The organism is Telluria sp. ZB4P34 (genome assembly GCF_059686055.1).
Map to the genome: position 1 here is coordinate 1 of NZ_JCASIF010000021.1, position 57,158 is coordinate 57,158.

Annotated in this window: 46 protein-coding genes and 3 pseudogenes (1 of these 49 running past the window's edge); 17 read left to right on the forward strand and 32 right to left on the reverse strand. The window is 62.1% G+C overall.

Features of this window, described 5'->3' with window-relative positions; translation table 11 throughout:
* Positions 1-175: 175 nt before the first annotated feature.
* Together AC56KL_RS21380 and AC56KL_RS21385 are read right to left on the reverse strand one after the other, a co-directional pair.
* Positions 176-1,789: a catalase gene (locus tag AC56KL_RS21380; protein WP_497182195.1), complete on the reverse strand. Its 1,614-nt coding sequence runs from the start codon at positions 1,787-1,789 to the stop codon at positions 176-178.
* 83 nt (positions 1,790-1,872) lie between these two features.
* On the reverse strand, positions 1,873-2,358 hold the full coding sequence (locus AC56KL_RS21385; protein WP_497182196.1) for an asparaginase domain-containing protein: 486 nt from the start codon (positions 2,356-2,358) through the stop codon (positions 1,873-1,875).
* Positions 2,359-2,503: 145 nt separating this feature from the next.
* Between AC56KL_RS21385 and AC56KL_RS21390 the strand changes: the two genes are divergently transcribed.
* The gene (locus tag AC56KL_RS21390; RefSeq protein ID WP_497182197.1) at positions 2,504-3,262 is read left to right on the forward strand and encodes an L-asparaginase; all 759 of its coding nucleotides are present in this window, start codon (positions 2,504-2,506) and stop codon (positions 3,260-3,262) included.
* Positions 3,263-3,443: 181 nt separating this feature from the next.
* Here AC56KL_RS21390 and AC56KL_RS21395 read toward each other — a convergent pair whose 3' ends face one another.
* Positions 3,444-4,436: a D-2-hydroxyacid dehydrogenase family protein gene (locus AC56KL_RS21395; RefSeq protein ID WP_497182248.1), complete on the reverse strand. Its 993-nt coding sequence runs from the start codon at positions 4,434-4,436 to the stop codon at positions 3,444-3,446.
* Positions 4,437-4,780: 344 nt separating this feature from the next.
* Here AC56KL_RS21395 and AC56KL_RS21400 point away from each other — a divergent pair, with 344 nt between their 5' ends.
* Entirely contained in the window at positions 4,781-6,643 is a 1,863-nt protein-coding gene (locus tag AC56KL_RS21400) for a phosphoenolpyruvate carboxykinase (GTP) (protein WP_497182198.1), read from the forward strand.
* A 196-nt stretch (positions 6,644-6,839) separates the two neighbouring features.
* Here the strand turns inward: AC56KL_RS21400 and AC56KL_RS21405 are convergent, their stop codons facing one another.
* The gene (locus AC56KL_RS21405; protein ID WP_497182199.1) at positions 6,840-7,991 is read right to left on the reverse strand and encodes a sensor domain-containing diguanylate cyclase; all 1,152 of its coding nucleotides are present in this window, start codon (positions 7,989-7,991) and stop codon (positions 6,840-6,842) included.
* A gap of 282 nt (positions 7,992-8,273) precedes the next feature.
* Between AC56KL_RS21405 and AC56KL_RS21410 the strand changes: the two genes are divergently transcribed.
* The gene (locus AC56KL_RS21410) at positions 8,274-8,930 is read left to right on the forward strand and encodes a PEP-CTERM sorting domain-containing protein (RefSeq protein WP_497182200.1); all 657 of its coding nucleotides are present in this window, start codon (positions 8,274-8,276) and stop codon (positions 8,928-8,930) included.
* Between the two features lie 83 nt (positions 8,931-9,013).
* On the opposite strand, the pseudogene AC56KL_RS21415 reads toward AC56KL_RS21410, so the two are convergent.
* Positions 9,014-10,011, reverse strand: a pseudogene (locus tag AC56KL_RS21415) (UvrA family protein); the annotation flags it as partial.
* 170 nt (positions 10,012-10,181) lie between these two features.
* Here AC56KL_RS21415 and AC56KL_RS21420 point away from each other — a divergent pair.
* Entirely contained in the window at positions 10,182-10,784 is a 603-nt protein-coding gene (locus AC56KL_RS21420) for a hypothetical protein (RefSeq protein ID WP_497182201.1), read from the forward strand.
* Between the two features lie 5 nt (positions 10,785-10,789).
* Here the strand turns inward: AC56KL_RS21420 and AC56KL_RS21425 are convergent, their stop codons facing one another.
* Both AC56KL_RS21425 and uvrA read right to left on the reverse strand, forming a co-directional pair.
* Positions 10,790-11,914: a DNA-methyltransferase gene (locus AC56KL_RS21425; protein ID WP_497182202.1), complete on the reverse strand. Its 1,125-nt coding sequence runs from the start codon at positions 11,912-11,914 to the stop codon at positions 10,790-10,792.
* A gap of 166 nt (positions 11,915-12,080) precedes the next feature.
* Positions 12,081-14,927, reverse strand: coding sequence for an excinuclease ABC subunit UvrA (uvrA, locus tag AC56KL_RS21430; protein WP_497182203.1), 2,847 nt, complete (start codon positions 14,925-14,927; stop codon positions 12,081-12,083).
* Between the two features lie 448 nt (positions 14,928-15,375).
* On the opposite strand from uvrA, the gene ssb reads away from it, so the two are divergent.
* On the forward strand, positions 15,376-15,879 hold the full coding sequence (gene ssb / locus AC56KL_RS21435) for a single-stranded DNA-binding protein (RefSeq protein ID WP_159699944.1): 504 nt from the start codon (positions 15,376-15,378) through the stop codon (positions 15,877-15,879).
* 75 nt (positions 15,880-15,954) lie between these two features.
* On the opposite strand, the gene AC56KL_RS21440 is transcribed toward ssb, so the two are convergent.
* The 9 genes from AC56KL_RS21440 to AC56KL_RS21480 form a co-directional block, all read right to left on the reverse strand.
* A complete protein-coding gene (locus tag AC56KL_RS21440; protein WP_497182204.1) occupies positions 15,955-16,392 on the reverse strand; it encodes a universal stress protein in 438 nt (145 codons plus the stop codon).
* Positions 16,393-16,513: 121 nt separating this feature from the next.
* On the reverse strand, positions 16,514-16,837 hold the full coding sequence (locus tag AC56KL_RS21445; protein ID WP_497182205.1) for a hypothetical protein: 324 nt from the start codon (positions 16,835-16,837) through the stop codon (positions 16,514-16,516).
* A 164-nt stretch (positions 16,838-17,001) separates the two neighbouring features.
* The gene (mnhG, locus tag AC56KL_RS21450) at positions 17,002-17,400 is read right to left on the reverse strand and encodes a monovalent cation/H(+) antiporter subunit G (RefSeq protein WP_497182206.1); all 399 of its coding nucleotides are present in this window, start codon (positions 17,398-17,400) and stop codon (positions 17,002-17,004) included.
* Positions 17,397-17,675 (reverse strand): K+/H+ antiporter subunit F, encoded by a 279-nt coding sequence (locus tag AC56KL_RS21455; protein WP_497182207.1) that lies wholly within the window; start codon positions 17,673-17,675, stop codon positions 17,397-17,399. The genes mnhG and AC56KL_RS21455 overlap by 4 nt, the downstream gene beginning before the upstream one ends.
* A complete protein-coding gene (locus AC56KL_RS21460) occupies positions 17,659-18,177 on the reverse strand; it encodes a Na+/H+ antiporter subunit E (RefSeq protein ID WP_497182208.1) in 519 nt (172 codons plus the stop codon). Before AC56KL_RS21460 ends, AC56KL_RS21455 begins: the two co-directional genes overlap by 17 nt.
* Positions 18,174-19,823, reverse strand: coding sequence for a monovalent cation/H+ antiporter subunit D (locus AC56KL_RS21465; RefSeq protein ID WP_497182209.1), 1,650 nt, complete (start codon positions 19,821-19,823; stop codon positions 18,174-18,176). The genes AC56KL_RS21460 and AC56KL_RS21465 overlap by 4 nt, the downstream gene beginning before the upstream one ends.
* Positions 19,820-20,164 carry a Na+/H+ antiporter subunit C gene (locus AC56KL_RS21470; RefSeq protein ID WP_497182210.1) on the reverse strand — a complete coding sequence of 115 codons (345 nt, stop codon included), beginning with the start codon at positions 20,162-20,164 and terminating at the stop codon, positions 19,820-19,822. The genes AC56KL_RS21465 and AC56KL_RS21470 overlap by 4 nt, the downstream gene beginning before the upstream one ends.
* Positions 20,164-23,085 carry a monovalent cation/H+ antiporter subunit A gene (locus AC56KL_RS21475; protein WP_497182211.1) on the reverse strand — a complete coding sequence of 974 codons (2,922 nt, stop codon included), beginning with the start codon at positions 23,083-23,085 and terminating at the stop codon, positions 20,164-20,166. Before AC56KL_RS21475 ends, AC56KL_RS21470 begins: the two co-directional genes overlap by 1 nt.
* A 48-nt stretch (positions 23,086-23,133) precedes the next feature.
* On the reverse strand, positions 23,134-24,015 hold the full coding sequence (locus tag AC56KL_RS21480; protein ID WP_497182212.1) for a universal stress protein: 882 nt from the start codon (positions 24,013-24,015) through the stop codon (positions 23,134-23,136).
* 157 nt (positions 24,016-24,172) lie between these two features.
* Between AC56KL_RS21480 and AC56KL_RS21485 the strand changes: the two genes are divergently transcribed.
* Positions 24,173-25,948 (forward strand): ABC transporter ATP-binding protein, encoded by a 1,776-nt coding sequence (locus AC56KL_RS21485; protein WP_497182213.1) that lies wholly within the window; start codon positions 24,173-24,175, stop codon positions 25,946-25,948.
* On the opposite strand, the gene AC56KL_RS21490 is transcribed toward AC56KL_RS21485, so the two are convergent.
* The 6 genes from AC56KL_RS21490 to AC56KL_RS21515 form a co-directional block, all read right to left on the reverse strand.
* Entirely contained in the window at positions 25,930-26,928 is a 999-nt protein-coding gene (locus AC56KL_RS21490; protein ID WP_497182214.1) for a Gfo/Idh/MocA family protein, read from the reverse strand. The genes AC56KL_RS21485 and AC56KL_RS21490 overlap by 19 nt on opposite strands.
* Positions 26,928-29,129, reverse strand: coding sequence for a heme-degrading domain-containing protein (locus AC56KL_RS21495; RefSeq protein ID WP_497182215.1), 2,202 nt, complete (start codon positions 29,127-29,129; stop codon positions 26,928-26,930). Before AC56KL_RS21495 ends, AC56KL_RS21490 begins: the two co-directional genes overlap by 1 nt.
* Complete coding sequence (locus AC56KL_RS21500; protein WP_497182216.1) at positions 29,126-30,463, reverse strand: MFS transporter; 1,338 nt, start codon at positions 30,461-30,463, stop codon at positions 29,126-29,128. Before AC56KL_RS21500 ends, AC56KL_RS21495 begins: the two co-directional genes overlap by 4 nt.
* Entirely contained in the window at positions 30,450-31,514 is a 1,065-nt protein-coding gene (locus AC56KL_RS21505) for a glucokinase (RefSeq protein WP_497182217.1), read from the reverse strand. The genes AC56KL_RS21500 and AC56KL_RS21505 overlap by 14 nt, the downstream gene beginning before the upstream one ends.
* Before the next feature lie 44 nt (positions 31,515-31,558).
* Positions 31,559-32,905 (reverse strand): GH1 family beta-glucosidase, encoded by a 1,347-nt coding sequence (locus AC56KL_RS21510; protein WP_497182218.1) that lies wholly within the window; start codon positions 32,903-32,905, stop codon positions 31,559-31,561.
* A 67-nt stretch (positions 32,906-32,972) separates the two neighbouring features.
* Positions 32,973-35,435, reverse strand: a complete 2,463-nt coding sequence (locus AC56KL_RS21515; protein WP_497182219.1) for a TonB-dependent receptor — start codon at positions 35,433-35,435, stop codon at positions 32,973-32,975.
* A gap of 281 nt (positions 35,436-35,716) precedes the next feature.
* Here AC56KL_RS21515 and AC56KL_RS21520 point away from each other — a divergent pair, with 281 nt between their 5' ends.
* From AC56KL_RS21520 to AC56KL_RS21530, 3 genes are all read left to right on the forward strand, one after another.
* On the forward strand, positions 35,717-36,727 hold the full coding sequence (locus tag AC56KL_RS21520; RefSeq protein ID WP_497182220.1) for a LacI family DNA-binding transcriptional regulator: 1,011 nt from the start codon (positions 35,717-35,719) through the stop codon (positions 36,725-36,727).
* Positions 36,728-36,970: 243 nt separating this feature from the next.
* Positions 36,971-37,396: an organic hydroperoxide resistance protein gene (locus AC56KL_RS21525; protein WP_497182221.1), complete on the forward strand. Its 426-nt coding sequence runs from the start codon at positions 36,971-36,973 to the stop codon at positions 37,394-37,396.
* Between the two features lie 568 nt (positions 37,397-37,964).
* Positions 37,965-39,122: an MFS transporter gene (locus AC56KL_RS21530; protein WP_497182222.1), complete on the forward strand. Its 1,158-nt coding sequence runs from the start codon at positions 37,965-37,967 to the stop codon at positions 39,120-39,122.
* A gap of 160 nt (positions 39,123-39,282) precedes the next feature.
* Here AC56KL_RS21530 and AC56KL_RS21535 read toward each other — a convergent pair whose 3' ends face one another.
* Both AC56KL_RS21535 and AC56KL_RS21540 read right to left on the reverse strand, forming a co-directional pair.
* On the reverse strand, positions 39,283-40,365 hold the full coding sequence (locus tag AC56KL_RS21535; RefSeq protein WP_497182223.1) for a glycosyltransferase family 9 protein: 1,083 nt from the start codon (positions 40,363-40,365) through the stop codon (positions 39,283-39,285).
* Entirely contained in the window at positions 40,362-40,661 is a 300-nt protein-coding gene (locus AC56KL_RS21540) for a hypothetical protein (protein ID WP_497182224.1), read from the reverse strand. The genes AC56KL_RS21535 and AC56KL_RS21540 overlap by 4 nt, the downstream gene beginning before the upstream one ends.
* A gap of 183 nt (positions 40,662-40,844) precedes the next feature.
* Here AC56KL_RS21540 and nudC point away from each other — a divergent pair, with 183 nt between their 5' ends.
* A complete protein-coding gene (gene nudC, locus AC56KL_RS21545) occupies positions 40,845-41,666 on the forward strand; it encodes an NAD(+) diphosphatase (RefSeq protein WP_497182225.1) in 822 nt (273 codons plus the stop codon).
* Positions 41,667-41,688: 22 nt separating this feature from the next.
* On the opposite strand, the gene AC56KL_RS21550 is transcribed toward nudC, so the two are convergent.
* Positions 41,689-42,570 carry a hypothetical protein gene (locus AC56KL_RS21550; protein ID WP_497182226.1) on the reverse strand — a complete coding sequence of 294 codons (882 nt, stop codon included), beginning with the start codon at positions 42,568-42,570 and terminating at the stop codon, positions 41,689-41,691.
* Between the two features lie 119 nt (positions 42,571-42,689).
* Between AC56KL_RS21550 and folE the strand changes: the two genes are divergently transcribed.
* The 3 genes and pseudogenes from folE (at position 42,690) to AC56KL_RS21565 (ending at position 44,432) form a co-directional block, all read left to right on the forward strand.
* A complete protein-coding gene (folE, locus tag AC56KL_RS21555; protein ID WP_027867092.1) occupies positions 42,690-43,256 on the forward strand; it encodes a GTP cyclohydrolase I FolE in 567 nt (188 codons plus the stop codon).
* Between the two features lie 116 nt (positions 43,257-43,372).
* Positions 43,373-43,648, forward strand: a pseudogene (locus AC56KL_RS21560) (transposase); the annotation flags it as partial.
* Between the two features lie 175 nt (positions 43,649-43,823).
* Positions 43,824-44,432, forward strand: coding sequence for an undecaprenyl-diphosphatase (locus AC56KL_RS21565; RefSeq protein ID WP_497182227.1), 609 nt, complete (start codon positions 43,824-43,826; stop codon positions 44,430-44,432).
* Positions 44,433-44,602: 170 nt separating this feature from the next.
* Here AC56KL_RS21565 and AC56KL_RS21570 read toward each other — a convergent pair whose 3' ends face one another.
* Complete coding sequence (locus AC56KL_RS21570) at positions 44,603-45,022, reverse strand: hypothetical protein (RefSeq protein WP_497182228.1); 420 nt, start codon at positions 45,020-45,022, stop codon at positions 44,603-44,605.
* A 138-nt stretch (positions 45,023-45,160) separates the two neighbouring features.
* Between AC56KL_RS21570 and AC56KL_RS21575 the strand changes: the two are divergent.
* Positions 45,161-45,691, forward strand: a pseudogene (locus tag AC56KL_RS21575) (RtcB family protein); the annotation flags it as partial.
* A gap of 2,713 nt (positions 45,692-48,404) precedes the next feature.
* Positions 48,405-48,821, forward strand: a complete 417-nt coding sequence (locus tag AC56KL_RS21580; RefSeq protein WP_497182229.1) for a PAS domain-containing protein — start codon at positions 48,405-48,407, stop codon at positions 48,819-48,821.
* Positions 48,822-48,988: 167 nt separating this feature from the next.
* On the opposite strand, the gene AC56KL_RS21585 is transcribed toward AC56KL_RS21580, so the two are convergent.
* Positions 48,989-49,363, reverse strand: coding sequence for a lamin tail domain-containing protein (locus AC56KL_RS21585; RefSeq protein WP_497182230.1), 375 nt, complete (start codon positions 49,361-49,363; stop codon positions 48,989-48,991).
* Positions 49,364-49,920: 557 nt separating this feature from the next.
* Positions 49,921-50,370, reverse strand: coding sequence for a hypothetical protein (locus AC56KL_RS21590; RefSeq protein WP_497182231.1), 450 nt, complete (start codon positions 50,368-50,370; stop codon positions 49,921-49,923).
* A 509-nt stretch (positions 50,371-50,879) separates the two neighbouring features.
* On the opposite strand from AC56KL_RS21590, the gene AC56KL_RS21595 reads away from it, so the two are divergent.
* Positions 50,880-51,683 carry a hypothetical protein gene (locus AC56KL_RS21595; RefSeq protein WP_497182232.1) on the forward strand — a complete coding sequence of 268 codons (804 nt, stop codon included), beginning with the start codon at positions 50,880-50,882 and terminating at the stop codon, positions 51,681-51,683.
* Positions 51,684-52,423: 740 nt separating this feature from the next.
* On the opposite strand, the gene AC56KL_RS21600 is transcribed toward AC56KL_RS21595, so the two are convergent.
* From AC56KL_RS21600 to AC56KL_RS21615, 4 genes are all read right to left on the reverse strand, one after another.
* A complete protein-coding gene (locus AC56KL_RS21600; protein ID WP_497182233.1) occupies positions 52,424-52,765 on the reverse strand; it encodes a YegP family protein in 342 nt (113 codons plus the stop codon).
* Between the two features lie 285 nt (positions 52,766-53,050).
* Positions 53,051-53,746 (reverse strand): adenylate/guanylate cyclase domain-containing protein, encoded by a 696-nt coding sequence (locus tag AC56KL_RS21605; RefSeq protein WP_497182234.1) that lies wholly within the window; start codon positions 53,744-53,746, stop codon positions 53,051-53,053.
* A gap of 12 nt (positions 53,747-53,758) precedes the next feature.
* Entirely contained in the window at positions 53,759-54,667 is a 909-nt protein-coding gene (locus tag AC56KL_RS21610; protein ID WP_497182235.1) for a TIR domain-containing protein, read from the reverse strand.
* Positions 54,668-54,711: 44 nt separating this feature from the next.
* Positions 54,712-55,587: an adenylate/guanylate cyclase domain-containing protein gene (locus AC56KL_RS21615; protein WP_497182236.1), complete on the reverse strand. Its 876-nt coding sequence runs from the start codon at positions 55,585-55,587 to the stop codon at positions 54,712-54,714.
* A 419-nt stretch (positions 55,588-56,006) separates the two neighbouring features.
* On the opposite strand from AC56KL_RS21615, the gene AC56KL_RS21620 reads away from it, so the two are divergent.
* Positions 56,007-57,158, forward strand: partial view of a hypothetical protein gene (locus tag AC56KL_RS21620; protein ID WP_497182237.1) — the 5' portion only. It continues 528 nt past the right edge of the window; 1,152 of the gene's 1,680 nt are visible here — the first part of the coding sequence; it begins with the start codon at positions 56,007-56,009; its stop codon lies beyond the right edge, outside the window.

Below are 57,158 nucleotides of genomic sequence, written 5' to 3' on the forward strand. Positions count from 1 at the left end.
CTTGCTCACACTGGACTCCAAACGATTCGGAGTCGACAGCATGAGCTATCTAGCAAAAGCGGACATTTCAACTTTGCTAGATCCGGACATTACAACTTTGCTCTAACACACCCTACGTAGGGTGGGCGGGTCTCCCGCCCACGCGTTCAGCCGGTGCTCCCACTGACGTGCCGCCTCACTTCGCCCCCGCCATCTCCTCGCTGGTCGACGGCTCATCCCCCTGCTCCTGCTTGCCGCTCGAGTACGTCGGCCCGGACCGGTCCTGGTGCGGCGCCGGCTTGCCCGGCAGCGGCGGCAAGGCCTTGGCGCGCTCCAGGTCGATTCCCGCCACTTCCGCCACGCGGCGGCCGTAATCCTCGTCGCAGTGCCACAGGTGCCACACCATGCGCAGCTGGATCGGTTCCGGGCATTTCTTCAGGTCGCCGCCCACGTTGCCGACCAGGTCGTCGCGCTCCCAGTCCTCGAAGGTCCGGTAGCGCGCGCCGGCCTGTGCGTAGTCGTCCATCGTGCGCGTGGTCTGGTAGCGGCCCAGGTGGCCTTCCACGACCTGGTGGTATTCCTTCTCGGGCTTCGGCGCCTCGCTGTAGCCGCCCATCAGGCTCGGCTCGTAGTTGATGTGCTTGTCTTCGCCGCGGCCGTCCACGTAATACGTCATCTGGCCGTCGCGCTGGTTGGTGCGCGCCGCCGCGCCTTCCTGCGGCTGGTTGATCGGCAGCTGCAGGTAGTTGGGCCCCACGCGGTAGCGCTGGGTGTCGGAATACGACAGGGTGCGCCCCTGCAGCATCTTGTCGTCCGAGAAGTCGATGCCGTCCACCAGCACCCCGGTGCCGAAGGCCGACTGCTCGGTTTCGGCGAACACATTGTCTGGGTTCTTGTTCAGCATGATGCGGCCGACCGGCAGCAGCGGGAACTGGTCTTCGGGCCAGCGCTTGGTGTCGTCCAGCGGATCGAAGTCGAGTTCCGGATGATCGCCGTCGCTCATCAGCTGCACGCAGAACTCCCATTCGGGGAACTCGCCGCGCTCGATCGCCTCGTACAGGTCGCGCGTGGCGTGGCTGGTGTCCTGCGCCTGGATCTCGGCAGCCTGTTGCGCCGTCAGATTGCGCACGCCCTGCTTCGGCTGGAAGTGGAACTTCACCAGGTGGGCCACGCCCTGGTCGTTGACCAGTTTATAGGTGTTCACGCCCGAGCCTTCCATTTCGCGGTAGCTGGCCGGGATGCCCCACGGGCTCTTGACCCAGGTGACCATGTGCAGCGCTTCCGGGTGGCTGCAGATGAAATCGTAGAAGCGCCACGGCTCCTGCTGGTTGGTGACCGGGTCCGGCTTGAAGGCGTGGATCATGTCGGGAAACTTGATCGCGTCGCGGATGAAGAACACCTTCAGGTTATTGCCGACCAGGTCCCAGTTGCCGTCGACGGTCTTGAACTTGATGGCGAAGCCGCGCGGGTCGCGCGCCGTCTCGGGCGACTCCCTGGCGCCGATCACGGTCGAGAAGCGCACGAAGATCGGGGTCTGCACGCCGAGCTCGTTGAGGACGCGGGCGCGCGTATATTTGCTGGCCGGCTCGCCGCCAATGGTGCCGTAGGGCTCGAAGACACCGTGGGCGCCGGTGCCGCGCGCGTGCACGACGCGCTCCGGGATGCGCTCCCGGTCGAAGTGGGTGATCTTTTCGATGAACTGGTAATTCTCGAGCGTGGCCGGACCACGCTCACCCACCGAGCGCAGCGACTGGTTGTCGCGGACCGGGTGGCCCTGGCGCGTGGTCAGGAAGGGACGCTGCTCGTTCATTGCTTTCTCCTCGTGCGGATTCGATCGGAGAAGGCAGTATAGGAAGGCATGCGCTCATGCAGCGCGCGCCTGCCTATGCGACATCAAAGCTGTTGGAAGACACCCGCAGCGCGGTTCTTTGTGACGTTATCCCATGGGAACACCTGGCCGTTCATGGCCACGTACACGCCGGCCGGGAGGGTCTGGGCGACGCCGCAGGCGAAGCCCAGGTTGAACAGGGCGTCCGAATTGGCGATCTCGTAGGGGATCATGGCGCCGGTCAGCACGATGGTCTGGCCGAGGCTGGCCGCGCCCAGTACGGCCGCGGTCTCGGGCATGGTGTCGGTGCCGTGGATGATGACGATCGCCTTCTCTTTCGCTGCCTGGCAGGAGGCCAGCACGCGCTGGCGGTCGGGGTCCTGCATGTCGAGCGAGTCGAGCAGCGGCAGCACCTCCAACTCGCTTGGCACCGTCATGCGCGAGCGGGCGATCACCGCCGGCAGGTGGCTGTCGGCAAAGCCGAGCACGCCGTTCAGTTCGTTGTAGTGTTTATCGAAAGTGCCGCCGGTGGCGATGATTCGCAAAGTCATGTTGGTTTGTCCACGTGCAGAAAAAAGGTGGCTAATGATAGCCGCAAATTGGTATGTATCCGGATGTGACTGCGCTAGAATCGTCCGGATCGGATGAGTAATATAGACCTCACCGACCTCATCTATTTCTATTTCCCTTACTCCCATGAAAACCGTCGCACCGGGCACCGTCATTTTCCACCGCCATCGAGGCTATGGCGTGATCACCCACGTCAACCTGCTGACCGGCTGGATCTCGGCGCGTTTCGGCAGCGAGCAGCGCACGCTCGACCTGAACCTGTCGAGCGACGAGGTGCAGCATGCCGATGGCGAACCGATCCTGTTCCGCCGCGCGCCGCCGGACCGCATGCCGCACGCGCGCCTGATGGCGCTGGTGCGCGAGCTGCACAAGGCGGGTTACCAGAAGCTGTACCTGTATTCGTGGCCGAAGCCGTCCGGCCTGCACTGGCGCTGGCATTTGTTTACCGGTCCGCGCAACTGGATGCAGCGCACCTGGCGCGAAGGCTGGTATGGCTCGGGCGCCGACTACAACAACAATCCGGTGATGGGCTGGGGCGACACGCCGGGCGCGGACACGGACGAGCTGATCCATGCGCTGGCGAAGTTCGACCCGCAGGGACTGGCGCAGGCGCTGGGGCGTGACGAGGACCACACGGCGTGGTTCGCGCAGGTGTGCGAGCTGCTGCTGCCCGGCTACATGTACAGCCTGAACATGGAGCGCCCGGCGGGCGGGGGGCTGGTCGACGCGCCGCCGGTGCCGGTGGTGCCGGTGCGTGCGGGGCTGCAGCCGTATGCGGGGCCGGCGATCGGCTGGCCGCCGGGGTGGGCCGGCTTGTGGACGGGCACGCATGTGATGCCGGCGCGGAAGGTGAATCTGATGACGGGTGAGCCGGAGTTGCGCTGAATCGTGCGGCTCGCTGCGCTCGGTATGTTCTCACTGTGCTGCTGAATTGGATCCCGGCCTTCGCCGGGACGACGCGCTATTGCTAACGCTGAGAAGTCGCACCTCTGACATTCACCATTTGCCCTAAGACCGTTGCTCCGGCGCAGGCCGGAGCCACATTTTCCCTCCGAAGCCGCACACGTCACCGCTTCCCCAAGGCCTCCGGGTTCAGGATATTATCCGGCGCCCCTGCAGCAAACCGCACGACGTTCTCGAACGCCGTCTGGAAATAAATCTCGTAACTCTCCTGCTCCACATACCCCAGGTGCGGCGTCGCCAGCACCGTCGGAATGCGCAGCAAGGGCGCGTCCGGCCGTAAAGGTTCATTCGTGAACACGTCCAGCGCCGCGGACCCCGGTCGTCCGGCGCGCAAGGCCTGTTCCAGGGCGCCTTCTTCCACCAGTTCGGCACGGCTCGTGTTCACGAACAGCGCATCCGGCTTCATCCGTGCAAAATCGTCCGCACGCACGATGCTGCGTGTCGCGTCGCTCAGGCGCAGGTGCAGCGTAAGTACGTCCGCCTGCGCGAACAGCGCCTCGCGCGACAGCGCCGCCTCGAAGCCGTCGGCGAGGGCCGCCTGCCTGCTGTCCTCGCTTCCCCACACCAGTACGCGCATCCCGAAGGCCCGCGCATACCCGGCCACCAGGCGTCCGATCTTGCCGTAGCCCCAGATTGCCAGCGTGCGCCCGCGCAGCGAGCGTCCCAGGCCGTTGAGTACCGGATTGGTGGAGGCCGTCTGCCATAGGCCATCCTTCAGGTTGTTCGCATAGGGCACGATCTTGCGGCTGGCCGCCATGATCAGGGCCCAGGTCAGTTCGGACGGCGCCACCGGCGAGCCGATGCCCTCGGCAATGGCAATGCCATGTGCCGTCGCCGCCGCTACGTCGATATGGCCGCTGACCTTGCCCGTCTGCGAGATCAGCTTCAGGTTCGGCAGCCTGGCCAGCAGCGCGGCGGGGAAGGCCGTGCGTTCGCGGATGAGCACCAGTGCGTCGAAAGGCGCCAGGCGCGCGGCCAGCTGGCCGCTCCCGCGTGCGGAATGCGTGAATACCTTGACCTCGTGCCCGTCCAGCAAACGGAAGCATTGCAGGCCGCGCACCGCGTCCTGGTAGTCGTCCAACACAGCTATTCGCATCACAGTTGCTTTCTATTAACGTTAGTCGCGTAGCGAAATAACAGGTTCCAAAAAGACCCGGAATAGCCTACTACATTACTCGGGCATTTCTGCTACTTTTTTGTAGTAGCTGAGCACGAATCGGGGTTTTCCGGGTGTACAATCGGCCAATTCTTGAGGGTCTGACACGTTTGTAAGGGACCCTGCAGCACCGTTCCCGGCCTCGCCAGAGGCCGTCGACACGACCGCCCGCCGAGTAACACCGCCGCGCTCCGATGGAGCGGATCGCCATTCTAAGGCACGGCCAGACGGAGCCCCGAGCGTGCCGGAACAGACAGCATTCTTAATTGGCATTGGAGGTATCTATGAACCAGCCCGTGATGGGCGGCGTCGCCGCACTCAACGTTCCAGCTCACGTCAAGCACCAGCAGCTCATCAATTGGGTGGCGGACATCGCCGCCCTGACGAAGCCTGACAGCATCTATTGGTGCGACGGCTCCGAAGAAGAGTACGACCGCCTGTGCGCACAGATGGTCGAGGCAGGCACGATGAAGAAGCTGAACCCGGCAAAGCGTCCGAACTCCTATCTGGCCTGGTCCGACCCGTCGGACGTCGCCCGCGTCGAAGACCGCACCTATATCTGCTCGGCCACCAAGGAACAGGCCGGTCCGACCAACAACTGGATGGACCCGGCCGAGATGCGCCGCACCCTGAACGGCCTGTTCGACGGCTGCATGGCCGGCCGCACCCTGTACGTGGTGCCCTTCTCGATGGGCCCGCTGGGTTCGCCGATCGCCCACATCGGCGTCGAACTGTCCGACTCGCCCTACGTCGCCGTCAACATGCGCATCATGACGCGCATGGGCAAGGCCGTGTACGACGTACTGGGTACCGACGGTGAATTCGTCCCATGCGTGCACACCGTCGGCATGCCGCTGGCCGCCGGCCAGCAGGACGTGCCGTGGCCGTGCAATAGCACCAAGTACATCGTCCACTATCCGGAAACCCGCGAGATCTGGTCCTTCGGTTCGGGCTACGGCGGCAACGCACTGCTGGGCAAGAAGTGCTTCGCGCTGCGCATCGCCTCCAACATGGGCTACCAGGAAGCGCAGGCGGGCGGCACCGGCTGGCTGGCCGAGCACATGCTGATCCTGGGCGTCGAATCGCCGCAAGGCGACAAGAAATACGTGGCGGCCGCCTTCCCGTCGGCCTGCGGCAAGACCAACTTCGCGATGCTGATCCCGCCGAAAGCCTTCGACGGCTGGAAGGTCACCACCATCGGCGACGACATCGCCTGGATCAAGCCGGGCCAGGACGGCAAGCTGTACGCCATCAACCCGGAAGCCGGCTACTTCGGCGTGGCCCCGGGCACCAACGACAAGACCAACCCGAACTGCATGGCCTCGCTGCGCGAGAACGTCATCTTCACCAACGTGGCGCTGACCGACGACGGCGACGTGTGGTGGGAAGGCATGACCAAGCAGGCGCCCGATCACCTGATCGACTGGCAGGGCAAGGACTGGACCCCGGCCTCCGGCAGCAAGGCCGCCCACCCGAATGCGCGCTTCACCGTCGCCGCCACCCAGAACCCCGTCATCGACGCGGCCTGGGACGACCCGGCCGGCGTGCCGATCTCGGCCTTCATCTTCGGCGGCCGCCGCTCGACCACCGTGCCGCTGGTGACCGAAGCCAACAACTGGGTCGAAGGCGTCTACATGGCCGCCACCATGGGCTCGGAAACCACCGCCGCCGCCGCCGGCCAGATGGGCATCGTGCGCCGCGACCCGTTCGCGATGCTGCCTTTCATCGGCTACAACATGAGCGACTACTTCCAGCACTGGCTGAACCTCGGTAAGAAAGTGGAAGCCACCGGCAGCGCGCCGAAGATCTTCTGCGTCAACTGGTTCCGCACCGACGAGAACGGCGGTTTCGTGTGGCCGGGCTACGGCGACAACATGCGCGTCCTGAAGTGGATCCTGGAACGTGCCGAAGGCGGCGCCCAAGGCGGCCAGCAGCACCTGTTCGGCACCTCGCCGAACTACGGCGACCTGAACTGGGAAGGCGTGGACTTCACCGAGCAGCAGTTCACCCAGATCACCTCGATCGACAAGGATGCCTGGAACGAGGAACTGAAGCTGCACAGCGAGCTGTTCGAGAAGCTGGCCTACCGCCTGCCGCAGGAACTGGTGGAGACCAAGACCAGGCTCGAGAAGCAACTGGGGGCGTAAGCCTCGACACGGGCAGGCTTGAATGAACAGGGGTGGGGCCGGCAGGCGCCACCCCTGTTTTCTTTAACACGGGCGCATCCTTTGTTGCACGACGGGGCGCGCAAGCAAGAACGGGGGCAGTGCCAGCAGGCGCTGCCCCCGTGTTTTCGTCGAGCCTGCAACGGGGCGCCGCATTCAGGCCGCATTCAGGCCGCATTCAGGCGTACCTCAGGCAGTTTCCTCCGGCTTGCTTCGCAACCAGCAGCGCATGGTCTCCCGCGGTGATCAATGCGCCGGCGTCCGCAGGCGACAGATCGAGCGTCGCCAGTCCGATGCTGAGCGCGAACCGCAGCGTCACGCCGTGCCAGTCCATGGTCAGTCCACGCACCTCGTCCAGCAGGCGCTGGCCCAGGTGTTCCGCTTCTTCTCCGTTTGTTTCGGGGCACAGGATCGCGAATTCGTCGCCTCCCAGCCTGCCGACGACGTCGGTTGACCTGCAAATGCGCCTGAACACGCCGCCGATCACGCCCAGCACTTCGTCGCCGCAATCGTGCCCGTGCCGGTCGTTGATCGCCTTGAAGCGGTCAAGATCGAGATACAGCAGCGCCAACGCATGTCCGTGGCGGTGCGCCCGTTCGAATTCCAGGGCCGCCACCCGGCGAAACTCGCGGCCATTGACGGCGCCGGTCAGGTCATCGGTCGTGGCCTCGATGCGCAGGCGGGCGAAGGCGACGTGCAAGGTATCGTGCACGGCACGCCAGTATTGCGCATTGGCCGTGTGCGTGCGTTCGAGGTGGCGCAGGTTCCATTCCGCCCTGGATAGTGGCGGACCCTCGTGCCAGGCCAGCGTCTGCAGATTGTCGGGAGTGACGAACCTGACATGGAAGCGGCGCGTCGCTGGATGGAATTCGACGTGGTAGTACAGCAGATCGCCCGTCAGGCCGAGACCGCCCAGCAGGATGCCGAGTTCCATCTCCTTGGGAAAAGGCGTTGTGCTGATCAGTTCGGCAATCCCGCCGGAGTGATCCAGATGGGCGAGGTCGAAATAACCGATCTGCGCGGCCGGCCCCCGCACCACGCTGCGATAGCCGGCAGATCCGGTCTGGAAATGCAGGAAGCCGAGGCCGCTGTCGATCAGCCCACGGCCCGGGCCCTGGGAATACCAGAGGCTCATCATCTCGGCGCCCAGGCGGCGCAACACATCCTCGGGTGAGGTGTAGTACTGCACCGCCTCCGACAGCCGGTTGAGCTCGCTGATCGGATACCAGCCAGCGGGATCGTAATGCTTGCGTGCCCCAGGAAGCACGAGTTCGAGGCTCAGGCCGGCGCTGACCAGGCCTGCAAGCAGAGAGCCGTGCACTTCAACCATTGGATTGTCCGATGCCGCACAGGGATTTCGTTGATGAAGCGCGGATTTGACCACGCACCATGCTGCAATTTCAGCACCCTCGGTGGGGGGATTGCGTGGACCGATAGAGGCAAGCGCCGCTCCTGATGTCGATCCCGGGCGGGTGGCGATGCGGACAGTGCTGCAGGGGCGCATGCTGTCCGGCTGCTGCCGGGTCGCACGCGCGCAACAGCCTCGTGTAGCGCGCGACAGCGCTCTCGCCGGTGCCTATACTGGAACGACAACCCAATCCCGGAGGACGCGATGGCACACCCGATCAGCGCTTGCGGCAAACTGTTGCCGGGCCTGTTGTTGGCTGTTCCGCTCGCCGTCCTGGCCGATCCGCTCACCGTCGTCACGCGCTCGAGCGGCACGGCCTGGGTGAACCCGACGGTCCTCTATTATCTTGGGCTGGACAATACGATCGAGGCGAGTGAACTGCCCTACGAATTGACCGTGCGTTCGAGCTTCGATCCGGTTGGGGGCTTGCCCGGCCGGGGTGAGACGGCATGGGAGCGGAACAGCCAGGTCGCCGTCGAGTTCACGATCGGGGGCATGACCTACCGCTACACCGGCAGCGGCATGACATCGGCGATGGTCTATACGCCCTTCGATACCGGCGACGCCTATTACCATCAGGTCGAGCTGGAATTTCTGCACTTCCGGCAGGCCGGCTATGCACCGACAGGCATGCTTGGCCCCGGCGGTGCGCTGGCCATGCGCGACCTGGGCGGCATGACGAGCGGCCGTGTCGATATTGGTGGCGTCCCTCCCAACCCCGATGCGCCCGGTTCTTTCTCGATGGGCGGCACGGTCGACAGTTTTTCCGTCCGGGTCATCAGCGCCGTGCCGGAACCGGCGTCGACTGCCTTGCTGGCCGCTGGGCTGTTCGTGCTCGGCTGGCGACGGGCACGGGCGTAATACGGGCGCAATACGGGCGTAATTCGGGCGTAAAAAAGGGCGCACAGGGCGCCCTTCTTGCCGGTGCCTGATACCCGCCGAGCTTATTGCTTCAGCAGCGGCTTCAGGTACTTCCCGGTCACGCTCGCCTTGTTCTTCGCCACGTCCTCCGGCGTACCGCTTGCCACGATCTGACCGCCGCCCGCGCCGCCTTCCGGACCCAGGTCGACGACCCAGTCTGCCGTCTTGATCACGTCGAGATTGTGCTCGATGATCGCCAACGTATTGCCCTGGTCGCGCAGGCGGTGGATCACCTTCAGCAGCAGGTCGATGTCGGCGAAGTGCAGGCCGCTGGTCGGCTCGTCGAGGATGTACAGGGTACGTCCCGTATCGCGCTTGGACAGTTCCAGCGACAGCTTGACGCGCTGCGCCTCGCCGCCCGACAGCGTGGTCGCGCTCTGGCCCAGCTTGATGTAGCCGAGGCCCACGTCCAGCAGGGTCTGCAGCTTGCGCGCGATGACCGGCACCGGCCTGAAGAACTCGTGCGCATCTTCGACCGTCATATCCAGCACTTCGGTGATGCTCTTGCCCTTGTAGTGCACCTCGAGCGTCTCGCGGTTGTAGCGCTTGCCGTGGCAGACGTCGCAGGGCACGTACACGTCCGGCAGGAAGTGCATCTCGACCTTGATCACGCCGTCGCCCTGGCAGGCTTCGCAGCGGCCGCCCTTCACGTTGAAGGAGAAGCGGCCCGCCGAGTAGCCGCGCTCCTTCGCGGTCGGCACGGTGGCGAACAGGTCGCGGATCGGCGTGAACAGGCCGGTGTAGGTTGCCGGGTTCGAACGCGGGGTGCGGCCGATCGGCGCCTGGTCCACCGAGATCACCTTGTCGAAGTGCTCCAGGCCGTGGATCGCATCGTGTTCCGCCGGTTCGGTCTGCGAACCGTACAGGTGGCGCGACAGGGCAAGGTACGGAGCGTTGATCAGCGGCGATTTATCGGAACCGAGACACCTTTCAAGCACATCATTAAACCGATCGAAAGTGTGAGCGACACATCCTTCAGTTTGTTGCGCCTGGCGCCCGTGTTCACGAGCTGGCGTGTAGGCCTTTCCCGACGTCAATTACTTGATTCGCCCGGTGCGGAGCCGGGTGCAGGACGGTGTAGCAGGAAAGTAGCTCTTCGGGCCGACTTCCACACTGGTCATAATCTCCGGGCTACCAGTAAGCAGCTTGACACGGTTTATTGTTATACTTAGGCAATAAACCGGAGTAAACATGACTGTCAAAGCGAAAATCGATAGGACGAAGTTTAACGATGAAGCGGAACTTCCATACGAGCTCAGGATGGGTGATTTTGAACAAGCGATGCAAGATATATATGATTTCTTCTACGATGTCAACAAGCTTTTGACCGAAAAAGGTTTGCATCGACTCGACGACATGATGCGGCCTGCCGCCATGTCTGGCCTAATTTCAGATATGGTCACTGCATCCTTGGCAAAATTTTCACGCGGTCTGGTTGAAAATGGTCACTTTAATGGGCATCCGGATCTTGTTCTTCGAGGTAAATATTCAAATAACAGTGTTAGTTCCGGGACTGAAGGTATAGAAATCAAAAGTACTCGCAAAGCGGGTGGAGCCGTTGATACTCATGGTGCTCGTGAACAATGGATGTGTGTATTCGTTTATGAAGTCGATAATGTTACAGAGCCAGCCGTTGATCGAGCACCAATGCGATTTACTGAAGTTTATCTGGGTTACGTTGAAATAAGTGATTTTAGGAATAATAATCGGGGTGCATTAGGAACTCGTACTTCTACCCTTCATAAAGAAGGGGTAGCAAAATTAAGGAAAAATTGGATTTACCAAGATTTATAATTGGCTTAAAAAAGCTCTTCGTTCTCTTTAGAAGCTATCGTTGCAAGCTTTGGAATTGCCTTTTGTGCAAGTTCGAAGTATTGCTGGTCAAGTTCGATTCCACGGCTATCGTAGCCAACAGCATTTGCAGCTGCAAGAGTTGAGCCTCCACCCATAAACGGATCTAGAATTATACCTTTCCCCAAGGGAAGAACTGCCCGTACGATCTGGCGCATAAACCCCTGTGGTTTTAACGAAGGATGCGGCGCGATCTTCTTCTCAGATGCAGGCGTCGGATGTGATTTGATTACATCACCAAAAGGACGTTCCATTGATGGGCGACGAAACCCGCCGGTGCCCCAGCGCCTTAAGTTATCTTGGACTCGTCCATCCAATGGTTTTCTTAAAACAACCCATGGTTCCCATTGCGACCGAGGCATTACAGAAACACCTCCGAATTCTTCATGAGCATTTTTAGGCCGATCACCACCTCGCATAGTCATCACTTGGCGAGAAATATAGCCACGCATTTCAAGTCCCGATTGAATCATAGCGTCCGCAACTATATGCGCCAGTAAAGGGTTAGACGCAATCACAATATTTGCTCCGGGTACAGTAACGCGCGCAGTTGCTTTTCCAAATCGTAAAAAAAATGCGTGTAAAGCCTGCTTATCGTCATTATTTAATGTCGTAAAACGTGGAAGTGGTGCACGTTGATGTCCATCAAATGCAGGCGGAATACGCCATACTCCTCCTTTTCCAGTGCGGAGTTTTGCCTTCTCTAATTCAGTATATTCTACAAGTCCATATGGTGGATCGGTAACGATCGCATGGATGGAATTTTCGCTTTGTGCACTTAGCCATTCAAAACAATCAGAGTTGTAGAGTCGAGCCTTTCCAATTTCGATAAAAGGTTTGACTGAGAGCGCGGTAGCGATTTCTTCGCCCGAGGCTAAGCGATAGCGGCCGCGTGAAGTTCTCTCAAACAACTTTGGAGTGTTGAGGCTGAGATACGAACGAATGGAAGAACTTGGCACGCTTCCCAAACGATGTTCGACAGCGTTTGCGATCTCATCTGTCGATGCATCGCTTCCAACTTTCCCTAGATACTCAACAATTGAGTCACGAATAATGCCGGGTGCGAGAGTCATAGCGAATTCACTAAAGAAACAAGAAGTTTACAAGGTTGACGTCTAGACGTCAAAGTTAAAAGAACAACGGGTTCATACTGTATAAATATACAGTATTGAACCCGTTGTTAGATTAAGAGTTTATGCTGTAGTAAGGCTTGGATCAAACCGATAGTTGCTACTGCCTTTACTTCAGCAGCGGCTTCAGGTACTTCCCGGTCACGCTCGCCTTGTTCTTCGCCACGTCCTCCGGCGTACCGCTTGCCACGATCTGGCCGCCGCCCGCGCCGCCTTCCGGACCCAGGTCGACGACCCAGTCCGCCGTCTTGATCACGTCGAGATTGTGCTCGATGATCGCCAGCGTATTGCCCTGGTCGCGCAGGCGGTGGATCACCTTCAGCAGCAGGTCGATGTCGGCGAAGTGCAGGCCGGTGGTCGGCTCGTCGAGGATGTACAGGGTACGTCCGGTGTCGCGCTTGGACAGTTCCAGCGACAGCTTGACGCGCTGCGCCTCGCCGCCCGACAGCGTGGTCGCGCTCTGGCCCAGCTTGATGTAGCCGAGGCCCACGTCCAGCAGGGTCTGCAGCTTGCGCGCGATGACCGGCACCGGCCTGAAGAACTCGTGCGCATCTTCGACCGTCATATCCAGCACTTCGGTGATGCTCTTGCCCTTGTAGTGCACCTCGAGCGTCTCGCGGTTGTAGCGCTTGCCGTGGCAGACGTCGCAGGGCACGTACACGTCCGGCAGGAAGTGCATCTCGACCTTGATCACGCCGTCGCCCTGGCAGGCTTCGCAGCGGCCGCCCTTCACGTTGAAGGAGAAGCGGCCCGCCGAGTAGCCGCGCTCCTTCGCGGTCGGCACGGTGGCGAACAGGTCGCGGATCGGCGTGAACAGGCCGGTGTAGGTTGCCGGGTTCGAACGCGGGGTGCGGCCGATCGGCGCCTGGTCCACCGAGATCACCTTGTCGAAGTGCTCCAGGCCGTGGATCGCATCGTGTTCCGCCGGTTCGGTCTGCGAACCGTACAGGTGGCGCGACAGGGCCGGGTACAGGGTGTCGTTGATCAGCGTCGATTTACCGGAGCCCGAGACGCCGGCGATGCAGGTCATCAGGCCGACCGGCAGCGTGAGCGTCACGTTCTTGAGGTTGTTGCCCCTGGCGCCGGTGATCACCAGCTGGCGCGCCGGGTCGGCCTTGGTGCGCTTCTTCGGCACGGCGATCTTGCGGCGGCCATCGAGGTACTGCGCGGTGACCGAGTGCTCGTTCTTCATGATCTGCTCGAGCGTGCCCTCGGCAATGATCTGGCCGCCATGCACGCCGGCGCCAGGCCCCATGTCGACGATGTAGTCGGCGGTGCGGATCGCATCCTCGTCGTGCTCCACCACGAGCACGCTGTTGCCGATGTCGCGCAGGTGCTTCAAGGTCGCGATCAGGCGGTCGTTGTCGCGCTGGTGCAGGCCGATCGAGGGTTCGTCCAGCACGTACATCACGCCGGTCAGGCCGGAACCGATCTGCGAGGCCAGGCGGATGCGCTGGGCTTCGCCGCCGGACAGGGTATCGGCGCTGCGGTCGAGCGACAGGTAGTCGAGGCCGACGTTGTTCAGGAATTTCAGGCGCGCCGTGATTTCCTTGATGACGCGCTCGGCGATGTCGCGCTTGGCGCCGGTCAGCTCCAGCGTCTCGAAGAAGGCGAGGGTGTCGCGCAAGGGTTTATCGGACACTTCATAGATGGCGCGTTGCTGGGCGCCCTGGCCGATCTTCACGTAGCGCGCTTCGGTACGCAGGCGCGCGCCTTCGCAGGACGGGCATTTCTTTTCATTGATGAACTTGGCCAGCTCTTCCTTGACGGCCATCGAGTCGGTTTCGCGGTAGCGGCGCTGCAGGTTGTTGACCACGCCCTCGAAGCTGTGCTCGCGGATCACGGTGCGGCCGCGCTCGTTGACATAGCTGAACGGGATCGCCGTCTTGCCCGAGCCGTGCAGCACGGCGTCCTGCGCCTGCTGGGGCAGGGTCTCGAAAGGCTTGTCGATGTCGAAGTCGTAGTAGGCCGCCAGGCTTTGCAGCATCTGGTAGTAGAACTGGTTGCGGCGGTCCCAGCCCTTCACGGCGCCGGACGCCAGCGACAGGTGCGGGAAGGCGACGATGCGCTTCGGATCGAAGAATTCGATGTGGCCGAGGCCGTCGCATTCCTGGCAGGCGCCCATCGGGTTGTTGAACGAGAACAGGCGCGGCTCCAGCTCCTGCAGCGAGTAGCCGCAGACGTTACAGGCGAACTTGTTCGAGAACACCGTTTCCTTTTCGGTGTCCATTTCATACGCCACGGCGCGGCCATCCGCCAGGCGCAGCGCGGTCTCGAAGCTTTCCGCCAGGCGCTGCTTGATCTCCGGGTTCACCTTGACGCGGTCGATGACGACGTCGATCGTATGCTTCTCGGTCTTCTTCAGCTTGGGCAGCTCGTCGATCTCATGGATCTTCGCCGCATTCACGCCGCTGGCCACGCGGAAGCGCACGAAGCCCTGGGCCTGCATGGCCTGGAACAGGTCGGTGTGCTCGCCCTTGCGGTTCGCCACCACGGGCGCCAGGATCATCAGCTTGGTCCCTTCCGGCATGGCGAGGACGGCGTCGACCATCTGCGATACGGTCTGGGCCGCCAGCGGCTCGTGCGGGTGCTGCGGGCAATACGGTGTGCCGACGCGCGCATACAGCAGGCGCAGGTAGTCGTGGATCTCGGTGACGGTGCCGACCGTCGAGCGGGGATTGTGCGAGGTGGCCTTCTGCTCGATCGAGATCGCCGGCGACAGGCCTTCGATCAGGTCGACGTCCGGCTTTTCCATCAACTGCAGGAACTGGCGCGCATAGGCCGAGAGCGACTCGACGTAGCGGCGCTGGCCCTCCGCGTACAGGGTATCGAAGGCGAGCGAAGACTTGCCCGAACCCGACAGGCCGGTGATGACGATCAGCTTGTTGCGCGGAAGGTCGAGGTTGATGTTCTTCAGATTGTGCGTGCGTGCACCGCGGATCCGAATTTCTTCCATTAAGTTTTTTTAAGGCTTTCTGTAAGTTTGCGGGGCCGGCGCACGAAGTGCTCTTGCGGTGAGCGGGCCTGCCAGGGAGAACCCAGTAGTGTAACGGCTTTTTCGAAAGGCTGTACATGCATCCAGCACTTTTGTGCCCCCAGGATACGTTTCCATATCAATGTGGAATCGATGGCAAGCCCCAAAAAAGCATGGCTCGTCGTATGTGGGCCGGATTCCGTCCTCTTCAATGACAAAGCATTCAGAAAGCGAAAATTTACCGCAGGTAACGGGTCAAATCCGCTGCAAGAGTGATCAATCCGGCTCAATCGTGCGCTGGCGAGAGTAGTAAAAAATCTCTTTTTTTCGCAGCTCATCGGCCCCATAATAGTTGGCTGCAGCACTACGTTCCCCGATGTTGAGCATCTACGCAGAGTCGGGGCTCTACAAAATTTACTGGAGTAACACCATGGCATCAGTCAACAAGGTCATCATCGTCGGCAACCTGGGCCGCGACCCGGAAATCCGCTACATGCCGAGCGGCGACGCGATCGCGAACATCGCAGTGGCCACCTCGTACAAATCGAAGGACCGCCAGACCGGCGAACAGAAGGAACTGACGGAATGGCACCGCATCTCGTTCTTCGGCCGCCTGGCCGAGATCGTGGGCCAGTACCTCAAGAAGGGTTCCTCGGTCTACGTCGAAGGGCGCCTGCAGACCCGCAAGTACACCGACAAGGACGGCATCGAGCGCTACGCAACCGACATCATCGCCGAGAACATGCAGATGCTGGGCGGCCGTCAGGGCATGGGCGGCGATGCCGGCATGGGTGGCGGCATGGATGACGGCGGCGGCTACGAGCCACAGCAGCGTCCGGCCCCGCGCCAGGCGCCGCCGGCGCCGGCAGCCCGTCCGCAGCCGCAGCGTCCGGCGCCGAACTTCTCGGACATGGACGACGACATTCCGTTCTAATCGCGCCTGAATACACTATTGTTGTCAAAGGACCCCTTCTCTCCATGAGAAGGGGTCTTTTTTTACCTACATCAATTAAGTAAACACCAGGACAGGTACTTGCGAACTGGCGATCACTTCTTGCGTACAACTTGGATTGAGCACGGTATCAATTACGCCAAATTTACCGCGCGTTGCCATGACGATCAGGTCGCAGTGGAGCTGCACGGCAGTTTTGACGATCTCGGCGCTGGGCAGCGGTGAGACCGTCACCAGCTCGTCGCACACCAGGCCTGCCTCACGGACCGCGTAGAGGAGCTTCTCGACCTCACGCTCGGCCGCTTGTAGATGCTCGGCTTCGACTACAGCGCCGTCATACCGGGCTCTTGCATCGGAGCCTCGAAACAAGCGTGGCTCAGCAACAGATAAAATGACAAGCTTGGCATGCGACAGGCTGGCCAGCTCGATGACTCTTTGAAGGGGAGCGTACGAAAGCGGGGACCCGTCAACGGGCCATAAAATGGAAGTGAACATGAGTATCTCCAGTTTCTGTCGGCATGGCAGGAGCCATGCCAAGAGATTTGCGCTGCATACGGCAGTGCAAAACACACAGGACGGAATGCGATTCCCGTCACGCTGCTAGAAAACCGAAGGTTCATGCGCGGGGAGGTGGTTTATCTCTTTGCAGGTCGGCTGGTAGAGGAAGGATTCCCGATGGAGAGATCCGCGATGCACGCAGACTGCCAGCCGGAACAAGCAGCCCAATCGGCATGCAATCAGACAATTCTTCGATAGCGGTCGCCGAGAGCTGTGGCTCATCGTCCGCCGTATCAAGCTGCTCGTCCAATGGCAACAATTGATCTGCCATTGCAACATCATGCCCAGTTTGGCCGTTCATCTCCAATTGCTCTCCTACCGCTACAGCAGTAGCTTGTAGAGTGAAAACAAAAAGAAGAACAAGGACAAACAGATTTCTCATGGTTACTCGGACCTAACTAATGCGGAGCTAGCCGGATAGTACGGTATAGGCATTCAGGCCGTATCAATTCAATTCTACTGGATTAGACCAATGCACGGTGCAAGAGGCGAGCCGCCCTAAGCCGGCGCCTGAGCATCCTGTTTCGCCCTCGAATCCAGCGCCCATTACCGGTGGCCAGGAATTCCCTTGTCCTCTTCCTCGGGGATCACGTACACCGCGCCCGCCGTCGCTCCCGCGTCATGCTTGCGCGCCCGCAGGTCGCGGTATACGGCGGCCCGCATGATCGTCATCGACACGACTGGGGCCGTCATCAGGATAAAGACTGAGATGATGAGCTCGTGGATGACGGGCCGCGACTGTGTCACCGTGAAGTACAGCATCGAAGCAAGCAGCAGGCAGCTGGCGCCGAGCGTGACTACGAGGGCGGGACCATGGATGCGCTGGTAGAAGGTTGACAGGCGCAGCAGGCCTAGCGCGCCGATGAGGGCGATGGTGGCGCCCAGCACCAGCAGCAGGGCTACCGTCAGGGCGGCCCAGCCCGGCAATTGTTCGATTCCGCTCATTCGATGATCTCCCCGCGCATCAGGAACTTCGCCAGCGCCACGGTCGACACGAAGCCCAGCAGCGCGATCAGGATCGCCACCTCGAAATACACCTGGGTGCCGAAGCGGATGCCCAGCACAATTGCCAGCAGCATACCGCCCATCCAGAGCGTATCCAGCGCCAGCACTCGGTCGTGCGCGGACGGGCCGAGCAGTAGCCGCAGCGCACAGAGGGCCAGCGCCACCAGCACGCAGACCAGCGCGTAGCCGATCGCCAGTTCAAGAAGGGTTTGCATTGTCCGTCTCCGATTCAAAGATCTCGATCAAGGGTTGTTCGTAGCGGCGCTTGATGGTGTCGATCCACCACTGCTGGTCATGCAGGTCGAACACGTGCAGCGACAGCTCATAACGCTCCGGCAGGATCTCCACCCACACCGTCCCCGGTGTCATGTTGATCAGGCAGGAGAGCATCGCCAGGCCATAGGGGTCCCGGATGCTCAAGGGCACGCGGATGAACTGCGTGTTCACGGTCTGGTAATCGCTGAACAGGATGACGCGGGACACGTTGAAGCAGGAGCGCACGATTTCGACAAGGGCGATGCCTGCCAGGCGCAGGAAGGTCAGCGGTGCGCGCAGGCGCGGATAGCCAAAGGGCTGCAGCCGGCGCGTGAGCAGCGGCACCACAATGCCGAGCAGGGCGCCGAACAGCAGGTGGGCAGGGTCAAGCGTCTGGTTAAGCAGCAGCCACAGCGCGCACAGCGACAGTGAGACAATGGGAAAGGGCAGCCAGGGTGTCATGGCGTCTCCGCGGCGCGGGTCTGGCCGGGCACCGGCGGCGTGCCCAGGACCCGCTCGATGTACAGGCCTGGCCGGTGCAGGTCGCCGCTGGCGCGCGCCAGGTACCCGTACACTGTCTGCGCCTGTACAGTCAGCAGCACCGAAAGCGCCAGCAGGGCGGCCACCGGCACCGCTTCGGCCACGTGCAGGCGCGGCGGGCCGAGCGTGTCGGCCGCCCAGAAAGTACGCACGCCGAAGCGCATCAGCGACACGATGGCGACCAGTCCGGAAACGATCACCAGTGCCATCAGGGTCCAGCCGGCGCCGCCAATCGGAGGCTGGCCGGGCCCGGGATTGACCAAGGCATGGAACAGGCCGAACTTGGCGACGAATCCCGACAGCGGCGGCAGGCCGGCGATCATCAGGGCGCAGGCGGCGAAGGCAAGCGACAGGAAGGCCATCACCGCCGGCACGCCCCGGCCCTTCGGCTCGTCCGGCGTGTCCTCGACGGCATACACTTCCATGGTCAGCGCCAGCACCGCAGCGCCCGGCGTGCGGATGCGGTCCACCAGCTCGATCAGCAGCACAAAGGCGGCGACGGCGACGGTGGAAGCGATGAAATAATACAGCCCGGCGGTGACGAGCGACTGTTGGCCGTAGCCGATCACAGCCAGCAATGTGCCGGAGGAGATGATTGCCGCATAGCCGGCCATGCGCCCGGCGGCATCGCTCGCCAGCATACCCGCGGCGCCGAACACGATGGTTGCCATCCCGCCCCACAGCAGGGCATCGTAGCCGAAGCGTGAAGCCTCACCGGCGCCTTCGGGGAAGACCAGCAGCCAGATGCGCAGGATGACGTAGGCGCCGACCTTGGTCATCAGGACCAGCATGACGGCCACCGGCGGCGAGGCCGCCGCATAGGTGGTGGGCAACCAGAAACCCAGCGGCCACATGGCGCCCTTGACCAGGAAGGCCAGCGCCATCACCGCCACGCCGGCCTGGAGCAAGCCCAGCGCCTGCGGCGGCAGGGTGGCGACCCGTGCAGCCAGGTCGGTCATGTTGAGGGTGCCGGTGGTGGCATAGGTCAGCGCGATCCCGACCAGGAACAGCAGGGCGGCAACCAGGTTGACTGCGATGTACTGCATGCTGGCGCGCAGGCGCGCCACGTTGTAGCCGTGCAGGACCAGGCCGTAGGACGCGGCCAGCATCACCTCGAAGAATACGAACAGGTTGAACAGGTCGTGGGTGAGAAAGGCGCCGTTGATCCCCATGAGCAGGAACTGAAACAGCGAATGGAAGTGCACCCCGATGCGCCCCCAGCGCGGCTGTGCGTAGTGCAGGGCAGCCAGGGCCAGCACCGCGGTGAGCACCAGCATCACGGCGGACAGGCGGTCGGCCACCAGCGTGATGCCGAATGGCGCCGCCCAGTTGGCGGCGAAATACGCCCCGACATTGCCAAACCCGCCGCCTGGCCAGCGCCCGTCGGTGAGCAGCACCAGCGCCAGCGCATTGGCCAGCAGGCCGAGCACCGCCGCATAGCTGGCGGCGAACTTCAGGCGGTGGCGGCCCTCCGTCAGCGGCACCAGAAGCGCCCCGCACAGCAGCGGCAGGAGCACGGGGATGACGACGAGGTGGCGGGTCCAGTCCAGGCCCGTGAGGAAATTCATGGTTCGGGCTCCTCGCCGTCGACATGGTCGGTGCCGGTCAGGCCGCGCGCGCCGATCATCACCACCAGAAACAGTGCGGTGGTGGCGAAACCGATCACGATGGCGGTGAGCACCAGCGCCTGGGGCACCGGGTCGGCCAGCACGGCCGGATCGGGCACGGTGCCGGCCGGCGTCAGCGGCGGCTGATCCACGGTCAGGCGGCCCATGGCGAAGATGAACAGGTTGACGGCGTAGGACATGAGCATCAGTCCCGCAAGCACCTGGAAGCTGCGCGGACGCAGCACCAGCCAGATGCCGGCGCCGAACACGACGCCGATGGCCAGCGAGAGCACGGTTTCCATTACTGGATCTCCTTGGGCGGGGGCATGGCGGCCAGTGCGGCGGTGCGGGTCGCAGCGGGCGGCGTGCGCCGGCTGCGCAGCGACTGGTGGGCCAGCGCCACCAGGATCAGCATAGTGGTCCCGACCACCACGAAGAACACGCCGAGGTCGAATACGAAGGCCGAAGGCAGGTGCAGTTCGCCCAGCAGCGGCAGCGTCACGTGGGCCGTGTGGCTTGTCAGGAAGGGATAACCGAACAGCCAGGCGCCGAGGCCGGTGGCGCAGGCGGTCGCCAGGCCCCAGCCGATCCAGCGGTGCGGCCGCAGGCGCAGGTGCGATTCGACCCAGTCGGTGCCGGCCACCATGTACTGCACGATGAGGGCGGTGGCGAAGATCAGGCCCGCCACGAAGCCGCCGCCCGGCAGGTTGTGCCCGCGCATGAAGAAGTACACGGCGATGACGCCCATCACCGGGAGCAGGAAGCGCAGGTATACGGCCTGCACCATCAGGTATCCTTCGCGTGCCTGCACTGCCGGCTTCTCTCCTACCGCCGGGTCGACGTCATTGGCCTGCTGGACCGGTATCGCGACGCTCTCCGGCGCCGGACGGAAGCGGCGCAGCAGTGCGTAGACCGTCAAGGCCACCGCCGACAATACGGTGATCTCGCCCATCGTGTCGAAGCCGCGGAAGTCCACCAGCAGCACGTTGACGACATTGGCGCCGCCCCCTTCGGGCAGGGCACGCGTGACGAAGAAATCGCGCAGGCGGGCGCTGGCGCCTTCCTGCGGCGCCGTCAGGACCGCGTAGCTGGCGGCCGCCAGCCCCAGTCCGCCGGCCAGCGCCACAAGTGCGTCGCGCGCGCGGCGCAGATTGCTGGCGAGCGGGACGCGTCCTGTGAGGTGGGCCGGCTGCAAGCGTGGCGGCAGCCAGCGCAGACCCAGCAGGATCAGGACCGTGGTTACGGTCTCGACCATCAGCTGGGTCAGGGCCAGGTCCGGCGCCGACAGCCACAGGAAGGTCATGCTGGTAGCCAACCCGGTGCCGCCGACCAGGGCCAGTGCCGCCAGCCGGTGGTACTTCGCCTTCCATGCAGCAGCCACGGCGCATCCGGCGCCGATCAGCCATAGCAGCGTGAACAGCGGATCGGCATTGGCCAGGTCCGGGGTGACGAAATCGCGCGCCGGCTGCGCCAGCAGGATCGGCACTGCCACCATTGCCGCCATCAGCACCAGCAGCTGCGGCTGCAGGCGCTGGGTACCGGCCAGGCGCAGCAGCCAGGCCGCAGCTTGCGACAGGCCGAGCATCACGTTCTCGTACAGCTGGGCGCCCTTCAGACGGTGCAGCACAGGTACCCGGTCGCGCTGCGCCAGCGCGAACCAGTTGCGCAGGACCAGGTAGCCAAGCAGGCCTCCGGCCAGGGCGGCGACGCTCATCATGAGCGGCAGGTTGACGCCATGCCAGATCGCCAGGCTGTACTTGGGCATGGTGGGACCCAGCACCGCATGCGCGGCCACGGCCAGCACGTCGCCTACCACCCGCTCCGGCATCACGCCCACCGCGATGCACAGCAGCACCAGGCATTCGATCGGCACCCGCATCCAGCGCGCCGGCTCGTGCGGCTCGTCCGGCAGATCGCGCGCCAGCGGGCCGAAGAACACGCTGATGAAGCGCAGCGAATAGATCACGCTGAACAGGCCCATCAGGCCGGCGGCCACGGACATCCACCAGTTGTCGCTGCCGCCCACGACCATGGTCTCCGTGAAGAACATTTCCTTGGACAGGAAGCCGTTCATCAGCGGCACCCCGGCCATCGCCGCGGTGGCGACGATGGCCAGTGCCGCCGTGTGCGGCATGGCGCGCCGCAAACCCCGCAACCGGCGCATGTCGCGCGTGCCGCTCTCGTGGTCGACGATGCCCACTGCCATGAACAGCGACGCCTTGAACACCGCGTGGTTCATGGTGTGGAACACCGCCGCCACCACCGACAATGGCGTGCCGATGCTGAGCAGCACGGTGATCAGACCGAGGTGGCTGATGGTGGAATAGGCCAGCAGGCCCTTCATGTCGACCTGGAAGATCGCGAAGAATGAGCCCAGCAGCAGGGTGCATACACCGGCGCTGGCGAGTATCCAGAACCATTCTTCGGTGCCGGCCAGGGCCGGCCACAGGCGGATCAGGAGGAACACTCCCGCCTTCACCATCGTAGCCGAGTGCAGGAAGGCCGAGACCGGCGTCGGCGCCGCCATCGCATGCGGCAGCCAGAAATGGAACGGAAACTGCGCGCTCTTGGTCAGCGCGCCCAACAGCACCAGGACCAGGGCCGGCACATACCAATCGTGGGCGCGGATGCGGTTGCCCGCAGCCAGCACGTCTACCAGCTCGTAGCTGCCCGCGATATGGCCGAGCAGGAGCACGCCGGCCAGCAGGCAGAGGCCGCCGATGGTGGTAACGGTGAAGGCCATGCGGGCGCCGCGGCGGGCGTCGTTGCGCTCCTGCCAATAGCCGATCAGCAGGAACGACGTGATGCTGGTCAGTTCCCAGAACACCACCAGCTGGATCAGGTTTCCCGACAGGACCACGCCGAGCATCGCGCCCATGAAGGCCAGCATGTAGGCATAGAAGCGGGGTACGGGATCGCGCCGCGACATGTAATAGCGGGCATAGAGCAGCACGAGCACCCCGATGCCGAGCACCATGACCGTGAAGACCCAGGCCAGGCCGTCCATGCGGAGAACGATGTCCAGTCCGAATGCCGGCAGCCACGCATAGCGCTCCAGTGGCACGGCGCCGGCGGCGATGAGGTCGAAGCGGGAAATGGCAAGCGCCAGGGCTGCCAGCGTGGCGAGGCCTGCGACGACGGCCGGGCGGTCGCGTGAATCGCCGGGCATGCAGGCTGCGGCGATGGCTGCGGCGAAAGGAAGCAGCAGCAGGATCAGCAGCATTGCGCTCGGCTCCTGCGGAAAAGCCGGGCCGGCTGATGGAGCGAACGCTTACCCATCGCCGGCTTCCTCCCGCACCAGGAGGGTGTCGCAGGCGAGGTGCCGGAGCAGGTCTTCGCTGCGGCTGCCCATGAATACCCGCGCCATGCCAGAGCGGGGCCGCACGCCGAGCACCACCAGCTGTACCATGTTCTCGAGTGTGTAGCGGGCCACGGCCTCGGCCACCTTGCCCTGGGCGACCGCTACGTCCAGCAACGCGCGGTCCGCAGGCGGGAGGCCACAGTCGTCGAGGAAGCGCCTGCTGCGTTCCACGCCTTCGCCAGCCGCAGCCGCCAGCACCCCGGTCAATGCGCCGGCGCCGGTTTCAAGCACGTGGAGCAGGGTGATCCGGCGGCCCGGGAACAGGTGCAGGGCGGTGTCGAGTGCACGGCGCGTGCGCTCCGAGAAGTCGTTCACCACCACGATGCGCCCGTAGCTGCCGCGCGTGCGCTGGCGCACCACGAGCAGCGGCTGCGCCAGGTCCTGCGACAGGCGCTCGGCGGTGGAACCGAGCAGAAGCTCCTGGAAGCTCTCGCCGCGCGACGCGCCCAGCACCACCATCCCGTCCGGCATGCCGTCCGCGGCCACGCGGATGCTGTCGGTGACGTCGCCTTCCACCACCTGCAGGTCCGGCGTCACGCCGGTGCCGGCGAATTCCTCCGCCAGCTCGCGCCGCGCAGCCAGCTCGAAGGCGTGGACCGTGGGGGTTCCGTCGAGCCAGGAAGCAACTTCTTCGGGCGTCTGCGGCCCATCGCGCACCGTCAGTACCGTCAGCTCGGCCTGCCACTCGCGCGCCAATTGCTTGGCCCGGTCGAGCGGACGGTCGCATCCCGCGCACAGGTCGGTTGCCAGCAACAGGTGTCGGGGCGGCAGGGTGGCTGGACTGTCGTTCACGCGAAACCTCCGTGCAAGAGCAGTGGCAAATGGCTCTACTTTAACGTTTCTGCATCGTTCGCATCAACGCGTTACCTATGATACAAGATGCCATCTCCCAGGCAACACACGCGATGGCCGTGCGCGCCCGGGGCAGGGGCCTTGATACCATGCAGGCATGCACATCCTCTGGAGCTACCTGCGCCCGCACTGGCGCCTCGCCGCGCTGGCGCTGCTGCTGGCCGGCCTGGCGCAGGTGCTGAACCTGGTCGATCCGATCATTTTCGGGAAGATCATCGACGAGTACGCGCTCAATCCCGGCAACCGGACCGACGACGAACTGGTGGCGGGCGTGCTGCGCCTGCTGGGGCTGGCCGTGCTGGTGGCCCTGCTGGCGCGCCTGGCCAAGGCGCTGCAGGAATACGTCACCCGGCTGATGGTGCAGAAGCTCGGCGTGGCCATCTTCAACGACGGCCTGCGCCACGTGCTGCGCCTGAAGTACCAGGAGTTCGAAGACCTGCGCAGCGGCGAGACCCTGTCGCTGCTGCAGAAGGTGCGCGCCGACAGTGAGCGCTTCATCAACACCTTCGTCAACACCGTCTTCGCCTCGCTGGTCGGCGTGGCCTTCCTGGTCTGGTATGCGGTCACCAAGCACTGGCTGCTGGTGCCGGTGTTCCTGGTCGGGGTGCTGGTGCTGGGCGGGCTCACCGGCCTGCTCTCGCGCGAGATCAAGACCCAGCAGCGCTCGATCGTGCGCGAGACCAACCGCAATTCCGGCTTCATCACCGAGTCGCTGCGCAACATCGAGCTGATCAAGAGCCTGGGACTGACCTATCCCGAGATCCGGCGCCTGCGCGCGCAGACCGACGGCATCTTCGCGCTCGAGATGGAAAAGGTCAAACGCATCCGCCTGCTCTCCTTCCTGCAGGGGAGCACGCTCAGCCTGTTGAAGCTGGCGATCCTGTTCGCGCTGCTGTGGCTGATCTTCCGCAAGCTGCTGTCTCCGGGCGAGCTGATCGCGATGCAGTTCATCTCGGTGGCCATCTTCGCGCCGCTGCAGGAATTGGGGAACATCATCCTGGCGCACCGCGAAGTCGAAGCCTCGCTGCTGAACTTCCGCGCGCTGATGGACAAGCCGATCGAGCGCAGGCCGCAGGACTTCGTCGAGATCGGCCCGCTCGAACAGGTCCGCTTCGCCGGCGTGGGCTTTCGCCACAAGGGCGCGCCGGAGGATTCGCTGGTGGACATCTCGTTCGGCGCCACGCTGGGCCAGACGGTGGCCTTCGTCGGGCCTTCCGGCTCCGGCAAGTCGACCCTGGTCAAGCTGCTGGTCGGGCTGTACACGCCGGCGCGCGGCAAGGTGTACTACAACGAGACCGCCACCGAAGAGCTGCGCTACAACGAGGCGCGCCGCCAGATCGGTTTCGTCACGCAGGAGACCCACCTGTTCGCCGGGACCATCCGCGACAACCTGCTGTTCGTAAAGCCGGATGCGACGGATGCGCAGATCATGGCGGCGCTGGAAGGGGCTTCCTGTGCCAACCTGGTGGAGACGTCGCCGCAAGGGCTGGACACCGTGATCGGCGAACGCGGCATGAAGCTGTCGGGCGGAGAGAAGCAGCGCCTGTCGATCGCCCGCGCGCTGGTGCGCGAGCCGCGCCTGCTGATCTTCGACGAGGCGACGTCGGCGCTGGATTCGATCACCGAAGAGCAGATCACCAACACCGTGCGCCGGATCTCGGCGCGCGCCAGCCAGATCACGATCCTGATCGCGCACCGCCTGTCGACGGTGATGCATGCGGACACCATCTACGTACTGGAGAAGGGGCGCGTCGTCGAAACCGGCTCGCACGACGCGCTGGTGGCGCAGAAGGGCCTGTACTACGCCATGTGGCGCCAGCAGATCGGCGAACGGCCGGTGCCAGGCGGCGCCGCTCAGGCGTCGGAAGGGTAGCGCAGCCCGATCTGCGCGCGGATCTCGTCCAGCAGCCCCATCAGCGCCAGCGTGTCCGCATGCGTCATCAGGGGATGCTCGACCAGCCCTGCGCGCACGCAGCGGCCGGCCTCGATGGCTTCGTGCGTGTAGCCGTTGCCGAGGTAGGGCGTGGGAATGGTGCGCGAGGAGCCGTCCTGCAGCTCGACGGTGATGCGCTCGGCCAGGTGGAACATGCGGTGCATGCGGATGCTGCCCCCCGTGCCGGAGACGATCAGTTCGGAGGCCGAGCGCGCGCGGATCGAGCAGCTGCAGACCGACAGCGTGCCGCCCGCATGCTTCATGGTGAAGACGGTGCTCGCGTCCACACCGGTCTCGCTCATGATGGCCTGCGCCTGCACGCTCTCCACCTGGCCCAGCAGGGCGCAGGCGATCGACAGCGGGTAGATGCCCAGGTCGAGCAGGGCGCCGCCACCCAGCTCGCGCTTGTTGACGCGGTGTTCGGGGTCGAGCGTGGCCGAAAAGCCGAAGTCGGCGTGCACCTGCGTCACGGCGCCGATCTCGCCGGAGGCCATGATGCGCCTGACGTCGGCGAGCGCGGGCATGAAGCGCGTCCACATGGCTTCCATCAGGAACAGGTGCTTGGCGCGCGCCAGCGCCACCACGTCGGTGGCTTCGCGCCGGTTCATGGCGAAGGGCTTTTCGCACAGGACCGCCTTGCCGCCGCCCAGCGCCAGCAGGGCATTCGCGGCATGCATCGGGTGCGGCGTGCCGATGTAGACGATGTCCACGCCGTCGGCGCGGGCCAGCTCCTCGTAGGACCCGTAGGCCCGCGCAACCCGCATGTCCATGCCGAGTTCACGTGCGAAGCGATCCGCACTCTCTTGCGTGCGCGAACCCACCGCCGCCAGCACCGCGCCGGGCGCGTGCCTGAGTCCGAGCGCGAAGGCACGCGCGATGCCGCCCGTGCCCAGGATGCCCCACCGTACCGGTTCACTCATCAGATGTCCTCCTTCACCCCGAGGTAATCCTTCAGCACCGCGACCACCATCGCGTGGTCGTCCGGCCCCGGCAGGCCGGAGACGGTAATGGTGCCGACCTGGCCCGTTCCCTTGACCACCACCGGGAACGAGCCGCCATGCGCAGCATACTCCCGGATGTCGAAGCCGGGAATGGCGTCGATGTCGCCGCCGTTCTGCACCACCTCGGTGTGGAAGTGGAAGGAACTGCGGCCGGTACGGTTGACGAGCTTGCTCTTGCGGCGGATCCAGTCCGCATGGTCGGGCGGCGCGCCGTCCGTGCCGTGCGCGAACAGCACCTGGCCGTTGCGCGCGATCTCGACGCTGACGGCCTGCTTTTTCGACCTGGCCAGTTCGACCAGTTTCAGGCCGATGTCCAGCGCCGCGTCGTTGCTGAAGCTGTCGAACTGCAGCAGCTGTTCCTGGCGGCGCAGCCGGTCCAGCGCATTGGCCTGCTCATTCATGGTGTGTGCCTTTGGCGTGAGTTCGGACAGCGCGGCGCTCACGTAGACCAGCGGCGCGTTCCAGTTGATGGCGACCTCGTTGCTGGCGAAGCTGCACACGTGGTCGAGGTAGGACAGGGCCGGCAGCGTGCTCGGGTAGGGCGGGCATTCGGCCTTGTCCTGCTGGAAGGGCTGCGGCCCGCCCGTGACCCAGCCCGGCACCGGCGCGGCCACGCTGTCGCCCTGCGACGGCCGGTGGTGCGGATGCATCGACGGCCGCGCGCCGAAGCCGGTGACGAAGGAAAGCCCTAGCGCATTGCGGCCCAGCACGTAGTCGAGCGCGGACTGGGCCGCCATCAGGTAGTCGCGCTTGCCGTTCAGCCGGTAGCCCTGCACCAGCATCATGGCCTGGTTCAGCATCACGGCATTGCTGCCCCAGACGAAGTCCTGCGCCTTCATCGGCACCCGGTAGCCAGAGTTGCGCGCCTCAAGGGCCAGGCGTGCGGCCAGGCCATCGATGCGGGCGGCGATCAGGCCCCGGTCTGCGATGGGCGTGAGGCGCTCGCGGTGGTGCGCCAGCGACATCCACGCCAGGCCGCGCACGTCGTCCCAGGCCGGGTAGGTGGCGGACACGGTTTCCGGCTGCAGCGCCGTGTAGTAGCTGTCCTTGCGGGTGCTGATGTAGAGCTCCGCCGCGGCCCAGGCCAGTTCATCGTCGACGCGGGCGTCGCCGTATTCCCCGGTGACGACGTCCGCCGGATTCTTGAACAGCACGCCCGGGTTGGCCTGCGCCCACTTCCAGGCGCTTTCGGCGGCGGCCAGCATCTTCGCGGCCATGCCCGGATACTGCTTCTGGTAGGGCGCCAGCACGCGGCTGGCGGCAGCCATCGTCGCCGCGAAGTTCAGGCTTGCTGCGGTGCTCTTGGCCACCACGTAGCGCGGCGCCTTCATGGCAAGGTGCGGCATGACCATGGCGTCGAACGTGAGGTTGGTGAGCTTGTGGTACACGCCGCCGTCCGCCGGGTCCTGCATCGTCAGCATCCATTCGAGGTTCCACATGGCCTCGTCGACGATGTCGGGCACGCCGTTGCCGGATTCCGGGATGTTCACGTCCAGCCGGTCGAACCAGGCGGGGAAGTGCTCGTAGGCCGCCAGCAGCGTATAGGTCGTGATGCCCGAGCTGGGAATGTATTTGTTGTAGTCGCCCGCGTCGTACCAGCCTTTCGGGCTGGCGATGACGGCGCCGGCCGGGCGGCTGCTCGATGCCGCCGAGGCGTGCACCAGCACCCGGTCGTCCGGGTGGCCGGCCGGACGGCCCCAGGCGCCGGCGTGTTTCGGCGCCAGCGCGATCGCCGTGCGGTTGAAGTAATAGGCCTTGAGCGAGGCCGCGCCGAGGGCGCGGTAGTTGTCGGGGCGCACCGTGAAGGCGTCGGAGGGAGCGATGCCATCCACCTTCAGCCGGTACTGGCCCGGCGCTGCTACGGCGCTGAAGTCGGCGACGCGCACCGCCTCACCGGAGGCGTCCCAGCGTACCGGGCTGCCGAGCGTGCCGCTGAACACCGGCTTGCCGCTGGCGGCATCGACGATGTCGAAGCGGGCAGCACCGGCCCTGGCAGGTATCACGGCCAGCTTCTGCGACGCCGGCAGGAAGCCGAGCTGGTTGAGCTTGACAATGCCGGCGGGCGCCGCGACGGCGCTGCCGGCCGCGAACGGAAGCAGCAGAAGGGACAGGCGCTTCATGCCGGCACCGCCTTCGCCTGCGCATCCGCTGCCGGTGCGCTGCCGTCGTCGTGGTGGAAGGGCGCGAACCAGGTCGCGAGGAAGGAAGGAATGGTGGCGATCATGACGAAGACGAAATAGCTGACGTAGCCCAGCATTTCCTGCAGGTGGCCGCTGATCACGCCGGTGACCAGTCCGCACAGCCCCATCAGGCCGGTACCGAAGGCGTAGTGGGTGGTGGTGTACTTGCCAGGCGCGAGCTGCTGCATCAGGTAGATCATGAAGCCGACGGCGCCGAAGCCGAAGAAGAACTTCTCGATGACGACGCCGGCCGTGATGGCCAGCAGGCTGGTGGGCAGGTAGATGCTCATCAAGAGGAAGGTCACGTTCGGGATGTTCACCGCGCAGCACAGCACGAACAGGGTGGCTTTCAGGCCGCGCCGCGCCACGTACCAGCCGCCCAGCAGGGAGCCGAGCAGCACGGCGGCCAGGCCGTAGGTGCCGTAGATCAGGCCGAGCATTTCGTTGGACAGGCCGAGTCCCCCTTTCGAGACCGGGTCGACCATGAAGAAGGGACCGATCTTCTCGAGGAAGCCGATGCTGAGCCGGAACAGGAAGGCGAACGCGATCATGCGCCATATGTCGCGCTTCTTGAACAGCGTGACGAAGGCGTCGAGCAGGATGCGGCCGGCATCCCGCACGCTCGAGGGCGTATCCGCGGCGCGTGCGCCTTCCGGCATCGTGCGCAGGTGCCACAGCGCCATCAACAGGGTGATGCCGCCGACCAGGAAGAAGATGATGCGCCAGGCGTCGATCCAGTCCGGCCCGAACACCTTCGGGTCATGGCCGAAGACGTTGGTGTGCAGGTAGCCGCTCAGGAACACCATGCCGCCCGCCGCGACGATCGGCCCGATGTTCCAGGACAGGCTCTGGATGCCGCAATACAGCGACTGGGCGCGGGTGTCGAGCGAGGTGACATAGACCCCGTCGCTGGCGATGTCCTGGGTGGCGCCGATGAACGAGAGCGCGAAGAACACCGCCATCAGGAAGCCCATGTAGCCGGGCAGTCCCATCGCCAGCCCGACGCCGGCGAAGCCGAGGCCGATCGCCACCTGCGCCCACAGCACGAAGAACTTCTTGGTGCGGTACATCTCGACGAAAGGCGCGAACAGCGGCTTGATGGTGTAGGCAAGGATCAGCAGGCTTGAATACTGCGCCGCCCGGCCGTTGTCCATGCCCAGGTTCTTGAACATGATGGCGGTGACGCTGGTGAGCATCACGTAGCCGAGCGCCATCGTGAAGTAGCCGGTCGGCACCCAGAGCAGGGGAGAGACCGCGGGTTTAGCGCTGTGCATGTTCGGCCTCCGCATGGGCAAGGAGCGGCGCCGGGGCCATGCCCGAGCGCAGGCGGCGGCGCGGCGGGGCGGCTGGCTGGCGGGCGAGGTGGTCGGCCAGGATGCCGGCGGCGCCCGTCAATGCCGGATAAGGGGCGGTGATGACCCAGGTCGGAATCTGCGCGGTGAAGGCGCTGAAGCGGCCCTTGCGTTCGAACCGCGCACGGAAGGGAGACTCGGCGAAGTAGCCGCCCAGGCGCGGCACCACGCCGCCGCCGATATGGATGCCGCCCTGCGCGCCCAGCGTTACCGCCAGGTTCGCGGCGACCGTGCCGAGCATGCCGCAGAAGCAGTCCACCGCTTCGCGGCTCAGGGCGTCGCCGCCTCCGAGCGCACGCGCCACGATCTCGGCCGGCGGCAGCGCCGCGTCGAGGGCGATCCCGCGGCTGGCCGCCAGCGCTTCGCGGATCAGGGCAATGCCGGGGCCGGACACGAAGCGCTCGGCCGACACGTGGTCGTAGCGCTGCCAGCAGTAACGCAGCACCGCCACTTCGCGCTCGTCGAGCGGAGAGAAGGCGACGTGGCCGCCCTCGCTGTGCAGGGGCGCCCAACGGTCCCCGAACGGCACCAGGCCGGAAACGCCCAGGCCCGTGCCGGCGCCGACCAGGCCGATGGCGCTGCCCGCGCGCGCCGCGCCGCCTCCTACCTGCATCAGGTCGGCCGGGCCAAGCGCCGGCAGGGCCATCGCCAGTGCGGTAAAGTCGTTCACCACCAGCAGCGTGTCGAGTTTCAGTTCGGCGCGCGCGGCCTCGATCGAGAAGGCCCAGTGGTGGTTGGTCATGCGGATGGCGTCGCCGTCGACCGGGTTGGCGATGGCGATGACGGCGTGTTCGACGGGCGCGCCGCAGCTGGCCAGGTAGGCGTGCACCGCGTCCTCGAAGCGAGGGTAGTCGGCGCAGGCCAGCGTCAGCATGGCCTTGATCCTGCCCGGCGCGGTCTCGAGCGCGAAGCGCGCATTGGTGCCACCGATGTCCGCGACCAGGCGCGGCGGTCCTTCGATGTAGTCGTGCATGTCTCCTCCTTCTTGTTATTGACGCCGCCGCTGCCGTGCAGGTCTTATCGGCGCCGTGCCAGGAACTCGCGGTACCACAGCGCGCTGTCTTTCAGTGTGCGCTGCTGGGTGGCATAGTCGACGTGGACGATGCCGAAGCGCTTGCTGTAGCCCGAGTTCCATTCGAAATTATCCAACAGGCTCCACAGGAAGTAGCCCTTTACGTCGACGCCCTGGGCGATCGCCTCGTGCAGCGCGTCCAGGTGGCTGCGCACGAAGGCGATGCGGGCGCCGTCGTGCACGTGGCCGTCCACCACTTCGTCCGGGTGCGCCATGCCGTTTTCCGTGATGTAGATCGGCGGCAGGTCATACTCCGCCTTCAGCTTCACCAGCAGCTCGGGCAGGCCCTGCGGATAGATTTCCCAGCCCATGTCGGTGAAACCGAGCTTGCCGGGCATCGGCTTCGGCGGGGTGTCGGCGCTGCACCAGGCGCGGAAGTAGTAGTTACAGCCCAGGAAGTCGATCGGCTGGCGGATGATGTCGAAGTCGCCCTCGCGGACCTCCGGCGCATTGGCGCCGTGGCCGCGCAGCGCCAGTTCGGGATAATGGCCCTTGAAGATCGGGTCCATGAACCACTGGGTCGAGCGCGCGTATTCGAAGGCGGCCATGTCGCGGTCGGCCTGCGAATCGGTGGCCGGGTCGGCGGTCCACTGGTTCAGCACGATGCCGAGTTTCGCGCTGCCGTTCAGCGCGCGCATGGCGCGCATTGCCAGGCCGTGCGACAGCAGCAGGTGGTGCGAGACCTGGATCGACTGCTTCAGGTCGGCCACGCCGGGCGCGAACTGCGCATTGCCGTAGCCGAGGTTGGCCGTGCACCAGGGTTCGTTGTGGGTGGCGATGGCGTCGATCCGGTTGCCGAAGCGGCGCGTCACCTCATGCGCGTAGTCGGCGAAGCGGTGCGCCGTGTCGCGGTTGAGCCAGCCGCCGTCATCCTGCAGGCCTTGCGGCAGGTCCCAGTGGTAGAGGGTCAGGTGGGCCTTGACATCCTTTGCCGCCAGCTCGTCCAGCAGGCGGTCGTAGAAATCGAAGCCCTTCTCGTTCCAGGCGCCCTTGCCGTCCGGCTGGACGCGCGACCAGGCCATCGAGAAGCGGTAGGCATCGACGCCGAGCGAGGCCAGCAGGGACACGTCTTCCCGGTAGCGGTGGTAGTGGTCGCAGGCGACCGTGCCGTCGCTGGCGTCCTTGATGTTGGCATGGTCCTGGCAGAAGGTGTCCCAGATCGACGGACCCTTGCCGTCTTCCTGCGAGGCGCCCTCGATCTGGAAGGCGCTGGTGGCGACGCCCCAGGTGAAGTCGGCGGGAAAGACGGTAACGTTGTCGAATTCGGAATCGAAAGAAGTTCGCTTGGTCATGGGACGGGTTCTTGATGACGGGGAAAGACGGCAGTCCCGCACTGCGGGACTGCCTTGGGAAGCCGGCTCAGAAATCGAAGCCGGTATTGATGCCGATGGTGCGCGGCGGCTTGTACTGCGCCAGCCACGGACCGAAGCCGTTGAAGGCGCTGGTCTTGATCTTCTTGTCGCCCACGTTGCGCACGAACGCGTCGACCCACCAGCCCTTGTTCTGGTAGCGCAGGCCGAGGTCGGCGGTGGCGTGGGCCTCCTGGCGGTCTTCCGGCCCCAGGTTGAACACCGAGAGTTCCGCGTCGGTCTCGTAGTGCGCGGTGACGCGCGGCACCAGGGTGGCGCCGTTATCGAAGCGGAAGGTGTGCTGGTACATCCAGGTGGTCGAGAAGCGCGGCGCGTGCGGCATGGTGTTGCCGGTGACGTCGAGGCAGCGATCGAACTCCGGCTTGGCGACGCAGGGGCGTGGCAGCGTGTAGTCGTTGGAGCCGGCGATCAGGGCGCCCAGCTTGGTCTTGAGCAGGGCAAAGCTGGCCGACAGACGCCCGTTCCGGCCCAGGCGCGCCGCGATTTCGGTTTCCAGGCCGTAGACTTTCGCGCCTTCCGCGTTCTCGATGGCGAGGCCCCGGCCGCCGTCGGCGAAGTTCACCGGCGAGTTGAACTGGAAGTCCTTGAAGTCCATGTAGAACAGGGCGTTGTTGACCCTGACAGCGCCGCCCATGAAAGAGCTCTTCGAGCCGACTTCGTAGTTGGTGAGGGTCTCGGGCTGGTAGGTCAAGCCGCGATCCTGGGTGCCGCCCGACTTGTAGCCGGTGGAGACGCTGCCGTAGACCATGTGGTCCTTGTCCAGGTCGTAATTCACGCGCGCCAGCCAGGTGACCTTGCTGCCGGTGAACTTGCCGTCGTTGCCCGGCACGTCTTCCTTGAAGCCCGGCTGCACGCGCGGGTCGATCGAGGGATTCAGCGCGAGCTGCGGCGCGGCGTCATTGTAGGCCCAGGTATAGGCGCGCCCGCCGATGTTCTCGCGCTCGTCGCGGGTGTAGCGCGCGCCGCCGGTCAGGTGCAGCTGCTTGCTGACGTTCCAGGTGGCCTGGCCGAACACGGCCCGCGAATCGACGGTTTCCTTCGGCTGGATGAAGGAACCCTGCCACACGACACTACCGCTGTCCTTGGTGCCGTTCATGACGGGGATGTCGAAGCGGATGCTGTTCTTCTCGCCGCCGTAATAGGCGCCAGCCTGCCAGTCGACGGTGCGGGTGCCGGTCGACTGCAGGTAGACCTCATGGCTCTGGCTGCGATAGTCGGAATCGGTGGTGGTGTGTTCCTGGAACACGCCGCCCGAGCGGATCGAGGTCGGCAGCACCGCGCCACCGTCCTGGTCGAAGCGCATCGTGCCCTGGTACTTCGAGAAGCCGGCGATGTAGTGCAGGGCCATGTCCTGGTTGATGTCCCAGGTCAGGCGGCTGCGGACGTTGTCGCTGTCGCGTTCGATCCAGGGAGCGCTGTCGCTCAGCATCGACCAGTGCTTCTGGCCGGGGCGCGGGGTCTGCATCAGGTTGGCGCTCGGGGTGCCGCGGTCGGCGAATTTTTCGTAGGCGACGTTCCACACCAGGTTCGGCTGGATGTGCCACAGCAGGCTGACGCGCGCGGCGGTCTGGTCCTGGGCGCTGTACTTGCGGTCGCCCACGGCCCACTGGTTCGGGTCGATCGGACGGAAGGCGGCCGGGGCGCCGCCCGCGGCCAGGTAGGCGGCGCGCTGCTGCTCGATCGGCACGCCCGGGAATTTCTGGTAATCGACGTAGCCGTCGTGCTGCTCGTGGACGATCGCGAAGCGCAGGGCGGCGGTGTCGGACAGCGGCACGTTGACGGCGCCGCGCATGCCGTAGCGCTTGTAGTCGCCGATGCCACCTTCGACATAGCCCGAGCGGCTGTTCAGTTCCGGCTTCGCGGTCTGGATGTTGACGGCGCCGACGGTGGAGTTGCGGCCCCACAGCGTGCCCTGCGGACCGCGCAGCACCTCGATGCCTTCGACGTCGAACATCAGGGCGGTGGCGCCTTCCGCGCGCGGCGAGTAGACGTTGTCGACGAAGGAAGCGACTTCCGGGTCGGCATACTGGGTCTTGGCGCTGTCGTTGCCGATGCCGCGCAGGGTCATGGTGGTGACGCCGTGGTCGCCCTGTGCGGTGGCCTGGAAACCCGGCACCAGCTGGACCACGTCGAGCATGGTCTGTACGTGGTTGTCGGCCAGGGTCGCGGCCGACAGCGCGGTGATTGCGATCGGCGTCTTCTGCAGCGAGGTGGAACGCTTGGTCGCGGTGACGATGACTTCGGCCATGCCGTTGCTGTCGATGGCAGGCGAAGGTGCCGCGGCCGGCGCGGTGGCTGCCGGGCCGGGCGGGGTGTCGCCGGGGCGCGCAATGTCGGGCGCGGTCTGGGCGGAGGCATTGCCGATGCCGGCCACCAGGGCGAGGACGGCGAGGGTGATCGGGGCGAGGTCAAGGCGCGAAGCGCGCCGGCGCTGCGGTGCTGAGGTGTTCATGCTGTCTCCAATGTTCGAATTATTGAGTTCTGTTACCTTGGTGCATGCTTTTCAAGAAAACGGTTTCATAAATCTTGAAAACGATTTCATGCTAAATCTGCAAAGGAGGAGAAGTCAAATGGTTTTTTGAAAAAGTTAACGAACGGGTGTTCGGGAACGCATTCATGAAAACCTATGAAAGATTTTCATGGCGTGTTAAGCTCAGCTTTGCAGGGTGTGGCCGCCAGCCTGCACCACGACTTCCGCCCACCATCGGCCGCCATCGAACAGCGAACGCATCCATGAAGAACGACGAGTCCGGCACCGCCACCCTGAACCAGGTTGCCCTTGCGGCCGGTGTGTCTCCCGCCACGGTCTCGCGCTTCCTGAACGGGACTGCCAAGGTCGCCGACGACAAGCGCCGCACCATCGAGCGCGTCATCGAGGAACTCAACTACAAGCCGAACCGCCTGGCGCAAAGCCTCAAGATGGGCAGCACGCGCACCATCGGCGTGCTGACGCAATCGCTGGAAAGCGGCTACTTCAATCGCGCCATGGTCGGCATCGAGGATGCCGTCAAGGCGTCCGGCTACGCGCTGCTCATCATGAGCGGCCACTGGCATGCGGACGAAGAGGCCGAGCGCGTCGAGCTCCTGATCGCGCGCCGCGTGGACGGCGTCGCCATCCTCACCGGGAACATGAGCGACAGCCAGATCCTCGATTTCTCGCGCCGTGTGCCGATCGTCGCGTTCGGCCGCAAGGTGGCGGGCGAGCGCGTGCTCGGATTCGGGCTCGATAACTACCGCGGCGCCTGCGAGGCGGTGGAATTCCTGGTGGAGCAGGGGCACCGCCGGATCGCAATGATCACCGGCCCGGCCGACCACGAGGATGCGCGAGCGCGCCTCGCCGGCTACCAGGACACGCTGGCGCGGCACAAGATCGAGGTCGATCCGCAAATGATCGTGCCGGGCGACTTCCAGGAGTCGGGCGGCCTGCTGGCGGTGAACCAGCTGCTGGCCTCGAACCAGCGCTTCACCGCGATCTTCGCGAGCAACGACCTGAGCGCGTACGGCGCCCGCCTGGCGCTGTACCGCCGCAGCATCCGGGTGCCGGACGATATCTCGATCGTCGGCTTCGACGACCTGCACAGCTCGATGTACACGACGCCGCCGCTGACGACCGTGCGCCAGCCCCTGTACGAGGTCGGCATCAAGGTCGGCCGCATGGTGCTCGGCATGCTCGGCCATGAACAGCCCGATGAAGAGATGCCGGCCTTGAGCCTGATCGTGCGCGAATCCGTACGGCGGATCTGAGCTTTTGCCAGGCCATTCGGTCCGCCGGCACACAGATCGGATAAAAATCGCTTGCAATTAAATAGCTCGCTATGTATTATCTTTTCCGTGGCGGGCAGTGCTGCATGTGCTTCAGCCCAGTACGCGTAGTGAAGGCGAAGCATGTTGCGCCAGCCAGGCCAGACAGGCAGTCATTAAGTAGCGCACTATCTAATCGCATATATTAACCGGGTCGATCCCGACAACCAACAGAGGAGTATTACCATGGCTATCGAAAAAGTTCTCTACCGCGCTAGCGCCACCGCCACCGGAGGCCGCGACGGCCGCGCAGTGTCGTCCGACAAGGCGCTCGACGTCAAGCTGTCGACGCCGCGTGAGCTGGGCGGCGCCGGCGGCGAGGGCAGCAACCCCGAGCAGCTGTTCGCGGCGGGCTACTCAGCCTGCTTCCTGGGCGCCATGAAATTCGTCGCCGCACGTGACAAGCTGAAGATCTCGCCGGACGTGTCGGTGCAGGGCAGCGTCGGCATCGGACAGATCGCCAGCGGCTTTGGCATCGAAGTGCTGCTGCAGATCAGCCTGCCTGGCGTGCCCGAAGACGAGGCCCGTACCCTGGTCGAGCGCGCCCATATCGTGTGCCCTTACTCGAACGCGACCCGCGGCAACATCGATGTAAGCCTGCAGATCGTCTGACCCGCCATCGGGATCTTCGGATCGAGAGGCCAGCCTTGCCGGATTCAATCAGCCCGGCAGGCTGGCTTTCTTTTTTTGACTATTGTTTGGCTTATTTCTGCTTATAAGCCGACTTATAAAGCGGACTCTTCGATTTCACAGTTGTTTGATAAATGGTCGTAATACGTTTCACGAATATCGGATATAAACCGCCTTGAATATATTCTTGCAACTTGTCCGGAAGACTATTTGCTTAAAGACACGCTTGAGCTGGAAATTCAATATCGTCCTGTATTGTTTGCAGTCATCCGACAATTTTTTCTGCCGCGAGCGCGGAAGCATTTGCTTACATTTAGGCGAATTTACCGCAATCACTGGGCACTTTTGCCGGCTTCCATAGCGCTTTGCCAAGGATGTTGTCATATTTGCGTCGACGCAAAACAACGCCCAAAAAAATTTTTCCGCACGGCAAACACAAAATTTTTCCCGCGTTTAGAATTGCCCCCCATCAGCTTCCTGGCGTAAATAATTAAAGCGATCAGGATGGGCTGGCAATTGAAAAAACCCGAAAAATTTAACAATCTCGCCGATGCACACCACTGTTTCCAATTCGCGCTTTTCTTTTAGTTTCGCGCAAACCCAGCAATACGCACTTCCGGTCCTGTTTGCCCTGTTCGGCCTCGCCATGGGTTCGTGGGCCGGCCGCATCCCGGCCCTGGCCGAGCGTGTCCAGGTCTCCCACTCGGCCCTGTCGATGGTCCTGCTGTGCGGCGGCCTCGGCGCCGTCGTGTCCTACCCGGTCTCCTCGTTCCTGATGACCCGCTTCGGCGCGCGCAAGTCGATGCTGGTCTCAGGCATGGCTCTCTTGGGCGTGCTGGTGTCGATCGGCATGGCGCCGACCGTTTCGCGCCTGATGCTGTCGGTCCTGATGCTGGGGATTGCCTCCGGCACCTTCAACGTCGCCATCAACTCGGCCGCGACCAGGCGTGAAAGGCAGACCGGCAAGGCGGACATGTCGATGCTGCACGCCCTCGCCTGTGCAGGTGGCCTGGCGGGCGCGACCTTGGGTAGCCTGATGGCCAGCCTGAAGATTGCTCCGGGCACCCACTTCCTGATGCTGGCCGGCCCGCTGGCCGTGGTGCTGTGGGGCGCCTTCAGCATGATGGACGCCGACGACAGCGGCGAGAAGGTCGAGAAGAAGTCGTTCTCGCTGCCGCGCGGTCCGCTGGCACTGCTGGGCCTGCTGGGCTTTCTGGGCTCGATGTCGGAGGGCAGCATCGCCGACTGGAGCGGCGTGTTCCTGAAAGAACACTTCGGTGCGTCGGACAGCCTGGCGCCACTGGCACTGGCTTCGTTCTCCATGATGATGCTGCTGTCGCGCATGGTCGGCGACAGGCTGAAAGTGCGCTTCGGCGCCCAGCGCCTGATCACCATCGGTGCGCTGGTGGCGGCCTCCGGCCTGTTCTTCGCCGTGTTGTCGCCGAACGCCTTCGCTGCCCTGGGCGGTTTCGCGATCGCCGGCCTCGGCCTGGCGCTGCTGTTCCCCTTCGTGTTCAGCGCGGCCGGCGCGCAAGGTCCGATGGCGCTGGCCGCCGTCGCCAGCATGGCCTACAGCGGCAGCCTGGTGGGTCCGCCAATGATCGGCGCCGTTGCCCACTTCGCCGGCATGAAGGCCGCCATGGCCTTCATCGGCGGCCTGTCGCTGCTCATCGCCTTCGTGGCCAGCCGCACCAGGCTGCTGAAGTAAGGTTTTACCGAACCCGTCGCCGGCGCCGCCCGGCATCCGATCCTCGCACGGCGCAAGCCGGCTTCCAACGCAGACCGCGCCATGTGCTGTCTGCGTTTTTTTTGTCCGACTGCGTTTGTGCCTGTCCATGCGACCCGGGCACCTTGTCCGGACAGCCGGCTCACCAGTATGGCCACATCCCCGTAGCCCGCTGCCCGCTTGGGTCGGTCCCTGACAGCAGGGCGCGCGCATGCTGCAGTACGACGGCGATGCGCTCGGCTGTGGGATCCCAGATGCAGCGATGGCGCAGGCGGTCAAGCGGAGCCCAGCGGGCGATGTCGGCCTTGCTGAACACCACCACGCTGTTCAATCCCAGCGCTGCGGCCAGGTGGGAGACCCCGGTGTCATTACAGATCAGCAGCCGAGACCGGCTCATCAGCGCCGCCATGGCGCCGATCGAGATCGGCGCCGCTGCTTCGATCGCTGGTGTGCGCATATGCCCAGCCACTGCGCGCGCCAGCGGCGCTTCGTCGGCTGAACCGGTCAGGACAGTGACGAGCCCGAATTCGTGGCTGAGCTGGTCCGCCACTTCGGCGAAGCGTACGGGTGGCCAGCATCGGTCGCGCTTGCGCACACCCGGATGGATGCAGATGTACCTGCCCGGTTCAAGCTCGCGTACTGCGCTGCTGGCCTCGAGTTCATCGATATCTTCTTGTCGCAGCGGGAACTCGAGCCGGGTGCCGGTGATGGGCACGCCCAGCCTGTCCAGCAGGGCCAGCAGCCTTTCGGTTTCGGCGCCGCTGTCCGGGTAGGGAAAGAGCAGGGTACGGTCGGTCTGCCTGCCTTCGCCGCGGGTGAACCCGGCCATGGTCCGCGCGCCGAAGCCGGCCACGATATGGTTGGTTACCTCGCCGCTGTCGTGCAGTTGCAGTGCGAGGTCGAAACTCCGGTCGCAGATACCGGAATAGAAGGCGGCCAGTTCCTCGTGCCGGACCGCCTGCTCCGCCAGAAGCGGGTGCCCGGGGAAGGAGATGAACTCGTCGATATAGGCGTCGAAACGCTGGGCGAACTGCATCGCCGATGGCAGGCCCGTGAGTACGATGCTGGCATGTGGCAGCGCTGCGCGCAGCGCACGCAATGCAGGCACCGCACACAGCATGTCGCCGAGCTGCAGTGCGCGAAACACGATGAGCTTGCGAATGTCGTGACGCCGGAGGATGGAACGCCGCAAGGTGCGGACTGTTCCGCGGCAGGTGCGGATCATACTGGCAGCTCCGGCTCGCTGCGCCTGGTGACCAGGAGTGGCGGGATCGCCAGCGCGCGCGAACCGAACTCGCTGCTGCCCTGGTACAGGCCGATCACGCGCCCCGGGCACAGCAGGTCGAGCATGCGCGCGCACAGGCCCTCGCGGCCGCGCGGACGCTCGATGACGAGATCGGCGGCGCCGTCCAGCGCCGCCTCGGTGCCGGACAGCTGGGGCGGCGGCCCGAGGTAGTCGGCGCTCCAGCGGAAGTCGCAGGACGGATGCTTAATGCCGGGCACAACGGGGGTGTCGTCCATCGTCTTCTCCAGGTAGGGGTCGATGCAGCGAACAGCTCCACTTTGAGTCTGATGAGCAGCGACTAGTTCACTCCGTTCGTGGATTCGGGCAGGCGGACGGCAGGCTGAACGGGGGCGGAAGAAAGGCGCCGCGAAAGGCGGTATGATCGCGTCATCGTCCCGTCCGCTCACGTACATCCGACCATGCTCCAGACACCCGCTACCTTCACGCCGCTGTTCGCGCCCCGCCCCGACCCCGCACCCCTGAGCTTCCTGTTCCATGGCGGGCGCCTGCTGGTGCGCGAACACGACCTGGCCCTGCCCGATGCGGCGCTGCTGGAGCGGCTCGAGGTCGACCGCGCGCGCCTGCAGCCGCTCGGCCTGTACGGCGAGCGCTACTGCGAGGCCGGCTGGTTCGACAGCGAACCCGTGCTGCCCCCGGGCTATGCCCTGCGCGGCCTGCGCTCGCTGTTCGCGGACATGGACGAAGCCGTGCTGGCCCTGGGGGCGCGCGCCGCCCAGGTGGCGGAATGGGCGCGCACCCACCGCTTCTGCGGCGCCTGCGGCAGCGCCACCGCGCTGGCGGCCGGCGAGCGCTGCTACAAGTGCCTGCAGTGCGGCCACATGGCCTATCCGCGCATCTCGCCGGCCATGATGGTCCTGATCAAAAAGGGCGACAGCGTGCTGCTGGCGATGCACGTGGCGTCGCCCACCAAGCGCTTCGTGCCGCTGGCGGGCTTCCTGGAGGCGGGCGAATCGGTGGAGGAGGCGATCCACCGCGAGGTCTACGAGGAAGTGGGCCTGCGGGTGCAGAACCTGCGCTACTTCGGCAGCCAGTCCTGGCCCTTCCCGCATTCGCTGATGCTGGCCTTCACGGCCGACTACCTGGATGGCGAGATCCGCGTGGACACGGCGGAGATCGCGGAAGCGCGCTGGTTCGGGCCGGGTGACGCGTGGCCCGAACGGGTGCCGCACATCTCGGTGTCGAGCGTGCTGGTAGACGCGCACCGCCCGCAGGGCTGCTAGGCGCTATCGCAAAAGCCCGCCCTCAGGACTGGACCGGCGCGGCCTCCGGCCCGGTGCGCGGCGCCGCGTGCGATTGCGGCTTGGCGCCGGTGCTGCGCAGCTGGACGGCGCGCTGCAGCAGGTCGAACCAGAACGGGGCGCCGAACAGGGTGGTGCCGGCAGTGATGAGCCAGCCGGCCGCCTGCAGGGCAAAGGCGGTGTCGAACCGGGGCGGGAAGCTGCTCCAGCCGATCGGCAGCGTCCACAGCTGGCGCAGCGCCTCGGCATCGAGCGCCGCCGGCGTCGCCTTGATCTGGGCGGCCAGGGCCGGGTTCTGCCACAGCGTCTGGAACAGGTGGATGCTGTCGACGTTGAGCATGATCGTGAGCAGCAGCGCCAGCAGGAAGGAGATCAGCAGCTGGCGCCGCTTGTAGACGCCGGACAGGCGCTCCATGGCGCTGTTGAACCAGCCGGCGATGCCTTCCTGGAAGCGCTGCAGGTCGCCGCCGGCCTGGCGGTGCAGGGCCAGCAGCACGCGCCGCACCCCTTCGTCGGGCAGCGCCTCGACGGCCGCCTGCAGCGGAATCGCCGGATTGCTGCGCAGCGAATCGAGCAGCGCGATCGCGAAGTGGGCAGGTTCGATGTACGATGGTTTCACCGACCGCGCGCGACGCTCGCGGGTGCTGCCGTGCGGGTTGACCAGCGGATGGTCGTACAGGCTTTGCGCCAGCGCCTCGCAGCGCGGATCGTTCAGCATGCGCTTGACCGCGTCGAGCAGCATGTTGGCGCGCAGGCTGAAGGCTGCGGCCAGCGCTTCCTGCAAGCTACTGACGACCAGCGCCAGGGTGCCGTAGCAAAACGTCAGGCCGATGGCGACTTCAAGGACCGTGCTGCCGAACATGGCGATCTCCCAGGCTGGAACCACCGTCCACCCTACCCGGTACGTGGCGTAGATACATTGTTCTTGCTCAATAAATCGGCATGGCCGGATGTCTCAGGCGCATTTTCTATATACTTGCGGCACTCGATTTTTTAAGGTTCACCATGTCCGACAAAGAAGCTTTCACCGAACACGACTGGCGCCGCCTGCTCACCAGCCTGGGCGAGGATCCCGATCGCCCGGGCCTGCAGGAGACGCCGCACCGCGTGGCGAAGGCCTGGAAACACTGGACCTCGGGCTACGACCAGGATCCCGTCGAAGTGCTCAAGGCCTTCGAAGATGGCGCCGAGGAGTACAACGAACTGATCGTGGTGCGCGGCATCCCGGTCTACAGCCATTGCGAGCACCACCTGGCGCCCTTCTTCGGCAAGGCCACGGTCGGCTACCTGCCGAACGGGAAGATCGTCGGCCTGTCCAAGCTGACCCGCCTGGTGGACATTTTCTCCAAGCGCCTGCAGGTGCAGGAACGCATGACGATCCAGATCGCGAACGCGCTGATGGAAGTGCTGGAACCGAAGGCGGTCGGCGTGGTCGTCAAGTGCCGCCACATGTGCATGGAAAGCCGCGGCATCCGCGCCATCGGCGAAGAAACCATCACTTCCGCCCTGCTGGGCGAACTGCAGCCCAACCTGGCGCTGCGCACCGAGTTCCTGGCGCTGGCGCGCGATTGAGCACCGGATGAAGTAAGGCCGGCCATCGCATGGCCGCCCCGGCCATCTCATGGCCGGGGCCGTCTTGGAACCTGTTCCGGATCGGCCACCTCCAAGTCATTTTCGGAGGGCGCGCCATGGAACGTCGGGTTTACCCCAGCGACATTTCCCGCGAAGAGTTCGAGCCTGTACGCGGGCTGCTGGAAGCGGCGCGGCGCAAGACCCGCCCGCGCAAGCACGACCTGTACGACGTATTCTGCGCCGTCCTCTATTTCCTCCATACGGGCGCCACCTGGCGCAGCATGCCGCACGGCTTTCCGCCCTGGCGCACCGTGCACGAATACTTCACGCAATGGACCATGCTGCGCGACGGCGACCGCAGCCTTCTCGAAAGTGTGCTCGAGCAATCGGGACGCGACACAGAACTTGCCCAGTTGCGGCGATTGTTCAATCGTCGTTGAGCTGGCGCAGGGGTGCGTCAGCTTGCCATCGTATTGTCACAATCTGTTGCACTTCTTGAAAAGTGCGCCGGCCGGGCTCGGCTAAGCTACAAAAAACTTAACAATATTTTATCGCTGGGCTGGCGCCATGTTCGAGCACCTCAACCTGATCCTGTTTTCCGCCTTCAATGCCGATGCTGGTTTGGCCGGCTGGCAATTGCTGGGGGCCGTATTCGCCGCGGAGTGGCTGATTTTCCTGATGCCGCTGTCGCTCGTCATGCTGTGGGCCGGGGGCGCCGTGCAGGAACGCGAGGTTGCGCTGCGCGCCTTCATCGCGGCCGTCTGCGCGCTCACGCTCAATGGGCTGATCGGCCAGTTCTGGTACAGCCCGCGTCCCTTCGTGATCGACGTGGGTCATACCTTCCTGCTGCATGACGCCGACAGTTCGTTCCCGAGCGACCATGCCACCAGTATCTTCTCGGTGGCCCTGGTGCTGGCCTTCAGCCGGGTGCAGGCAGCGCGCCGCACCGGGTGGCTGCTGCTGCCTGTGGCGCTGGTGGTGGCGTGGTCGCGCGTCTACCTGGGCGTGCATTGGCCGAAGGACATGGCCGGTGCGCTCCTGATGTCGTCCGTTATGGCATGGCTGGCCACGACGCCAAGGGTGCGCGCGGCCTGCGCGCAGCTGCTGCCCCTGACGGAAACGGTATACCGCCGCGTGCTGGCGGTACCGATCGGGCGCGGCTGGCTGCGCCCCTGATGCGAAGCAAGGCCGGGTAGGAAAGCGCGGCCGGCAAGGCACCGCCCGCCACCTGCGACGGTGTGAAGGGATCCAACGCACGCAGGACGCGTGGACGGGTTCCTGCGCCGGCCGCGCTTACCTGCAACAGTCTGCTGCAACGGCCGTCTGCAAGGAGCGCCCGCAAGCTCCTATGACGCTTCCGCCGCCTCGAACACCAGCTTGCCGTGTTCGTCGACGTGGAAGCTGCCCAGCGCCTGGCCGGTGACGGCATCCGCCGCCGGCGCATCGAGTTCGCTGCAGCCTTCGGTCTCAACCTGCCAGACCTCCTCGCCCGCACGCAGCGTGTACTGGTTGGGACCGCTGGCGAACAGCTCGATCTCCAGTCCCGACAGCGGCACCTCCCCCAGCTCGATCTGGCGCTGGCAATCCGGCAGCCGGGTGGCGATCAGGCGCAGCGTCGCATCCTTGCTCCAGAAAACATCTTGCACCACACGCAGGGTGAGCGAATGGTCGCTGCTCTCGATCCGGTAGCTGGCCGAGTCGTTGATGCAGCCGGCCAGCAGCAGCGGGGTGAGCAGCGAGGTGAAGAGGACAAAGGGCTTGCGCATGGCGGTTCCGTGATCGAGTGATGCATGAGTGCATTGCCAGAGGGAGTATAGAAGCGCCGTTGGACGGGCGCAACCGCACGTGCGGCGCGGATGCGAGCAGGGCACCATGCTTTGCCGATTTGCGCGAAGATAAGCCACATGAAACGACAAGATACGACACAGGACATCGAACTGCTGTCGCCCGCAGGCGGCAAGCCGGTCAAGATGTGGACCCGGGGCGTGCCGGTGGAGCCCGAAGCGAAGCAGCAGCTGGAAAAGCTGGCGCAGCTGCCCTTCGTGTTCCACCACGTGGCCGTGATGCCGGACGTCCACGTCGGCAAGGGCTCGACCATCGGCAGCGTGATCCCGACCCTGGGCGCGGTGATTCCCGCCGCCGTCGGCGTGGACATTGGCTGCGGCATGATGGCGGCCAAGACCACGCTGCGCGCGAGCGACCTTCCCGACAACCTGTCGGGGCTGCGCAGCGCCATCGAACAGGCGGTGCCACACGGCATGTCACCCAAGATCCGCAACAACAAGGGTAGCCGCGACATCGGTTCCTGGAACAATCCGCCGCCCCCGGTCGATGCCGGCTGGGCGAAACTGAAGGGGGAGTTCGACGACATCTGCCGCAAGTACCCGAAACTGCGCGGCACCAACAACCACAAGCACCTCGGCACGCTGGGCAGCGTTTCCTTGAATGAGAAGAAAAATGGCCGAAAGTTGTCAGCTGTTCGCAACACCTTGACCGCTTAGACTCCTGTTCTAGTTATCCCTAGGTCTAATCAGACCCTTACACCAGTACAGCCACACGTGGTCAGTCACGGCTGGCTGGCGCACGCCTCTACGGTCATCGTCGCTTTCTGAGTACCCAACTGGTCTCCCATACCCAGCTCTCCACCTCATGTAACCGCCAGCGAAGCATCTTGCTTCCAGGCAGATGCATACGCGGGGGAACCTTGTGTGAGTTCGTTTTAATCTTCTTTTTGAGACTACCAGCGCTTTCGCCCAGCAGTTCGGCAAGTTCATCAACATCCAAATATTTCATTATCCATAGCTCCACAGTAAGCTATCTCTCGAACGAGACTGTCGAGCAATAGCGGTAGAGCGTGTAGCTAAGGAGATTATTTGACGGAAGACGTTATAACAATATCGCCGCGCGAGATGGGTTTGTAGTGCTGGTAACTACCCTGACCGTCATGCAGTATGTAGGAGCTACCGCAACTGATTTTGTGCTTTGAACGAAAGATTTCGGAGCGTGGCCTATGGTTAAGTTGGTCGGCTAACTAAGATAGTGTTCAGCCGCAGGCTAGTCTCAATTAGTTGTTTTTTAGCCGTCTCGTCTGTGTTATCCCATGAAGTCATCAATGACTCAGAACGTCTATTGCCTGCCATGGCATTACTAGACTTACCAATGATTTCGCGAAAGGCCAGTCACTCTCCGGCACCACTCGGTCTCGGGGAAATAAACCTGCTAACTTGCGACCGTTTGCTGAACCAAGCATAGCGGGACCTACACTAAACCAGCATCCCATTCCGCTGGCTCGACGCAAGCAGCCCCACAGCGGCCTCTTCACGATGAGTATGAACTTTCAGCTGCAGTGCCGGGGTAAGCAACCCCAAGAAGTTTAGTTGGTGCTACACTTTCCGCATGGAAACTGCGTTGTTCAATAATCGAATTGTGTCGGTCCAGGGCTTTCTGCGTGCTCAGTCGTCGCCCATGGATTACCCTATATGTCCCGTATGCAGTGAGAAGCTCTTCTTGTCTGCCACTAGAAGCGTGAAGAAGACTGCGAGTTTTAACCATCGGCCGCGTGACGAGGAAGCAAAGCGATGTCCCTTGTCTTACTCTTACCACCCTAACTACTCCTGGTTAAAGGACGTCGATATCGAGGAAGTCGAACTTCGAGCGCAAGCACTGAGGAGTTCATTTTACCAGCTTGATAATCTAAAGCGTGCTTTCATGTTCCTCTCTCGCGTAACGGGGAAGGGAGCGATAAGCCATGACGTTTTTGAGTTGCTTTTACATAGAGCAGATAAGTTCAATATCTGGCGATACTCTGGCTTACCGCTTTGGGCCGTTCCGTACATTTTGCTTACGTTTACCGATTTCTATGTCCGACGTGAGGGGAAAGAAACGTACGTGGTGAGATTTGTTATCGAAAAGCCTAGCCGCTCGAAGTTGAACACCACGTGGTTGCGGCCAACGCAGTGCAAGCTCGTGAAATACTTTGTGAACAAAGGTAAAGCTACCGTGGTCTTCGGTGCGCAGGCCTCAAGTGAGCGGCAAGCTACTGCCGGGAATGTAAAAAATCCGTTACCGTTTTCAGGAGATGAGTTCAACAACCTTACAGCAGACACAGCCTGGATAACTGGTGGGCTTGAGAGTTTTCTACGTAGGATGACAGTTGCTCCTGTCGTAGGCGCTGAAAGCGATTCTGCGAAGGTTTCGAAGGGCGCAGCTACTGCCTTGCAGACTGCAAAGCCTGATGAGCGGAACACACGAGGTGCTCCTATTTCTGTTCCCAAGCAGGCTAACCACGCGCAAAAAGCCCCCGTGACCGAAGTTCAAACTACGGTGGTTAGAGCCACACCTGATATGCAGAGTGCCAGCTCAAAAAGAGCTTCGACCAACCCTGGCGCGTCAGACAGAGAACTAGACATTGCCGGAGCGCGCGCTACAACTTTGACGTCACACCCAATTTATGGAGCGCCGCCTGCAGCAGCAAGGGTGATATCCGCTCAGCAGTCGCTGCACACTGCTACTTCAACCAGTTCTCCAGTGCACACGGCGAGGTCAGCATTGGGTGCCTCATTCGCTATAGCCTCATGGCCAGCGAGAGGCCGCAGACTTTGGACATGGGTTAAAACGCTTTTCCAGACTAAAACTTACTGAAGCGTAATGGACACCGGTGGAGTCTTCTAAAGTGAGAACAGTGAGCCTACGCACTGTCGAAAAAGAGCGTGAGCGAGCTACAGGAGGGGCGGGATAAATTGTTTGGGCTCAACTGCAGGAAGTCGAAGATAAGTGCCGCCTGTCCTCGGCTTATGCTTGGCTTTCGTATTGAGCATTGAGTACTCCCCAAGTGTTGCTCAAGCCCAGTCGCGAGCGCGCGAGGCGTCGGAGAGGGGTGATTCGATTTTGCAGGCGCAGAACGCTGCGGCGCGTAAGAAGCACGACAAGAAATTTCGCTAGTTGCAGACTTGTCGCCGCCTTCGCTGCCGGCGTGTGCTCGACATACATGTACATGAGCGCTGCCGACCACGGGAAGGTGCGTGCGGAAGACTGCTGGTGCAATCGGATAGAAAGCAGCTTGTTGTAAGCTGACCAGAGGGGCAGCAAGTACAACCGTCAATCATCTATAATTCTTGGCTGTGTAACTAGCCACCACTGCAGAATCCGATGAGCACTTACGAGCAAACGGGGGCGCCGACTGGGCTCTCAAGCGAAATTTCCCTTTTCCGCGCTATCACCCAGAACATACCTGGTGCCGCTGTATTCGTAGTCAACCAAGACTTCCGCTACTTGCTTGCAGGAGGTGATGGGTTGAAGGATGCGGGGATGACTCCGGCGGACTTCGAAGGAAGGTTTCTTGCGAGCGTCATACCAGCTGAGCAGTTGAATCAGGTTTTGGCGGACTACACAACGATTTTCGAAGGAAAGACTTTCGTTCGGGAGCACCCTGTCGGCGAGCGTTTCTACAGAACTCGAGGCAGGCTTATCAAAGGGACCAACGGTACTCGTGATGTAGCTTTAGCCGTCTCGTACGATATTACCGACGAGGTTAAAGTTGCAGAGTTGGGTCAATTTGACCGGTAAGCGCCTTCCTGGATTTCTCGTGACAACGCAGCGTGTGTATATGAAAAAACCGCCCTTGTGGCGGTTTTTCTCTGCCTGCAAGGGGCAGCTTACACGCTCACTCTTGGCAGTATGCCCCTCTGCCTCAGCCAGAGGGACATGAGGCCCAGGTAGTTGCCAGCCACGCGTTACTGCTTCTTAGGTCCTACAGTCAGTGACGAGCGTTGAGCTCGTGGTGCCGTGAACAAGAACGCCCTGTCCCCATTTACGTTCCAGACGGTCTCCTTCAAGCCCCAGTGTACGTTGTGCTGTACTTTCTTGTTCGTCGTTTCTCCCTTCGAGTATTTGCCGCTCTGAGTCCACAGCACGACGTAGTCTCCTTTCTGAACCTCCAGCTGAGGGAAGAAGAAGACATGGCGAAGCTTGTTAGACGGGGCTTCATCGGAGCCGTATGTGCTGTCGGTAAGAAGGTAGTCCCCGAGATTGCAGTCGGCATTAACCGCCAGGAAGACGTGTTCACTTTGCAGGTTGCCAGTATTGTTAACGGAAATAAGTTTCAGCATTGCTATCCCTAGTTTGTTGTCATGGACACATCGTCCAGCTAGCAAATGGGTGCCGTGTAGAAAATTGCAAGTCCTACAGGCAAGTACAGCCTACTGAGTCGGGTCATACCATATTGGTTCGAAGTTAGGCAGCAAATGCAGCTGCTGCGCAAGCATTCAAATAAGTTGAGGGTACTTGTACTCGGTTCGTTACTCGACGAAGTGTCGCTGTAATGGCAACAAGGTGGGGCATCTTGGTACCGCACTGCTCTGCTTCACGTTCGAGCTACGGGTGGTGCCTGGCGCGCAGGGCCCAAGTATGTAATGCGCCAACCGCCGCGCCTACCAAAGCACGGTGACACTACGAAGTAGCTTCTGTTCGCAGCCGAGAGGCTCCGTCGCGACAAGCAGCTGAAGGTGTACGAGCGGATGCACCGACGCCATTCAGATACGACGAGGCTTGGTGGTGGGATACGCTGTGCATCAACTCGAAGGACATTCTATAGGCGGAAAAGGGCCCGCAGGCCCCCTTCGAGTTTAGCTCATGCCTATATGTAACCAAGCTTCTGAAGGCGCGCTTAATGAGGCAAGGTGTCGTACTCGGCTTTAGGGTCAAACGACATTGGCGTTGCCTCATTGATTCGCGAATCGAGGTCGTCGATGACGGTTTCTAGCTCTTGCAGGTCTCCGTTAGTCACCACATCTTTGCTAAGAATTTGCTCTGCTCGCGCTTTCTGTTCGTACGCCAGGTCGACATGGACCGAGTGCTCCGCGGCATCCGACGTCTCCGAGGCATCGGTATCATCATCAGAGTCGTCGAGAACCTTGTTGTAGTCGCCTGATACGTGCGCGTCTACCCGGACCAGCAGATTTCCAAGTTCTTCAAGTCGCTCTTTCTGTTCGTTGATGTCATCCTGGTCAGCCGGCGCCGTTGGGTCCGGGGCCGGGGGAGTCGCTAGGCTCACCTGGGAATTCAAAGTTTCCGTGCAACTGGCGCCGGTATCGTCTTTATTCAGGGGATTGTTCATCGTCAAGGCTCCTCCAAAGCAAGGACTTAGCCGAGCTCAATGCTCGGCTTCGGTTTGTAAGTATGCCATTACTTGAAAGAGAAGATGGTTCACACACGACCAAAGGCAGAGGCGCCGTCGAGCACTATTCCAGATGTAGAACCGCCGGTAAACAACCGTTCTAGAACTCCTTACTCGAGGTGCCGACCAAGCAGTCCTCAGGCGAGCTCTAGCAGGTCTGCAGCACTTGATTAACTATCAAAAAATACAAGTTAACCCTTGGTATAATTTTTCCTTGCAGACATAATATGCATTGAGCCGCTTTCGCCTCCATGGCTCGAGCGATTACCCGGTTAGGATATTTTTAGGAGAAGTAAGTGCTGCGTGTTTCGAATCGAGTGTTAGGTCTAGGCTTAGTATTTGCGAGTGTTAGCTTGGCTGGTTGTGGTACACCAAGTCGTCCTGTACCAGTTGTTTCGTACTCTGCGCCTGCCGTGGTAGAAATTCCAACTGTCACTCACGAATATAACGTGACCACGGTTGATGCGGAGGGTAAGCCAGTTGCCGGCAGTGATGTTGAAATCAAAGTAACTTCGAAAGGCGCAGCTGAGAAAGAAGTAAAGTGCGTAACTGACGCGGCTGGACGTTGCGAAGCAGTGAGCATTGAGGTGAAGCGGGACCCGACCTATACATATGTCACGAGCTACGCATCGAATGCTGCAGCGGTAGCGAACAAGTCAGGGTACTACACTGCTAAGTTAGGGCAGTACATCAATGACTCGACGAAGAAGTCCAACAGTCGCGACATCAAACTGCGCTTGATTCAGCCTCTAGACTACCTAGATGCCAACCTAAGGAATTCTGCGGCCGACAAGGAACTGCGCGGTCGCGTGCTTCGCTTCCTAGAGGTTATCAAGTTGCAAAGCTTGCTTAACGACGCAGAGGTCATGCTGAGCGGTATCGGCACCTCGGAATTTAAGAGCAAGAAGTATCTACGCGTGCGAGTCAACAGTACGACTGTCTACAACTCGTTGAAAATGGACAAGTACGCTATTGGTAAGCAGCTGTATGACGAAACGGTACGTAAACTGCTCAATCCGTTGAACGACCATATCGCAGCACCGAAAGCCTATTTCGGGTACGACATCGTCGTGTACGGCTACACTAAGAACCTAACGGAAAAATATGCCACTCCAACGAAAATCGAGTACCGATTCTTGCTGCCAGAGGCAGCTGTACGCCGTTATAAGGAAAAAGACATCTCTGGCCAGGCACTGTTGGACGCTGGCGTTCAGCTGATTGATGATGAGCGAGTCGAGTTCAAGCTCCAGTAACTCCTACGTGAATTTTCACGACTATTCAGCATATGAATACGAGAAAACCGCCCTAGTGGCGGTTTTTCTCTGCGTGCAAAGTAGCACTCTACACACTTAAGTCCATCAAATTCATAGAAAAGTTTTCTCGGATAGTTCCCGCACTCAGATGTGTGGTTGACCGCCGGCAGCCGACACTATGACGTAGTCATTGTCCTCCACTCGTCACCTTCTCATATTAAGCCCTCCGGCTTTGGTTAGTAGGGCTTCAATAATGGTACTTGCGAGGCGAAGTACTAGAACCGCTAACATAGTCAACTGACGTTCTTGCTGCTTCGTAGACACTAAAGTCAATGACGAGCGCTGCGCTCGGGGTGCCGTAAAGAGAAATGCCGTAGCATAAGAGCGTCTAAAAACGTTCAGGAGAAGGCGCACTGCCGCAGGCAGTTCGCTTGTACAACAAAACGTGCAATGCCACCATTGGGTGCACTAAGAAAAAAAAACCCGGAAAGGACGCCGGGTTCAAGTGCCGAGGATGTCAAGCAGGCCAACCACAGTGCGGCACGACACGTGTGAACTATAGCAGCGACCGTTACAGGCGCAAACACAGTACGACGTGGAAATGTCCTAGGCATTGTTGAAAGCCCATGCTTAGAGCGTCTAACAAAAGCCTCCTGCATTGCACCGTTTTGCCTGAAGGTTTTGTTGGACGCTCTAAGTGCCGGCCTTCGCGCGCGAAGAGTTCTTCGCCCGCAATACTCTTAAGCCGTCATGTCGATGATTCTGGTGGTTGGCCCGTTAGCCTTGCACGATGCGATACCGCCGTCACGAGCCGTAGTGGAGGAGTACATCTGGCTCGTTCCAATAATCTGGCTATTTATCGCTTTGAGGACAAAGTACGGCTGGCTGGCTACGGAGGTACGTCGTTCGTAGCGCGAGTCGTAAGGACTATTGGACTGGCAAGAAGCGATTCCGTTTTGTGCTCCTTGCTTGGTAGCGTAGTTCTCGCTGGTCAAGATGGTTTCGTGGTTGTCTGCACGAAGCACAAAATGGTAGTACTGGGTTGCAGCTGGATTCTTCTGAAGTACGTAGTAGCCGGGCATGGCATCTCCTAGAGTGGACGGAACATCTTTTAATATGGGCGCAAAGCGCCATTGCTATCTTCTTACGATTTTCCGTAATTCAAGATGCCCGACTATGAATTACTGGCTAGATATGCAACTTCATGCGGATGGGATATCGACTCTCGCCCCAATCAGCTCGGCGGTGCCATGGATGTGCTATGTAGGGTTCTGTACGTTGAAGCAGAGCAGGTTAGTAGAGCTCAACCGCAGTCACGTCTTACGACTAAAGAACGGCTGCGCAGCCCAGTTGCGCCGTCATTGCTCTCAATCGAACGCATAACCCCACCGAGAACGATAGATGCGACGCCCGTCAAATTGGGACCATGTAACAGCCTCCCACATCGAACGCCCATCGTGGGTTTTCACATCCGGACGCAATCTGTTGAACACATCTTCTGAGATGTAAGTTTGGTGAGTTTCGGGCATGGCTGCCAACTTCGCAGCATGATTGGCTGCACGGCCGACCCAGACGAGGTCGTTGTTGCCTCGAACACCAGTTTTTGCAACGAAAAGGTCACTCGTATCGATGCCTACCACGTGCTTCAGCTCGAAGTCAGTCGTTGGATAGCGAAGCTCCAGGGTAGGCTGTATGAACTCATCAACTGCCCACTTCAACTGCAACGCAGTGCGTACCGCCTGTGAATTTTTCGCGTCACCGAAATAGACCGCCATCACGCGGTCGCCGTCATAGGCGGTAATCGTACCTTTGTTTGCAACGATGATTTTTGCGGCGCAGTGCAGGAACATCTTGTAGACCTTTGCAGCAAACTGGGGCTTGTATCTGTCTACTAGAATGGTTGAGTCAGCGAGGTCGGCATAAAGTACCGTTGCCGCTATCGTTACTGCGTCGTTACCCATCCCTATGGAGGTATCGACCGGTACTACGCGACCTTCACGCGACTCCCATACCCCGTGAGCAATTTTGCCCATTTCGCTGTTGAGCCCATCAGCTAGCCCCATGAGAATCCTTTGCTATTTCGCCCCAAGGGCCTTGATGTGTTTGCGCAGTGTGTGGCAAGCTGGCGCCATTAAGGTGGCCGCGTCTGGGCCATCGGTGAACCTGTACGATATCGTCGTGAGGCCGGCGAAGTCGCTCGGCAACCTTACCTTCTCGTCACGTGATTCCATCAAAATCGCTCGCTCACGACCTAAGCGACCCATGAAGAGGCCAAGCTCGAAGATGACGTTATCACGGGCCGTAGGCCACGTTGCTCCTCGTGAGACTGTAGTGTCGTCAGGATGGGCAATCGCAATGGCAAAGTCCGACCGGTCGACCTCATCTTCCAGACTTTGGATTGCGTAGCTGGATACCTTGAAGACGCCGTCGGTCCATAGCACAGTCTGGAACTCGTCATGTTCAAAAGCGCTTTGGATTTCACGAGCAATCGGTAACGATTCTGCAGACGAGATGATGAAGACCCTAATCTTGTCTCTAACTGCGTTCACCAATGCATTGCGTTGCCTAAGCCGCTTGGCCACCTCGCGAGCTAAGAACCGCCAGATGTCGGGATACCGTGAAGCGAGCTCTGCCAGGGCTGGCTCGCTGAGCTTACCGACTACTGAATTTTCTAGCGCAACGACAGTGGCAGAACGTAGCAGTGACGGCTCTATAGCAGCCATCTCACCAAAGGTGTCGCCAGGCCCGCGGCGTTGGACTTCCTTACCGTTTACAAGAATGGAGAACAGGCCCGTGAGAACGAAATAAACATCGTTGTCTGCGCCGTCTTGCTCGACCGCGACAGTTCCAACTTTGAACTCTACGAGTTCTGCGTTTTCGGATAGTTCTTTTGCAAGAGCTTTGTCGCCGGCGACAATCTTCTGGCTTGCGAAGGCTTCCACGCGTAGACGTGCACCTTTCTCGCCACTTAATCGGTCAAGCATGCTTCCTCACTTTGTACATGTTATCGCTCCGTTCCTAATTAGCTCTATATCCAGGACGTTACACGCCGCAGCGGACCAGGCACCGCGTCGCGGCTCAGCCAGTCTATGAGCTTAGCCAGTTCGTTCGGTTGGTAACCCCGCTGCTCGGCAGTCCAGGCAGCCATCTCTGTAGAAACGAAGTTCCCCTGATAGTCGGACGAGCCCATCAAGACTGGAGAAACGCGGTCTAGGAGCTTTCGGTTTGCTGCGCTCAAACGGGAAAAAGCACTTGCCGAGACTTGAATAGGCTTCTTTGAGTCGCGGTTACCTAGGTGGCAAAGCTTGGCGGCTTCGTTGACTACGTCGCCCATCCAGACGACATCGTTAATGCCGGAGCCTTTGTATCCTGCCTGTATCATCAATGCTCGCCCGGCTGACATACCGATGCCGCACCTTAAAGCTGAGTAGCCTTGTTGGCTCAGGCGCCAATTCAAGTGCAAGAGTACGCTGTTGAGCTCACCAGCCCTCAAGAATACAGAGTCGACGTCAGCGTCATCAGGCGCGTGAAAGACAGCGCCCACGCAGTCGCCTTGAATGAAGATTTCCCCACAGTTAGGGTCTTGGTTTAGTACAGCTACGCACTCTGAGATGTAGGCTCGATAAATCCTTCCAAGTACAGCGGGTGTATGCTTCTGTGGCAGGGCCGAACTGCCGCGGATATCGACAAAAAGAGCTGCGCACTCAACGTAGAATCCGTTCTCATACGTCAATCGGCTAGGTGAAGGGATGTGTTCAGTTGTTACGAACGCTTCGTCAGTTAGACCAAGTATCGACCGCATGCGAACGTCGCTCGCCTCAAGGCTGAATGGAGTATTAGTAGGCTTCATATGCTCTATCGTAAGTAGCGTAGCAGCGGCTGAGCTGCACTTTAATTTTGCCATCTTATCGAACGCAGTAGCCGAATGCTGTGCTTGAAAGCGCCAATAGGCTTGTATGAGCTGTCCAAATCACTGTAAGAAACCGAGCTAGGCCTAAGCCGCCCCATTTCTGTTCTCAACATGTCCTGATGAGGCGCGTGTTAACCGGCACACGTGGTTGCAACTGTTGACCTGGATTCGAAGTCACAGCTTCCTCGCACAGGTGTACTTGACAACGCTCAAAAGTGATGGCTATCATCGTTTCGCGGTTCAGCCGAACCGTGGGTGAGTTGCTCCCGTCAGTGCACGCACCGGACGCCCGTCCGGCCTGGCAAAACCAGTTTGTAAGTGTCTCCTTTGCCAATTTGCGGCTTTGGTTGAACTCTGGAAAGCCGAACAACGCGTGCCGTTCTTGACTGTGCTTTCCGTACGGAGCTCATCCAATGATAGTTTCTCACCAGACTGGCGGGCCAAGTCTCGCTCAAACTACCCTAGAAGCACAAGCCCAAGCCCTTTGGCTGTACATCCAGGCTAAAGCACCAGGGTTCACCTTGAACGCTGCGCATGATGTTGTGGCGCGCTTAGACTTGGGGCTAGACCAAGACGTCAAGGCGCTTGCAAAGCGGTTACGGGGTCTTCTGCAAGAGTACCGTGTGACACTGAAGCATACGAATGCGCTGCATGCTGCTTCGCGCCTACTCGGTTTCGCGAGTTGGCATAACAGCGGCAGTAACCATGAGCTACTCTTGCGGCTTGTGACTTTCGATGTCGACCTTGCCCGTGAAGCGCTGTTTAAGTCATGGGACGACCTAGCCAAAGAACTCTGCCAATGGGCTGACCGCTTACTCGGTCGTGGACAGTTGCCCCTTGGGGTTTTGACGCTGAGCTTTAGCGGTGAGGCCTTAAGCTTTAGCACTCCTGCACCACCGGTGGGTGATGAGCAAGAGCGAAATGAAGTCTGGCCCCTTGGCACAATCGCGTCAGCAATCAATGACGTGCAGTGGCTTAGGGATGCGCCAGCGGCCTTGGAAAAGCTGCGCCGTCATCTTGAAGAGAATGGCCATGCTGTGCTTGATGGCTATGCCGTTATGCGTTTGTGCGCAGCGTCGCATGACAATCCAGAGCATCCAATGGCTGTTGGCATGTCGGATGTAGTCAACTCTGAGCTTGTACTCATGCGTGAGGACGAAGACGAGCCAGGGAGCGGTTATGAAATCGCGCGCGGCAATGAACTCAGCTGCTGGCATCAGCTTGAGCTGTCTCTACGTGAAAGTATTGCTGACGAGATGACGCCTTTACAGGTCACGATACCTCAAGAGGGGGCCGGGGCATGGTATGTCAATGGCGCCAGGCACGTTTGGGCGCTCGAAACGCTCAAGCCGAAAGCGTACGTGCCTGGTCGTGTCAACCGTCAAATTGGTATTTCTGACTGTGAGCGCCTGCTACGCCGTTACCGCTTGGCCAAACGCATCCATGGGAAGACCTTCAAGCATCACGAGCAAACTAAGCAAGTCGACTATCTTGGCCGTCCACCAGAAACGTATCGCGTTGACTTACATTTCCTGCTGCACCAGTTGAACAACGCTGGGCTGACT

Excerpts from the sequence above, each read along its gene's own strand:
- AC56KL_RS21400 (WP_497182198.1), top strand. The coding sequence starts at position 4,781 with ATGAACCAGCCCGTGATGGGCGGCGTCGCCGCACTCAACGTTCCAGCT.
- AC56KL_RS21590 (WP_497182231.1), bottom strand. The coding sequence starts at position 50,370 with ATGAACAATCCCCTGAATAAAGACGATACCGGCGCCAGTTGCACGGAA.
- AC56KL_RS21385 (WP_497182196.1), bottom strand. The coding sequence starts at position 2,358 with ATGACTTTGCGAATCATCGCCACCGGCGGCACTTTCGATAAACACTAC.
- AC56KL_RS21610 (WP_497182235.1), bottom strand. The coding sequence starts at position 54,667 with ATGCTTGACCGATTAAGTGGCGAGAAAGGTGCACGTCTACGCGTGGAA.
- AC56KL_RS21605 (WP_497182234.1), bottom strand. The coding sequence starts at position 53,746 with ATGGGGCTAGCTGATGGGCTCAACAGCGAAATGGGCAAAATTGCTCAC.
- AC56KL_RS21530 (WP_497182222.1), top strand. The coding sequence starts at position 37,965 with ATGCACACCACTGTTTCCAATTCGCGCTTTTCTTTTAGTTTCGCGCAA.
- AC56KL_RS21445 (WP_497182205.1), bottom strand. The coding sequence starts at position 16,837 with ATGAGAAATCTGTTTGTCCTTGTTCTTCTTTTTGTTTTCACTCTACAA.
- AC56KL_RS21615 (WP_497182236.1), bottom strand. The coding sequence starts at position 55,587 with ATGGCAAAATTAAAGTGCAGCTCAGCCGCTGCTACGCTACTTACGATA.
- nudC (WP_497182225.1), top strand. The coding sequence starts at position 40,845 with ATGCTCCAGACACCCGCTACCTTCACGCCGCTGTTCGCGCCCCGCCCC.
- AC56KL_RS21495 (WP_497182215.1), bottom strand. The coding sequence starts at position 29,129 with ATGAAGCGCCTGTCCCTTCTGCTGCTTCCGTTCGCGGCCGGCAGCGCC.
- AC56KL_RS21485 (WP_497182213.1), top strand. The coding sequence starts at position 24,173 with ATGCACATCCTCTGGAGCTACCTGCGCCCGCACTGGCGCCTCGCCGCG.
- AC56KL_RS21410 (WP_497182200.1), top strand. The coding sequence starts at position 8,274 with ATGGCACACCCGATCAGCGCTTGCGGCAAACTGTTGCCGGGCCTGTTG.
- AC56KL_RS21475 (WP_497182211.1), bottom strand. The coding sequence starts at position 23,085 with ATGCTGCTGATCCTGCTGCTGCTTCCTTTCGCCGCAGCCATCGCCGCA.
- AC56KL_RS21390 (WP_497182197.1), top strand. The coding sequence starts at position 2,504 with ATGAAAACCGTCGCACCGGGCACCGTCATTTTCCACCGCCATCGAGGC.
- ssb (WP_159699944.1), top strand. The coding sequence starts at position 15,376 with ATGGCATCAGTCAACAAGGTCATCATCGTCGGCAACCTGGGCCGCGAC.
- mnhG (WP_497182206.1), bottom strand. The coding sequence starts at position 17,400 with ATGAGCGGAATCGAACAATTGCCGGGCTGGGCCGCCCTGACGGTAGCC.
- AC56KL_RS21395 (WP_497182248.1), bottom strand. The coding sequence starts at position 4,436 with ATGCGAATAGCTGTGTTGGACGACTACCAGGACGCGGTGCGCGGCCTG.
- AC56KL_RS21380 (WP_497182195.1), bottom strand. The coding sequence starts at position 1,789 with ATGAACGAGCAGCGTCCCTTCCTGACCACGCGCCAGGGCCACCCGGTC.
- AC56KL_RS21585 (WP_497182230.1), bottom strand. The coding sequence starts at position 49,363 with ATGCTGAAACTTATTTCCGTTAACAATACTGGCAACCTGCAAAGTGAA.
- AC56KL_RS21600 (WP_497182233.1), bottom strand. The coding sequence starts at position 52,765 with ATGCCCGGCTACTACGTACTTCAGAAGAATCCAGCTGCAACCCAGTAC.
- AC56KL_RS21580 (WP_497182229.1), top strand. The coding sequence starts at position 48,405 with ATGAGCACTTACGAGCAAACGGGGGCGCCGACTGGGCTCTCAAGCGAA.
- AC56KL_RS21425 (WP_497182202.1), bottom strand. The coding sequence starts at position 11,914 with ATGACTCTCGCACCCGGCATTATTCGTGACTCAATTGTTGAGTATCTA.
- AC56KL_RS21500 (WP_497182216.1), bottom strand. The coding sequence starts at position 30,463 with ATGCACAGCGCTAAACCCGCGGTCTCTCCCCTGCTCTGGGTGCCGACC.
- AC56KL_RS21470 (WP_497182210.1), bottom strand. The coding sequence starts at position 20,164 with ATGGAAACCGTGCTCTCGCTGGCCATCGGCGTCGTGTTCGGCGCCGGC.
- AC56KL_RS21520 (WP_497182220.1), top strand. The coding sequence starts at position 35,717 with ATGAAGAACGACGAGTCCGGCACCGCCACCCTGAACCAGGTTGCCCTT.
- AC56KL_RS21405 (WP_497182199.1), bottom strand. The coding sequence starts at position 7,991 with ATGGTTGAAGTGCACGGCTCTCTGCTTGCAGGCCTGGTCAGCGCCGGC.
- folE (WP_027867092.1), top strand. The coding sequence starts at position 42,690 with ATGTCCGACAAAGAAGCTTTCACCGAACACGACTGGCGCCGCCTGCTC.
- AC56KL_RS21465 (WP_497182209.1), bottom strand. The coding sequence starts at position 19,823 with ATGAATTTCCTCACGGGCCTGGACTGGACCCGCCACCTCGTCGTCATC.
- AC56KL_RS21510 (WP_497182218.1), bottom strand. The coding sequence starts at position 32,905 with ATGACCAAGCGAACTTCTTTCGATTCCGAATTCGACAACGTTACCGTC.
- AC56KL_RS21440 (WP_497182204.1), bottom strand. The coding sequence starts at position 16,392 with ATGTTCACTTCCATTTTATGGCCCGTTGACGGGTCCCCGCTTTCGTAC.
- AC56KL_RS21490 (WP_497182214.1), bottom strand. The coding sequence starts at position 26,928 with ATGAGTGAACCGGTACGGTGGGGCATCCTGGGCACGGGCGGCATCGCG.
- uvrA (WP_497182203.1), bottom strand. The coding sequence starts at position 14,927 with ATGGAAGAAATTCGGATCCGCGGTGCACGCACGCACAATCTGAAGAAC.
- AC56KL_RS21455 (WP_497182207.1), bottom strand. The coding sequence starts at position 17,675 with ATGCAAACCCTTCTTGAACTGGCGATCGGCTACGCGCTGGTCTGCGTG.
- AC56KL_RS21515 (WP_497182219.1), bottom strand. The coding sequence starts at position 35,435 with ATGAACACCTCAGCACCGCAGCGCCGGCGCGCTTCGCGCCTTGACCTC.
- AC56KL_RS21505 (WP_497182217.1), bottom strand. The coding sequence starts at position 31,514 with ATGCACGACTACATCGAAGGACCGCCGCGCCTGGTCGCGGACATCGGT.
- AC56KL_RS21525 (WP_497182221.1), top strand. The coding sequence starts at position 36,971 with ATGGCTATCGAAAAAGTTCTCTACCGCGCTAGCGCCACCGCCACCGGA.
- AC56KL_RS21540 (WP_497182224.1), bottom strand. The coding sequence starts at position 40,661 with ATGGACGACACCCCCGTTGTGCCCGGCATTAAGCATCCGTCCTGCGAC.
- AC56KL_RS21420 (WP_497182201.1), top strand. The coding sequence starts at position 10,182 with ATGACTGTCAAAGCGAAAATCGATAGGACGAAGTTTAACGATGAAGCG.
- AC56KL_RS21535 (WP_497182223.1), bottom strand. The coding sequence starts at position 40,365 with ATGATCCGCACCTGCCGCGGAACAGTCCGCACCTTGCGGCGTTCCATC.
- AC56KL_RS21565 (WP_497182227.1), top strand. The coding sequence starts at position 43,824 with ATGTTCGAGCACCTCAACCTGATCCTGTTTTCCGCCTTCAATGCCGAT.
- AC56KL_RS21460 (WP_497182208.1), bottom strand. The coding sequence starts at position 18,177 with ATGACACCCTGGCTGCCCTTTCCCATTGTCTCACTGTCGCTGTGCGCG.
- AC56KL_RS21570 (WP_497182228.1), bottom strand. The coding sequence starts at position 45,022 with ATGCGCAAGCCCTTTGTCCTCTTCACCTCGCTGCTCACCCCGCTGCTG.